Annotated in this window: 54 protein-coding genes and 2 pseudogenes (2 of these 56 only partly in view); 25 read left to right on the top strand and 31 right to left on the bottom strand. The window is 69.5% G+C overall.

Features of this window, described 5'->3' with window-relative positions:
• From OG956_RS15095 to OG956_RS15080, 4 genes are all read right to left on the bottom strand, one after another.
• Nucleotides 1-953, bottom strand: partial view of an SPFH domain-containing protein gene (locus OG956_RS15095; protein WP_330338485.1) — the 5' portion only. Its footprint begins 241 nt before the window's first position; the window shows 953 of its 1194 coding nt (coding positions 1-953); its start codon is at nucleotides 951-953; the stop codon falls past the left edge of the window.
• A gap of 11 nt (nucleotides 954-964) precedes the next feature.
• Entirely contained in the window at nucleotides 965-1216 is a 252-nt protein-coding gene (locus OG956_RS15090; protein WP_330338484.1) for a hypothetical protein, read from the bottom strand.
• A gap of 378 nt (nucleotides 1217-1594) precedes the next feature.
• Nucleotides 1595-2434: a patatin-like phospholipase family protein gene (locus OG956_RS15085; RefSeq protein ID WP_330338483.1), complete on the bottom strand. Its 840-nt coding sequence runs from the start codon at nucleotides 2432-2434 to the stop codon at nucleotides 1595-1597.
• A gap of 453 nt (nucleotides 2435-2887) precedes the next feature.
• Nucleotides 2888-3781 carry a phosphorothioated DNA-binding restriction endonuclease gene (locus tag OG956_RS15080; protein WP_330338482.1) on the bottom strand — a complete coding sequence of 298 codons (894 nt, stop codon included), beginning with the start codon at nucleotides 3779-3781 and terminating at the stop codon, nucleotides 2888-2890.
• A gap of 458 nt (nucleotides 3782-4239) precedes the next feature.
• Here OG956_RS15080 and OG956_RS15075 point away from each other — a divergent pair, with 458 nt between their 5' ends.
• The gene (locus tag OG956_RS15075) at nucleotides 4240-4998 is read left to right on the top strand and encodes a hypothetical protein (protein ID WP_330338481.1); all 759 of its coding nucleotides are present in this window, start codon (nucleotides 4240-4242) and stop codon (nucleotides 4996-4998) included.
• A 1436-nt stretch (nucleotides 4999-6434) separates the two neighbouring features.
• Here OG956_RS15075 and OG956_RS15070 read toward each other — a convergent pair.
• Entirely contained in the window at nucleotides 6435-8867 is a 2433-nt protein-coding gene (locus OG956_RS15070; RefSeq protein WP_330338480.1) for a SpoIIE family protein phosphatase, read from the bottom strand.
• 272 nt (nucleotides 8868-9139) lie between these two features.
• Between OG956_RS15070 and OG956_RS15065 the strand changes: the two genes are divergently transcribed.
• Nucleotides 9140-10738: a GAF domain-containing protein gene (locus OG956_RS15065; protein WP_330338479.1), complete on the top strand. Its 1599-nt coding sequence runs from the start codon at nucleotides 9140-9142 to the stop codon at nucleotides 10736-10738.
• Entirely contained in the window at nucleotides 10651-11013 is a 363-nt protein-coding gene (locus OG956_RS15060) for an SRPBCC family protein (RefSeq protein WP_330342847.1), read from the top strand. Before OG956_RS15065 ends, OG956_RS15060 begins: the two co-directional genes overlap by 88 nt.
• A gap of 33 nt (nucleotides 11014-11046) precedes the next feature.
• Here OG956_RS15060 and OG956_RS15055 read toward each other — a convergent pair whose 3' ends face one another.
• From OG956_RS15055 to OG956_RS15045, 3 genes are all read right to left on the bottom strand, one after another.
• Complete coding sequence (locus tag OG956_RS15055; protein ID WP_330338478.1) at nucleotides 11047-11442, bottom strand: hypothetical protein; 396 nt, start codon at nucleotides 11440-11442, stop codon at nucleotides 11047-11049.
• 40 nt (nucleotides 11443-11482) lie between these two features.
• Entirely contained in the window at nucleotides 11483-11794 is a 312-nt protein-coding gene (locus OG956_RS15050; RefSeq protein WP_330338477.1) for a hypothetical protein, read from the bottom strand.
• 275 nt (nucleotides 11795-12069) lie between these two features.
• A complete protein-coding gene (locus OG956_RS15045) occupies nucleotides 12070-12417 on the bottom strand; it encodes a YidH family protein (protein WP_330338476.1) in 348 nt (115 codons plus the stop codon).
• A 525-nt stretch (nucleotides 12418-12942) separates the two neighbouring features.
• Between OG956_RS15045 and OG956_RS15040 the strand changes: the two genes are divergently transcribed.
• Nucleotides 12943-15225, top strand: coding sequence for an arylsulfatase (locus OG956_RS15040; RefSeq protein ID WP_330338475.1), 2283 nt, complete (start codon nucleotides 12943-12945; stop codon nucleotides 15223-15225).
• Between the two features lie 13 nt (nucleotides 15226-15238).
• On the opposite strand, the pseudogene OG956_RS15035 reads toward OG956_RS15040, so the two are convergent.
• Nucleotides 15239-15397: pseudogene (locus OG956_RS15035) on the bottom strand (IS5 family transposase); the annotation flags it as partial.
• A gap of 516 nt (nucleotides 15398-15913) precedes the next feature.
• Between OG956_RS15035 and OG956_RS15030 the strand changes: the two are divergent.
• Together OG956_RS15030 and OG956_RS15025 are read left to right on the top strand one after the other, a co-directional pair.
• Nucleotides 15914-16741 (top strand): hypothetical protein, encoded by an 828-nt coding sequence (locus OG956_RS15030; RefSeq protein WP_330338474.1) that lies wholly within the window; start codon nucleotides 15914-15916, stop codon nucleotides 16739-16741.
• 339 nt (nucleotides 16742-17080) lie between these two features.
• Nucleotides 17081-17731 carry a CDP-diacylglycerol diphosphatase gene (locus OG956_RS15025; protein WP_330342846.1) on the top strand — a complete coding sequence of 217 codons (651 nt, stop codon included), beginning with the start codon at nucleotides 17081-17083 and terminating at the stop codon, nucleotides 17729-17731.
• A gap of 114 nt (nucleotides 17732-17845) precedes the next feature.
• Here the strand turns inward: OG956_RS15025 and OG956_RS15020 are convergent, their stop codons facing one another.
• The 8 genes from OG956_RS15020 to OG956_RS14985 form a co-directional block, all read right to left on the bottom strand.
• Nucleotides 17846-18169 (bottom strand): hypothetical protein, encoded by a 324-nt coding sequence (locus OG956_RS15020; protein ID WP_330338473.1) that lies wholly within the window; start codon nucleotides 18167-18169, stop codon nucleotides 17846-17848.
• Nucleotides 18170-18606: 437 nt separating this feature from the next.
• Nucleotides 18607-19650, bottom strand: coding sequence for a serine hydrolase domain-containing protein (locus OG956_RS15015; protein ID WP_330338472.1), 1044 nt, complete (start codon nucleotides 19648-19650; stop codon nucleotides 18607-18609).
• 94 nt (nucleotides 19651-19744) lie between these two features.
• On the bottom strand, nucleotides 19745-20860 hold the full coding sequence (locus OG956_RS15010; protein WP_330338471.1) for a glycosyltransferase family 4 protein: 1116 nt from the start codon (nucleotides 20858-20860) through the stop codon (nucleotides 19745-19747).
• Entirely contained in the window at nucleotides 20857-21393 is a 537-nt protein-coding gene (locus OG956_RS15005) for a dCTP deaminase (RefSeq protein ID WP_330338470.1), read from the bottom strand. Before OG956_RS15005 ends, OG956_RS15010 begins: the two co-directional genes overlap by 4 nt.
• Entirely contained in the window at nucleotides 21390-21929 is a 540-nt protein-coding gene (gene dcd, locus OG956_RS15000; RefSeq protein ID WP_330338469.1) for a dCTP deaminase, read from the bottom strand. The genes OG956_RS15005 and dcd overlap by 4 nt, the downstream gene beginning before the upstream one ends.
• Nucleotides 21929-23164 carry a bifunctional metallophosphatase/5'-nucleotidase gene (locus OG956_RS14995; RefSeq protein WP_330338468.1) on the bottom strand — a complete coding sequence of 412 codons (1236 nt, stop codon included), beginning with the start codon at nucleotides 23162-23164 and terminating at the stop codon, nucleotides 21929-21931. Before OG956_RS14995 ends, dcd begins: the two co-directional genes overlap by 1 nt.
• Entirely contained in the window at nucleotides 23161-24480 is a 1320-nt protein-coding gene (locus OG956_RS14990; RefSeq protein ID WP_330342845.1) for a UDP-N-acetylglucosamine 1-carboxyvinyltransferase, read from the bottom strand. Before OG956_RS14990 ends, OG956_RS14995 begins: the two co-directional genes overlap by 4 nt.
• A 2-nt stretch (nucleotides 24481-24482) precedes the next feature.
• The gene (locus tag OG956_RS14985; protein WP_330338467.1) at nucleotides 24483-24920 is read right to left on the bottom strand and encodes an ATP-binding protein; all 438 of its coding nucleotides are present in this window, start codon (nucleotides 24918-24920) and stop codon (nucleotides 24483-24485) included.
• Between the two features lie 175 nt (nucleotides 24921-25095).
• Here OG956_RS14985 and OG956_RS14980 point away from each other — a divergent pair, with 175 nt between their 5' ends.
• Entirely contained in the window at nucleotides 25096-26367 is a 1272-nt protein-coding gene (locus tag OG956_RS14980; protein ID WP_330338466.1) for a helix-turn-helix domain-containing protein, read from the top strand.
• Nucleotides 26364-26918, top strand: coding sequence for a flavoprotein (locus OG956_RS14975; RefSeq protein ID WP_330338465.1), 555 nt, complete (start codon nucleotides 26364-26366; stop codon nucleotides 26916-26918). Before OG956_RS14980 ends, OG956_RS14975 begins: the two co-directional genes overlap by 4 nt.
• Nucleotides 26919-27798: 880 nt before the next feature.
• Here OG956_RS14975 and OG956_RS14970 read toward each other — a convergent pair.
• From OG956_RS14970 to OG956_RS14935, 8 genes and pseudogenes are all read right to left on the bottom strand, one after another.
• The gene (locus OG956_RS14970; RefSeq protein WP_330342844.1) at nucleotides 27799-28086 is read right to left on the bottom strand and encodes a hypothetical protein; all 288 of its coding nucleotides are present in this window, start codon (nucleotides 28084-28086) and stop codon (nucleotides 27799-27801) included.
• A gap of 230 nt (nucleotides 28087-28316) precedes the next feature.
• Nucleotides 28317-28578: pseudogene (locus tag OG956_RS40235) on the bottom strand (hypothetical protein); the annotation flags it as partial.
• 169 nt (nucleotides 28579-28747) lie between these two features.
• A complete protein-coding gene (locus OG956_RS14960; protein ID WP_330338463.1) occupies nucleotides 28748-29206 on the bottom strand; it encodes an ATP-binding protein in 459 nt (152 codons plus the stop codon).
• Nucleotides 29207-29305: 99 nt separating this feature from the next.
• The gene (locus OG956_RS14955; protein ID WP_330338462.1) at nucleotides 29306-31015 is read right to left on the bottom strand and encodes a relaxase/mobilization nuclease domain-containing protein; all 1710 of its coding nucleotides are present in this window, start codon (nucleotides 31013-31015) and stop codon (nucleotides 29306-29308) included.
• Nucleotides 31012-31662 (bottom strand): MobC family plasmid mobilization relaxosome protein, encoded by a 651-nt coding sequence (locus OG956_RS14950; protein ID WP_330338461.1) that lies wholly within the window; start codon nucleotides 31660-31662, stop codon nucleotides 31012-31014. Before OG956_RS14950 ends, OG956_RS14955 begins: the two co-directional genes overlap by 4 nt.
• 118 nt (nucleotides 31663-31780) lie before the next feature.
• Nucleotides 31781-32638: a DUF2637 domain-containing protein gene (locus OG956_RS14945; RefSeq protein WP_330338460.1), complete on the bottom strand. Its 858-nt coding sequence runs from the start codon at nucleotides 32636-32638 to the stop codon at nucleotides 31781-31783.
• Between the two features lie 218 nt (nucleotides 32639-32856).
• Complete coding sequence (locus OG956_RS14940; protein ID WP_330338459.1) at nucleotides 32857-34107, bottom strand: DUF3631 domain-containing protein; 1251 nt, start codon at nucleotides 34105-34107, stop codon at nucleotides 32857-32859.
• Between the two features lie 136 nt (nucleotides 34108-34243).
• Entirely contained in the window at nucleotides 34244-34486 is a 243-nt protein-coding gene (locus tag OG956_RS14935) for a helix-turn-helix transcriptional regulator (protein ID WP_330338458.1), read from the bottom strand.
• A gap of 480 nt (nucleotides 34487-34966) precedes the next feature.
• Here OG956_RS14935 and OG956_RS14930 point away from each other — a divergent pair, with 480 nt between their 5' ends.
• Entirely contained in the window at nucleotides 34967-35263 is a 297-nt protein-coding gene (locus OG956_RS14930) for a helix-turn-helix domain-containing protein (RefSeq protein WP_330338457.1), read from the top strand.
• Between the two features lies 1 nt (nucleotide 35264).
• Entirely contained in the window at nucleotides 35265-36578 is a 1314-nt protein-coding gene (locus OG956_RS14925) for a tyrosine-type recombinase/integrase (RefSeq protein WP_330342843.1), read from the top strand.
• Nucleotides 36579-36645: 67 nt separating this feature from the next.
• Here the strand turns inward: OG956_RS14925 and OG956_RS14920 are convergent, their stop codons facing one another.
• A complete protein-coding gene (locus tag OG956_RS14920; protein ID WP_020941521.1) occupies nucleotides 36646-37083 on the bottom strand; it encodes a hypothetical protein in 438 nt (145 codons plus the stop codon).
• A gap of 617 nt (nucleotides 37084-37700) precedes the next feature.
• Between OG956_RS14920 and hemL the strand changes: the two genes are divergently transcribed.
• The 8 genes from hemL (at nucleotide 37701) to OG956_RS14880 (ending at nucleotide 45968) form a co-directional block, all read left to right on the top strand.
• Nucleotides 37701-39017: a glutamate-1-semialdehyde 2,1-aminomutase gene (gene hemL, locus OG956_RS14915; protein WP_330342842.1), complete on the top strand. Its 1317-nt coding sequence runs from the start codon at nucleotides 37701-37703 to the stop codon at nucleotides 39015-39017.
• Entirely contained in the window at nucleotides 39014-39721 is a 708-nt protein-coding gene (locus OG956_RS14910) for a histidine phosphatase family protein (RefSeq protein ID WP_330338456.1), read from the top strand. Before hemL ends, OG956_RS14910 begins: the two co-directional genes overlap by 4 nt.
• 148 nt (nucleotides 39722-39869) lie before the next feature.
• Nucleotides 39870-41135 (top strand): hypothetical protein, encoded by a 1266-nt coding sequence (locus OG956_RS14905; protein ID WP_330338455.1) that lies wholly within the window; start codon nucleotides 39870-39872, stop codon nucleotides 41133-41135.
• 113 nt (nucleotides 41136-41248) lie between these two features.
• Nucleotides 41249-41839, top strand: a complete 591-nt coding sequence (locus tag OG956_RS14900; protein ID WP_330338454.1) for a TlpA family protein disulfide reductase — start codon at nucleotides 41249-41251, stop codon at nucleotides 41837-41839.
• 1 nt (nucleotide 41840) lies between these two features.
• On the top strand, nucleotides 41841-42611 hold the full coding sequence (locus tag OG956_RS14895) for a cytochrome c biogenesis CcdA family protein (protein WP_330338453.1): 771 nt from the start codon (nucleotides 41841-41843) through the stop codon (nucleotides 42609-42611).
• Between the two features lie 3 nt (nucleotides 42612-42614).
• Entirely contained in the window at nucleotides 42615-44339 is a 1725-nt protein-coding gene (gene resB, locus OG956_RS14890; RefSeq protein WP_330338452.1) for a cytochrome c biogenesis protein ResB, read from the top strand.
• Nucleotides 44336-45418, top strand: a complete 1083-nt coding sequence (gene ccsB / locus OG956_RS14885) for a c-type cytochrome biogenesis protein CcsB (RefSeq protein WP_330338451.1) — start codon at nucleotides 44336-44338, stop codon at nucleotides 45416-45418. The genes resB and ccsB overlap by 4 nt, the downstream gene beginning before the upstream one ends.
• A 25-nt stretch (nucleotides 45419-45443) precedes the next feature.
• Nucleotides 45444-45968: a hypothetical protein gene (locus OG956_RS14880; protein ID WP_330338450.1), complete on the top strand. Its 525-nt coding sequence runs from the start codon at nucleotides 45444-45446 to the stop codon at nucleotides 45966-45968.
• Nucleotides 45969-46192: 224 nt separating this feature from the next.
• Here OG956_RS14880 and OG956_RS14875 read toward each other — a convergent pair whose 3' ends face one another.
• From OG956_RS14875 to OG956_RS14865, 3 genes are all read right to left on the bottom strand, one after another.
• Entirely contained in the window at nucleotides 46193-47158 is a 966-nt protein-coding gene (locus OG956_RS14875) for an isopenicillin N synthase family dioxygenase (protein ID WP_330338449.1), read from the bottom strand.
• 123 nt (nucleotides 47159-47281) lie between these two features.
• Nucleotides 47282-47626, bottom strand: coding sequence for a hypothetical protein (locus OG956_RS14870; RefSeq protein WP_330338448.1), 345 nt, complete (start codon nucleotides 47624-47626; stop codon nucleotides 47282-47284).
• Nucleotides 47623-48315 (bottom strand): DUF6232 family protein, encoded by a 693-nt coding sequence (locus OG956_RS14865; RefSeq protein WP_330338447.1) that lies wholly within the window; start codon nucleotides 48313-48315, stop codon nucleotides 47623-47625. Before OG956_RS14865 ends, OG956_RS14870 begins: the two co-directional genes overlap by 4 nt.
• A gap of 404 nt (nucleotides 48316-48719) precedes the next feature.
• Between OG956_RS14865 and OG956_RS14860 the strand changes: the two genes are divergently transcribed.
• The 4 genes from OG956_RS14860 (at nucleotide 48720) to OG956_RS14845 (ending at nucleotide 53361) form a co-directional block, all read left to right on the top strand.
• The gene (locus tag OG956_RS14860; protein WP_330338446.1) at nucleotides 48720-49988 is read left to right on the top strand and encodes a hypothetical protein; all 1269 of its coding nucleotides are present in this window, start codon (nucleotides 48720-48722) and stop codon (nucleotides 49986-49988) included.
• Nucleotides 49985-51577, top strand: a complete 1593-nt coding sequence (locus tag OG956_RS14855; RefSeq protein ID WP_330338445.1) for a vWA domain-containing protein — start codon at nucleotides 49985-49987, stop codon at nucleotides 51575-51577. Before OG956_RS14860 ends, OG956_RS14855 begins: the two co-directional genes overlap by 4 nt.
• Nucleotides 51564-52322 carry a hypothetical protein gene (locus OG956_RS14850; RefSeq protein ID WP_330338444.1) on the top strand — a complete coding sequence of 253 codons (759 nt, stop codon included), beginning with the start codon at nucleotides 51564-51566 and terminating at the stop codon, nucleotides 52320-52322. Before OG956_RS14855 ends, OG956_RS14850 begins: the two co-directional genes overlap by 14 nt.
• A 91-nt stretch (nucleotides 52323-52413) precedes the next feature.
• Nucleotides 52414-53361, top strand: a complete 948-nt coding sequence (locus OG956_RS14845; protein WP_330338443.1) for a DMT family transporter — start codon at nucleotides 52414-52416, stop codon at nucleotides 53359-53361.
• On the opposite strand, the gene OG956_RS14840 is transcribed toward OG956_RS14845, so the two are convergent.
• Nucleotides 53258-54139, bottom strand: a complete 882-nt coding sequence (locus OG956_RS14840; RefSeq protein ID WP_330338442.1) for a LysR family transcriptional regulator — start codon at nucleotides 54137-54139, stop codon at nucleotides 53258-53260. The two genes, OG956_RS14845 and OG956_RS14840, sit on opposite strands and share 104 nt — an antisense overlap.
• Nucleotides 54139-54432, bottom strand: a complete 294-nt coding sequence (locus OG956_RS14835) for a PLD nuclease N-terminal domain-containing protein (RefSeq protein ID WP_330338441.1) — start codon at nucleotides 54430-54432, stop codon at nucleotides 54139-54141. Before OG956_RS14835 ends, OG956_RS14840 begins: the two co-directional genes overlap by 1 nt.
• Nucleotides 54433-54509: 77 nt before the next feature.
• Between OG956_RS14835 and OG956_RS14830 the strand changes: the two genes are divergently transcribed.
• The 3 genes from OG956_RS14830 to OG956_RS14820 form a co-directional block, all read left to right on the top strand.
• Complete coding sequence (locus tag OG956_RS14830; protein ID WP_330338440.1) at nucleotides 54510-55961, top strand: menaquinone biosynthesis decarboxylase; 1452 nt, start codon at nucleotides 54510-54512, stop codon at nucleotides 55959-55961.
• Nucleotides 55958-56851, top strand: a complete 894-nt coding sequence (gene mqnP, locus OG956_RS14825; protein WP_330338439.1) for a menaquinone biosynthesis prenyltransferase MqnP — start codon at nucleotides 55958-55960, stop codon at nucleotides 56849-56851. The genes OG956_RS14830 and mqnP overlap by 4 nt, the downstream gene beginning before the upstream one ends.
• A 126-nt stretch (nucleotides 56852-56977) precedes the next feature.
• Nucleotides 56978-57086, top strand: the beginning of a protein-coding gene (locus OG956_RS14820; protein WP_330342841.1) for a UbiX family flavin prenyltransferase. The gene runs 542 nt beyond the window's last position; the window shows 109 of its 651 coding nt (coding positions 1-109); its start codon is at nucleotides 56978-56980; its stop codon lies beyond the right edge, outside the window.

The following is a 57086-nucleotide window of genomic DNA, read 5'->3' as shown; positions in this document are numbered from 1 at the left end:
GCGGCCTCCTTCACGATCTGCGGGAGCTGGTCGATGAGCATCCGGTCCAGCGCGACCCGGTCGTACGAGGCCGCGGCCTCCGCCTGGATCTTCATGCGCTGGGCCTCGGCGGCGGCCAGGATCCGCACCCGCTCGGCCTCCGCCTCGGCCGGCTTGACGACCTCGGCCACCAGCTGCTGCTGGCGCAACTTCGCCTGCCGCTCGGCCAGTTCGGTCTGCGCGGCCAGCACCTCCTGCTGGGCGTGCGCCTGCGCCAGCGGTCCGGCCTGCGCCGCCTGCGCCTGGGCGCGGTCCACCTCCGCCGAGTACTCGGCCTTCACGATCGCGGTCTGCCGGGCGTACTCGGCCTGCTTGCGGGCCGCCGCCTGCTCCGCCTCGACCGCGGCCTGCGTGGCCTGCGCCTGCGCGATCTGCGCCTGCCGCTGGATGGCCGCCTTGTGCGGGGCGGACATCGCGTCGATGTACCCGGTGTCGCCGTCGTCGATGGACTGGATCTGCAGCGAGTCGACGATCAGACCGATCTTGGCCATCTCCGTCTTGGAGGTGTCCAGCACCTCGGCGGCGAGCTTCTGCCGCTCGGTGACGATCTCCTCGACCGTCATCGAGCCGATGATCGCCCGCAGGTGGCCGGCGAAGATCCGCCCGGTGAGCACGGACATCTGCTCCTGGTCGGACAGGAAGCGCTGGCCCGCGTTGATGATGCTCTCGTGGTCGTTGCCGACCTTGAAGGCGATGACGGCGCGGACGTGCAGGGAGATGCCCTGCTTGGTCACGCAGGTCTCGGTGACCTCGGCCTCGCACATGGAGAGGGTGAGGAACCTGACCTTGCGGAAGACGGGGAGCACGAACTTCCCGTGCCCCGTCACCACTCGGAACGGCGCGCCCCCCAGTCCCCGCCGGCCCCCCGAGATCAACATCGCCTCGTCGGGAGCGGGAACGCGGTATCCGAACATGCCTGTACTCCTCAGCCGGCGCCGGCGGCCTCTCCGCCGAGCGCGTCCAATGGATCCACCCACTCGATGACGCCGACCTCGCGGCATCCCCGTGATTCGATCACGAGGACCGTGGCGCCCGCGGGCAGGGGATCCTCGGACCACGCCAGGAACGTCTCGGAGCCGCCCCGCACCCGCACCAGGACCTCGCCGGGACCCGCGGCTCCCCGCGTTCCGATGAGCACTTTGCCCGTGCGGCCGACCACGGCCTCGTCCTGCGGCATCACCGGCCGTCCTCCTCGTCCTGGCCCTGGATTCCGACGATAGACCCAGCACCGCCGCGACCCAATGCCGAGGAGCCCCCGAGACGCCTCCGCCGATCGCCATGGCGGGCGACCCGCCGCCCGCACGCGCCCGGGTGTGACGGACGGCCGCATCACGGTGACTTTGGGTAGCGGCCGGTACGGCGCGCACTCCGCGCCTCGCCCGACGAGATGCCCCGTCAGATGACGAGTGCAGAAGGAGAACTCCGACGAGTGCCCGTCAACAGCACCAACGGCCGCGGCCACCAGGCGGTTTGACCTCGTACCTCTTGGTGGGACGACTGCGGCGATGGCCGCTTCCTGGACGGCCGACGAGGTACCGCATTGCGGAACCCCGGCTCACGGCGCCGGCGCCCAGGAGTCGGCCAGCTCCTTTCGCGCGGCAGCGGCTTGCCGCAGTCCCGCCTGGAACGCAGGCGCCCACGCCGAGGGGTCCGACGGGTCGGTGCCGAGTGCCGCCGCCGACGACTCGTCCGGGAACAGCGACACCACCGTCTCCGCGCCCAGCGCGGCAAACGCTTCCTGTCCGGGAGTCTGACGCGCCATCGGCTCCACGACGACCAACGTACGTGTACCGGCCGCGAGGTCCACGTTGGCGCCTGCCCGCAGCGCGCCGTCGATGTAGTGGCGCCCGCCGATCGAGACCGGAGGCGCCGCGCCCGGGAACGCGCTGGAGGCCGCGACAGCAGCCGCCAGCGGGACACCGCTGCCGCGCTCCCAGACGACCGGCTCGCCGCTTCCCGCCTCCACGGCAGGGATGAGCAGGCGACGCTCTGCCGGCCAGGTGTCCGTGCCGACGAGCCGGCGTCGGACCGCGACCAACGCCTGCTCGGCCTGGGGATCGGCCGCGTCGAGGGCGATCCGCCCGACCCGCCGGCGGGCCTCCTCCGGTGGCAGCCCGGCGCCGAGGACCGCGAAGACCTCACCCATGCGCCGCCGGTCGGCCTGCGGCGGCCGGGGACCGTCGCCGCCGCTGCCGGCGGGGTCGGCGAAGTGCGCGAGGTCCTGCCCTGCGGCCAGCGCGGCGCCCACGATCGCGCCGGCCGAGGTGCCGACGACCAGGTCCGCCGCGCCCAGGTCGACACCCAGACCGCGCAGACCGTGGGCGAGTCCGCCCATCCAGGCGGTGCCACCGAACCCGCCCGGGCCGAGCACGAGCGCGCTGTGCGGTGAACGCATTGTTCCCCCATCCGTCACGGTGGCGGTCTCCGCCCTGACATCGAGTCGCCGTCCGGGTCCTGTCCCGTGTCCCCGTGCCGGCCGCGGCAGTCCGGCTCGACGACGGGACCGGCCGACCCGTCACGGCACATGACGAGGGCGGGGTCCGAAAACCCCGCCCGAAATCAGCGGAACCCCAGCTCAGGGCCAGACCAAGCAATAAGGCTGATGCCCCGCCTCATGCAGCCGATGCGAGAAGTCCTGCCACTCGTGCAGCGAGTGGGGGCGGCGGGGCGCTGACCTTGGGTTTCTCGGTGAAGTGTGCGTCGACCTGCGGAAACTCGTCCCAGTAGTTCTCACGGGTCAACGCCGTTTCCCGGGCTCATGTGCCCTGGATGTGCCCTCGGTCCTCTCGACGAGAGGTTCTGTTGAACCCACGTTCTATGAAGAGGATGTCCTGCGAGGCTGTATCGGTCAGGCAGCCGTGGCGGGGCGCGGCTCGCCGTGGAAGACCTGGCGGGCGTGCCAGTCGCGGTGAGCGGCCGCGACAGGGTGCGCGCCTGGCTGCGGGCCGACGAGTGGCCGGCCCGCGAGAGCTATGACGTGCTCGCGGGCGGCGGGGCTGTGGCCGACGAAGCGCTGTGAGACGAGGACACGGTGGCCGTTTCCCACACCGAGGACGCCCTTGTCGAAAAGCTTGTGGTGCAGCGAGCACAGACACAGCCCGTTCTCGACATCGTCGGGGCCGCCGAACGCCCACCAGCGCACATGGGCAGCCTCCAGCCCGACCGGCACCGTGCCGATCCTGCCGTCGTAACCGCAAAAGGCACACCGGTACTCATAGGCGGTCAGCACAAGCTCCCGCATCCGCCGATCCCGTTGCCTGCGCACCGCGGAAAGCTCCTGGGTCTCCGCCGGCTCCAGTTCCAGTCCGACGGCTTCGCACAGCTCGCTGTGGAGGGAGGGTGGGAAGTGCAGATCGAGCAGCAACCGTGTGACCTGGCTGAGCAGTCGCGGGTCGCGTCGCAGCGCCGCCCTGAAGTCCGGCGCGAGCCGTCCGGTGGCACCCGTTTCCCGCAGGTTTCGCACCCCGCTTCCGGGGCTGCCGGGGCCGTGGTCGGTGCGCACTTCCCATATGTCGTCGCTGACCAGGTGGTGGAAGGGGTAGGCGGGCGTCGTCTTGTTCGGTGGGCCGTACTCGGTCAGAAGCCGTTGCAGGTCCTGCTCCACCATGCTGTAGCGCAGGCCGCCTTCCGCATCCTCCTGGAACCGGCCGAGGGCGTACAGGAGCAGCAGCGGCTTGTGCGGGGCGCGGGTTCCGCTCCGGGTCCACTGTCTCAGCTTCGCGGTCCGCTCCAGCCAGTCCATGACGGCTGATCGTAGACGGCTGCCCCTGACCTGCGGCGTCATCTCGGTCGTCTTGGGCCGGGCGGCACGAAGCTATCCCGTTCCGGCTGGGACCGGCCGAGAGTGGGCGATCCGGAGGCGCCGTCGCGCGCGGCATCAGAAGTATTCCTCGGTCCTGCCAAGTGCCCTTCTACGCTGGAAGATGAGGCATCTGGCCGGCAGTAGCGTCGACTGGCTTTGCTCACGAGTTTGAGCAGCGTTTGTGCACCAGCTCGGGAGGCGCTGAAACCGGATCGAAGTCGAACATCGGCCACGGCGACTGGGGTACGGCGGAGGGGACATGCGAGGGCCGATCGGGGCACCGGCCGGTCCGGACGGCCCTGGGCGGTTCGCTACGCCCGGAGAGACACTGAAGGCAAGAGGCCCCGTGTCTGTCCAGGTCGGGCGGATGCGAAGGGAAGGTCCAGAGGGTGAGGATCATGAGCAGCAGGAACAGGCGCACCGCCGCCGCACTGGCTGCCCTCGCGCTGGCAGGCGCGCTGGCCACCGGATGCCTGGCAGGCAACAGCAACACATGGAGTGGGACCTCCCTCAACGTGGCCACCGCGCAGCCGAGCCCCTCCGACAGCGACTGCTGGGGTCCGACATCGGGCGACGACTGGGACAACTGGGACTCATGGGGCCCCGGTATGGGCCCGGGCATGATGGGCCGCGATGACTGCTCGTGGGGCCCCGGCATGATGGGCGGGCACTACTGGCAGCGCGGCGACGGAACCCCGGTGAAGACCCTCGACCAGGCGCGCCGGCACGCCGACGCCTTCGCTCACCGGCTCGGCCTGCGCGTCGGCGAGGTCATGCAGTTCTCGAAGAATTTCTACGCCGAACTGGAGACCCCCTCCGGGAAGCTGGCCACCGAGATCCTCGTCGACCCGGCCGACGGTGACACCGGGATCGAGTACGGCCCGGCGATGATGTGGAACACCGACTACGGCATGCACCCTCGCGGTCAGACACGGACCCGGCTCTCTCCCGACGAGGCCCAACACCGCGCTCGGCAGTGGCTGCGTGACCGGGGCAGCGACCTGACCGCTGACAAACCCGATGCGTTCCCGGGCTACTACACGCTCCACACCGTACGCTTTGGGAAGATCAACGGCATGCTCTCGGTCAACGCTTCCACAGGCGCCGTGTGGTATCACACCTGGCACGGCACCTACATCGCCACCAGCGAGCACTGACAGATGCCGCGTCCCAGGCCCGACGCCCGTTTCTCCACCGACGAGCGATGATCTTCGCCAGAAGACCAGCGCGGCACCTAATGCCGGATCATCGCTGAGGTGCTGTCGTCCAGAGGTCACCGTCATGGCGCATCCGAACAGTGGTCTCCACCGGTGCCGCCCGAAGGCGTGAACATATGCTGTCCGCTCTCGTGAACAAAGCCGGCCGACCGACGCCCGTCGACCTTTCGGTGACTGTGTCACCCCAGATGGAGTCCTCGGCAGTGTGGTGTCCTCAGGAGCGGGAACCCGGGATGAATGCGGCGGGTGTCTGTGCGTCCCAGGCCATGACGTCCCGCGGTTCGGCACAGAGCCGTGGGTGCCGTGTTCCCGTGGTCCGTCGGTGGAGCACGGGAACCGGCTCCGGTGTGCGCGGCTGCTGCCGGGCTCAGGTCGGCTCAAAGAGCCCGCGGGCATGAGCCGGGGGCGGACTTCGGTCGGGGTGGCAAGGACACACTCCAGTGATCGTCGCAACACGGCGGCTGTAGCGGACATACTGGGAGAGAGCGTGAGATCGCGGGCCGGCGGGAGTGGCCGTGCACCTAGTCGCTCAGGAAGAGGGCGGCGGTCTCGGGCCTCAAGAAAAGGGGCGACGCTTGCGCACCACTGAGTCGATTGGTGCGGAAAGATTTGCTGCAGAAGTGAGGATGAGTGCTCGGCTGGGGTTTCCCAGCCGAGCGTTTTGCGTGGGCGGCTGTGCTGCCCGACCGCGACCCTCCCCTGCGGTCCTGGCTCCGGATTCCTGACGGGGCAGCGGTGACGCTCCGGCCCTTGGCCGGACTGCTCCTGGTCTTTCCGGCCAGGGCCCGCACGGAGCGGACGCACGAGCGCAGCTCCGTGTGACCTCGGAGGCGTTCAGCTCCTGCCCTGGCATGGTCGCCCCCTCCGCTCTGCGGCAGTGACAGACCAGGACGCCCACCAGGTCACCGAGTGCTCGGCCGGACACCTGCCGGTCACCGCCCTGTTTCCCGGCGAGGCTGTCCGTCGGCTGCCGACACCGGTCGGCGTCCCGCGGGACGTCAACGGTCCGTACGCCGTCGTCGCGTCGCAGGAGCCGTACCAGGAGGCGACGTCACCGCAGCCGGGGCAGCGCTCTCGTCCTCTGCACGGACGGGTCGGTCGAGAGCCCCGGCACCGGCATCGACAACCAGATCGACGGACTCGCCTGCACTCTCGGCCTTGTGCTGAAAGGATCTCCTTGGTATGACAAGCCCTCAACCGGGCTGTTGACCGGCTGGTGAAGGACCTCCTCCCCGACGCGGTCGCCCATGACGACGATGTGACGTTGCTCCTCATCGCCGTGCCCCAGCCGGCCGACGGACGCGGAGGAGCGGTGCCCGGCAGCGGCTGAACCAGACGATCATGCCCGGAGCAGCTGTGTCCGGCTGTGCGGCCGCCTACGCCGCGCTCGCGGTGTCGGTGGCGAGGGCAGGCAGTGACTGCTCCGTCCAGATGGTCTTGCCGTGGGCCGTGTAGCGGGCACCCCAGCGCTGTGCGAGCTGGGCCACCAGGAACAGGCCGCGCCCGCCTTCGTCGGTGTGCCGAGCGCGCCGCATGTGGGGGGATGTGTTGCTGGCGTCGGACACCTCGCAGATGAGGGTTCGGTCGTGGATCAGGCGGAGGCTGATGGGTCCGCGAGCATGTCTCATCGCGTTGGTGACCAGTTCGCTGACGATCAGCTCTGTCGTGAACGCGAGATCGTCCAAGTCCCATTGGGCCAGTTGGCCCAGCGCGCTGCGTCGGGCCTCCGGCACCGCCGAGGGGGTGGAGGGGATGTCCCAGGAGGCCACCCGGTCACTGCCCAGGACGCGGGTGCGCACCACGAGGAAGGCGACGTCGTCGCGCGGGGGGTCGGCCAGCAGCGTGCGGACCACCGTGTCGCAGATCTCTTCGAGCGGCCGGTCGGGGTGGGCCAGTGCGAAGGAGAGCCGTTCGAGACCGGCGTCCACGTCATGGTCGGCTGCTTCGAGCAGGCCGTTGGTGAAAAAGGCGATGACGGTGCCTTCCTCCACGTCTATCTCGGCCGACTCGAACGGAAGGCCCCCCAGCCCGAGCGGTGGGCCGGCGGGCACGTCGAGGAATCCGGCGGGCTCCCTCAGGTGGGCGATGCTCGGGCTGGGGTGCCCGGCGCGGGCCGCACACAGCTTGCGGGACACCGGGTCGTAGACGGCGTACAGACACGTCGCACCGGTGATCGCCGGGTCTCTGTTCGTTGCCTCGGCCTCGTCGGCCAGGCGGAGGACGAGGTCGTCGACGTGGGTGAGCAGTTCGTCGGGCGGCAGGTCCAGATCGGCGAGGGTCTGTACGGCCGCACGCAGTCGACCCATGCTGGCGGCCGCGTGGATGCCGTGCCCCACGACATCGCCGACCACCAGGGCGACCCGGGCGCCGGAGAGGGGGATGACGTCGAACCAGTCCCCGCCGACCCCGGCGTCGGCCGGAAGGTACCGGTAGCCGATCTCGACCGCGCTGTGGTGAGGCAGCGCCGGGGGCAGCAGGCTGGTCTGAAGGGCGAGTGCCGCGCTGTGCTCGCGGGCGAAGCGTCTGGCGTTGTCGACACAGAGGGCTGCCTGGGCGGCCAGCTCCTCGACGAGGAGGACGTCGTCCTCGTCGAACGGATCCGGATTCTCCCAGCGCAGCAGGGTGACCACCCCTGCGGTCACACCCCGCGCCCGCAAGGGGACAACGAGGTGGGAGTGCACGCCTATACGGAGGAACGTCTCCCGGCGTAGGGGGTCCTGTCGGAGCCAGCGTGTCGAGGGCGTGACGGCCGCGTCCCAGGCCGGACTGCCGGTGGCCAAGGCCCGGCTTTGCGGTGACTGCGCCTGGTAGTGCGTGGGTGCGTCGATCGCGACGACCACCTCGGGGTGGTCCGCGCGGACCGAGAGATGGGCGGCCCGATACAGCCCGCCGTGCTCCCTCTGGGCCGCCGCGGTCCGGGCGTCGTCGAGGAGGTCCACTGCTGCGAAATCGGCGACCCGGGGCACCAGGATCTCGGTCAGTTCGGCGACGGTACGCCCGAGGTCCAGGGTGGTGCCGATGTGCTCGCTCGCCTCGTTCACCAGGAGCAGCCGCTCACGCCCCCGATCCTTTTCGGGAAAGTCGACGGCGGTCTGGCACACCCCCAGCACGGCACCGGTCCCGCTGCGCAGCGGGAAGGACGAGCGGAGCCTGAGGCGTTCCCGACCCGAGTGATGGGACGTACCGGATGGGACGGCCGCTCGATCGACGCAGAGCTTGGTCACCCCCGTTGTCAGTGCCTGCCTGCTCTGCCCCTCCATGGCCTGGAGCACTTCGCCGGCACCGAGGGGCGCGGGCGGGTCGCCGTTGCCCTCGGCCGGCAGCCCCTCCATTCCCGCGAGCACGTCATTGACCCACAGACGGCGCAGGTTGGCGTCGAGCACGGCGATGCCTATCGGTGACCGGGTGAGCAGGCCCCGAAGTACTGCCTGGCTCAATTCCCACCTGCCAAGTCCGGCGACGTCGCACAGACCGGCCAGGTAACCGCCTCCATCGCCCGACGCCGCAAGCGTACGGATCCCCAACACGAGCTCCACACGGTGACCGGAGTGGTGACGCACACAGACGCGCCCCTGCCAGCGGCCGCCCACAGGGCGCACTCGCGTCAGGGCGTCGGCCACGGACTCGCTGTCCAGCAGGGATGCCGCGGCATGCCCGAGTACATCGGTCGGCGCGTAGCCCAGAAGATCCTGTGCTTCCGGGCTCCAGTACTCGATCAGGCCATTCGTGTCGACGAGAATCAGCGCGGTGGTCATGAGGTCGAACGGATCCGTTGCCCGGTCGATGTCAGGCACACCCAGAACAGCCATGTCAGCCCCATCCACAGACGGGCCCCTCTCACCAGGCTCTCACACCCACGGGGTGCCACGCCGCCGGTGACGTGCTCGCTAGTCCCCGGCTCGGAGGGCGGTGATGGTCGCCGGCCATGCGGTCACGCCTGCGGGGTTCCAGCTGAGGCGGTTCACGTGCTTTGCGTGGTGATGGGCGCTATCGTCGGTTGGATCGGGACTACCGGTCGGCCAGTGACCGCCCTGGCACTACTGGCCACGGAACGTACTGTGGTGCACGCCTGGGGGCGTTCATGTCAGCCACGGACACGGGAGCACAGCCGGGGCAGGCGGCGCGGCGCCTCCTGGACCACATCGTGGTCGACGCCGTACAGCAGACAGGCGCCCATGCCGCGGGGCTGTGGGTGCTTCCGCCCGGTGAGGACGTGCTGGTCCTGGAGAGCGTCGTCGGTATGCCACCGGAGTTCTCCAGGCCCTGGCACCGAGTGCGCCTCACCTACTCGCTCCCCGTCACCGACGCGGTCGCCGCACGCGCGCTGGTGGAGGTGAACACACAGCAGGAGTTGTGCCGCCGCTACCCGCGGGCGGCTCTGGTCCTGCCGTACAGCTTCGCCCTGGCCGCGGCCCCGCTGATCGACGACGGTGAGGTGCTGGGCGCGCTGCTGTTGGTGTGGCCGGGGTCTCGGCAGAGACCTCTCAGCCCGCCCGTGCGGGACCGCCTGCGCGAGGCGTGCGTGCTCCTGGCCTCCACCCTGCACTGTGCCCACAGGGCAAACGGCTTCACACTCTCGGCCGAGCCGCGCGCCCTGCACTCCCTGACCCCGGCCGCCGCAGCCGACGAGGACGGGACCGCCGCTGCGGTGGTGCGGCGTCTCCCCGAGGGATATCTCGCGTTGGACCTGCACGGCCACATCGCCTTCGTCACCGCCACCGCGGCCGAGTTGCTCGGGTGCGCTCCCTCCGAACTGACGGGAAGCCTGCCGTGGGAGTCGGTGCGCTGGCTCGACGACCCCGTGTACGAGGACCGCTACCGCACCGCGGTGATCAGCCGGCAGGCCACCGAGTTCACGGCACGCCGTCCCGACGGCCGGTGGTTCGGCTTCCACCTGTATCCCGACGACACCGGCATCACGGTCCGCGTGGTCCCCAGGGAGCCACCCGGGACGCGTTCGCGACGGGTCACCGTGCCCGGTGCTGCCGCATCCACCAGGGTCGGCTTCCTGTACCACCTGATGCACCTGGCCGGCGCGCTGACCGAGGCCATCAGCGTGCAGGACGTGGTCCGGCTCGTCGCGGACACCGTCCTGCCCGCTTTCGAGGCCCAGGGCATGGTCATGCTCGTCGCCGACGGCGGCCGGCTGCGCGTCGTGGGCCACCGCGGCTACCCGGTCGCGACGATGGAGTATTTCGACGGCACCCCCCTCACCTCGCCGACTCCGGGTGTGAGGGCACTCACCAAGGGGGAGACAGGCTTCTTCGAAAGCCGCGAGGAACTCGAAGCGGCCTACCCCGCGCGTGTGGGCAGAGCCGACGGCATGGCCGCCTGGGCCTTCCTCCCGCTGATCGCCTCCGGCCGGCCCGTGGGCACTTGCGTCCTGGCCTACGACCGCCCCCACCCCTTCACCGCCGAGGAACGCGCCAGCCTCACCTCGCTCAGCGGCCTCATCGCCCAGGCACTCGACCGAAGCCGCGTGTACGACGCGGAACACGCGCTGGCCCAGAGCCTGCAGCGGGGCCTTGTTCGGTGTCTTCACCGATCACCGGCACTACGCCGACCTGGTCAAGGCGATGCACAGTATCCGTCCTGGAGCGTGAAGGCGATCCCGCCCCCAACGGGGTGGGAGCCGTCCGGCGGTTGCGTCTGCCGGGCGCCACCGTCCGGGAGCAGGTGACCGAGTATCACCGACCCGGCCACTACGCCTACCGCATGCTGTCCGGAGCCCCCCTGCGTCACTACACCGCGACCGTCAGCTTCACCCCGGTCGCGGAGCGGCGCACCGAGGTGGTCTACACGGTGGACGTGGAGCCCAGGGTGCGCCTGCTCCGGCCGGTCGTCGACCGGGTCGTCAGGAAGTCCCTCGCCGGCTTCACGGATGCCGCGGTCGCCAGGGCGGAGGCGCTCACGGCCTCGTCCACGCCCGGCACTCGCCCCTCTGAACAGGGCTGACTCCCAACCGCCTCATGTCGATCCATGCTGCTGTCAGCCCGACTCCACACCAGGGCCGGCAGACCGATACACCGCCGCTGCATCGGTGGTCGGTTGGAGTACGGTCTCGGCCAGTGCGTCTTCACGCAGCGCGATCGGATATCCCGGCTGGCTCACCATGCCGGCGAAGGCTCTGCGGCTGGGGTACGAGACGATCGCGACCGCATCCCATCCCTGCACGGAGTCGCCGACGAGCGGTGTGCTCCCCAGGCCGTAGTAAACGATCTGCACACCGGCGGCTTCGGCGAAAGGTTGAGCGGCCCGTAGATAGTCGGCGTACTTTTCGGCACCGCCCTCTTTGAAACGGAGCAGATTGAGCATCACGACGGGCGCTTCTGGATCCTCCGCTACGAAACGCTCGATCTCCTCGACGCTCGGATCAACGTTCACAGCCGGTCTCCTCTCGCTCGCGTTCCATTGGATCGCGGGCTCAAAGGTGCTGCAACGGCGCTCCATGAGCACAGTGTGGAGGCGTGTCGTTGCCGCTCAGGTCGAAGTCGGCACAGGTCAGGAACAGGTAATTGAACCTGCCGAGCAGGAAGGTAAGGACGCCGACGATGACGGTGACGCCCACTGCTCCCAAACGGTGCAGCCAAGGGAGTTCGTCGTAGTCGGGGAGCAGGATCTTCGACAACAGCCAGGACAGCATCGGGGCGCCCAGCACAGTGAGAGCCGCTTCGACGTGGTGGAGGTAGGAGGGGAGGTGCGGTCCCGGGGTGAGGACGGCCGGGAGGATCCACACGGAGGGCAGCGCCAGAGCCAGCCAGCCCCCCCAAGGGCACCACATCCCTTCTGCGCAGGGCCACCCCCGAGAGAAGTGCGGCGGTGGTCACGGCCCAGAGAGCGAGCAGGGCGTCGAAGAAGACGGCCTTGTACGCACCCAGGGGGAACGCGGGCCACCAGATGACGAGAGTTCCACCGGTCGACGCGGCTGCTACGGCGCGCAGGGTCGGGTCCGGCTCGGGCAGGCTGTGCTTCGGCTTCGCGCCGGAATCGGGTCGTGGTCCAGCGGCCATGTCAAAGCAGTACCAGAACGGCGATCATGGCCAGACCGGTGACGACGGTGACCGTCATGACCGTGCTCGCCTGTGCCGCGGCGAACGTCCCTGCCTCCAGTTGCCGGCCGACGGACCGGTACCGCGTGGTGCCGTAGAAGCTGACCAGCAGGCCGCTGAAGACGAGGATCGCCCCCGAGGCCACGGCGTGGGCGCCCCGGTGAGGGGCGAATTTGGCGATGGCCACACCGAGACCCGCCACAGCGATGCCGGTACGCAACCACGCCAGGTAGGTCCGCTCATTGGCGAGGTGGTCCCGTGCGCGGCTGCCGGTATTCGGCGTGGCCCCACGTGGCGCGTTTCCGTCCATGCACTCTCCTGCCTGTCGACCGCTCTCAGCCTGCCGGGGCCACGCCCTGCAGGCGCGCCCTGCCGTCCGGACGGGTGAAGTGGGGAGACTCTCCTGTTGGGGGCCTCCGGCTGGGCGTAGCCGAGCGGTTCTCCGATGGCCGGTGCCCTGCTCACTGGCTAGCATGAGAAGGAAGTGGTAAAGCGCCAGCCGGCGGAAGGGCTCCGCCCCTCGCAGAACAGCGTTCGGTCGTTGGTGCGCAACTCGAATTGACGAGTGTCGAGTCATCGGTCTTGCAAGGCAATTCTCCTGCGGCAGCGATCGTGGTCGTGTAAAGACCGTGCTCGTCGTGCACCTTCTTCGACGCCGTGACTGATACCCCATGGGGGGCGCTCAAATCTCGCGCTTCCCAGAGGTACGCGCGCGCGGTGGCATGTGCCGTACGGCGAAGGCCGGGGCGGATGGAGGATCAGGCAGATGGCGGCGAAAGAGTACAGGCCAGGAACCGCTTTTCCCGGGGTGATCGGCCGCACGGCGGACGAGTCGATGCCTGCATGGCCCCAGCCGGTGCGGGCCGTTCCAGGCTCCCCGAACGTGCTGTTCATCGCGCTCGACGACACCGGTTTCGGACAACTCGGCTGCTACGGCGGTCCGATGGCGACGCCGAACATGGACTCGTTGGCCGCGAACGGGCTGTTGTACAGCAACATGCACACGACCGCCCTGTGCTCTCCGTCGCGTTCATGCATCATCACCGGGCGGAATCACCATGCCAACGCCATGGCGCTGGTGACGGAGTTCTCGACCGGATATCCGGGGTACAACGGCCGTATCCCGTTCGAGAACGGGTTCATCTCCGAGATCCTCGTGGAGCAGGGATTCAACACCTACGCGATCGGCAAGTGGCATCTGGTTCCCTCGGAGTACGAATCCGCCGCCGGCCCGTACGACCGATGGCCGCTGGGCCGCGGTTTCGAGCGGTTCTACGGCTTCCTCGGCGGCGACACCAGTCAGTGGCACCCGGACCTGGTCTACGACAACCACCAGGTCGAGCCTCCCGCCTCCCCGGAAGAGGGCTACCACCTGACACCGGACCTGGTGGACAAGGCCGTCACGTTCATCGCCGACGCCAAGCAGGTCGCCCCGGACAAGCCGTTCTTCCTGTACTTCTGCACCGGAGCCACGCACGCACCGCACCATGTGCCCAAGGAGTGGGCCGACCGCTGCCGGGGCCAGTTCGGCGACGGCTGGGACGCCTACCGCGAGGCCGCCTTCGCCCGGCAGAAGCAGCTCGGAGTCGCGCCGCCCGACGCCCGGCTCTCCCGGCACGACCCGGACGTACCGGAGTGGGACTCCCTGTCCCCCGATGCCCGCCGTCTCGCCGCCCGGATGATGGAGGTCTACGCCGGATTCCTGAGCCACACCGACCACCACATCGGCCGGCTGCTGGACTTCCTCAAGGAGACCGGCGAGTTCGACAACACCCTGATCATGCTGGTGTCCGACAACGGCGCCAGCGCCGAGGGAGGTGTCACCGGAACGACGAACGAGTCGCAGTTCTTCAACAACGCACCCGAATCGCTCGAAGACAGCCTCAGGTCCATCGACGAGATCGGCGGACCGAACACCTTCAACCACTACCCGTGGGGCTGGACCTGGGCGGGAAACACCCCCTTCCGCAGGTGGAAGCGCGAGACCTACCGCGGCGGCGCCAGCGACCCGTTCCTCGTCCACTGGCCGCAGGGCATCAAGGCCCGCGGCGAGGTCCGCACCCAGTACGCCCACATCATCGACATGGTCCCCACCGTGCTCGACGTGCTCGGCATCGAACCCCCGGCCACGATCAAGGGCGTGCCGCAGTCCCCGATTCACGGTGTCAGCTTCGCCCACACCTTCGACAACCCCTCCGCGCCCACCCTGCACCACACGCAGTACTTCGAGATGATGGGCCACCGCGCCATCGACCACGACGGCTGGCGAGCGGTCTGCCCCTGGCCCGGCCCCTCCTTCGCCGAGGCCGGCAAGCCCTTCGGCACTCCCATCACCTCGGAGACACTCGGCAAGCTCGACGCCGAGCGCTGGGAGCTCTACCACATCGACGAGGACTTCGCCGAAACCAGCGATCTGGCGGCCGAGAACCGGAGCAAGCTCGTCGAGATGGTCTCCCTGTGGTACGTGGAGGCCGGAAAGTACGGCGTCCTGCCCATCGACGGCAGCGGTGTACAGCGACTGATGCAGGAGCGCCCGCAGATCTTCGCCGAGCGCACCAGCTGTACGTTCCGGCCCGGCACCGAGACCCTGCCGGCCGCGGTCGCGCCCCACGTGCTCAACCGGCCGTTCGCCATCACGGCGGACGCCGAGATCCCGGCGGACGGTGCCGAAGGCGTGTTCCTCTGCCAGGGCACCAACGTCGGCGGTTTCACCTTCTACATGAAGGACCGCAGGCTGCACTACGTCCACAACTACCTGCGGCGCGGCCTGTACGGCGTCTCCTCCTCCGAGGAGGTCCCCGAGGGGCGCCACGAACTGCGCTTCGAGTTCGAACCGACCGGAAAGGCCGACGTCCCGAACGGCAAGGGCGTCCCCGGCCGCGCCCAGCTGTACATCGACCGTCGTCCGGTCGGCGAGGCGGACATCCCGGTCACCACGGCGATCATGTTCAATCCCGGCGGCATGACCTGCGGCGCGAATCCGGGCTCCGCCGTCGCACCCGACTACAAGCCGCCCTTCCGGTTCACCGGTGTGCTGCACACCGTGACCGTCGACCTGTCCGGCGATCTCATCACCGATGCCGAGAGTGAGCTGCGGATGCACCTGTCCCGCCAGTAGGTCGATCACGGCCCGCGTCCAGCGGTTTCCGCAGGTCGTGGTCCGGTGGTCGGCCGATGTCCGGGCCGCGACCGCGGCGTTCGGCACCCCAGGCGTTCAGGACTGGCTCGGCCGGCTTCCACCAGGCATCGGACACCGGATCGCTGGGGTGCCGACGGCGTTCAGGCGCGATCCCGAGCTACCCACCCACGACCCGGCGGGCCCGGGCGCATACACCGGTGCCTGAAGCGAAGGGCGCCCAACACGGCGTCGTGGGATGAAATGGGAGCAGCCGGAACAAGACGTCCTTCTAGGCCATTCGGTCCCGCGTCGGTGTACGGAGTGAAGGCACCCGGAACACTCCGGGTGGCAGTACCCAGTGGCGATCCCTGGGTGCTCACTGGTTGCAGCGACGGAGGACGAGCATGGAATGTCGGATGGTTGCGTTCGCCGTGGTGAGCGTGCCGGCCACCGCAGCCGATCGAAGAACCGACCGGCCCGTCATGCCCATGGGGACCCCATGAGCCGCCGGCGTCGGCGCGGCACAGTGCTTGCAGCGCCATTGGTCACCCTCTCGGTCTGCCTCCTGGGGCTGTCGGGCCCACGCGCGTTCGCGGACGTCCGCCGTCACGCGGCGATCCCCACGAACGGCTGTATCGCCACGCCTGCCGAGTACAAGGCCGCGTGGGACGCGCGGCGGGTCCGGTGCGTGTCACCCTCCCTGTTCGCCACCACCCACGCCCGTGGCGACACGTCCCTCTACCCCAGTGGCTTCTGGTACGCGTGGGCCGGCTCCAACACCAACCTGGAGCGGTACCTGGAGCTGCGCAGGCGGTACGGCGACCAGCCGCCGAAGGTAGGCATCGGGATCCTGTCGTACGTCGGGTACCCCGGGCTGGACACCTGGTCCACCCCGACGAACCTCGCCGTCTACAGGCTTCCGCCGGGCGTCCGAGCGCTGGTGCCGAGTTTCGAGACCTGGTTCCGCCTGCTCGACGAGCAGTTCGGCGACACACCGGCATACCCTCTCAAAGCCCAGCGGGACCTCGTCGTCGCCTACTCCCGGCTCCGCAGGGATGAGGACGTTGTGGGGGCGTTCCAGAAGGTGACCGGCTGCCGGCGCGACAAGTTGCTTCAGGGAGAGGCTCCTTCAGCAGCCATCGGCTGCAACCGCTCCTTCCTCGGCGCCCTGGCGGCCGCAGGTCCGTCCCCCTACGACCAAGGCACCTCCAAGAAGTGCTTCGCGAACTACCAGTCGCGCTACCGCGGTCCCAGGGATGCCGCCGCACTGCGGGGCGCGCTGTACCAGTGTCAGGACGCGGGTTTCCTCAACACCGGAGTCGGGCTCGGTTACAACACGTACGCGAACCCGTTCGTGTGCAAGCCTGTCAGCCGCCAGTCCGTACTGGAGAGGTACACCGGCAGGGAGTTCATCGTCCCGAACACACCCTTCGCCACTCTCCCGAAGCACGTCGACATCCCCTTGGACCTCGGTGTGCCTTCACGGCGCGGGTTTCTGCACACCGGTTACTGCTGAGGGGCGAGCGCCGCACAGAAGAAAAAAATGGTCTCGAATTGGGGTCCCAGGCTGCCGCCCACCCACCCTGAGTGAGATCGCAACCGGAGGTAATTCATGAATGACCACAAGAACGCTGACAGGCTGCCTCGGCGTCAATTCGTCACTCTGTCCGGCACTGTTGGCGTGGCGGCGCTCCTGGCCGGCGCAGGAGTGGGCAGGGGTACGGCCGCGGCAGCCCACCCTGCGCATAGCGCGCCTTCGACCGACCCATGCCCCGGCACCTCGCCTCCCGGTGCAGCCCCCTGCCCCCCTCCTCAGCTTGAGTCTCTATGCGGTAACCCCAACTCCAGCGATCCGCTGTGGCGGGACGTCCAGAATTGCGTTCAGCACCCGCAGGAAGCTCAATGCTTGCATGTAACCTCAAACTACGTCGTGCTCCACGGCAAGCCCGAGAATTCGCATAACTTCCTCCTGTCTCCCACTTGCCGCATCAAGGGCATCGAATGTCCGTTTCTGGAGAGTCCTCAGGCGGTCAATTACTGGCACGACGCGTGGATTAATGCAATGCCAGGAGGGGGTGTCCATATGAAAGCCGACTTCGTTGGATTGGGGATCAACTCGCAGGCCGCACGACAGTTCAATCAGATGCACATTCACATGGCCGAGGTGGAGGAAAACACGCAGAAACAGCTTCAAGATCTCGAAAAGGCGCAGGATATCGCGACCGACCCCAGGGGGTGGTCGCAACATCAGGTACCTGTCACAGGCTTCAAAGGGAGGCGGACGTACCGAGCACTCTTGCGTCGTGGTTTGGATGAGAATCTCTTCGCCCTATTGGATCAGTATGTGGTGAATCCACCCCAGACGGACGTGATGGCACAGCAGACCCTGATCGTTGTGCCGAAGAAGGTGAATAACGCGTATACCGGTGATTTTTATGTCCTGAACAGTGACAAGTCACTTCACGACGGTACGGACACGTGCGATGAATTGCTCGTGTACGCATGACTGCGCCCGGCCCGCGAAAGGTCTGTACCTCGGGAGGCTGTTGAGCTGGTCGGATACACCTTCTTCCTGCTGGCGGGCGAAGTAGGCATATGCGGCGTTCCAGTGTGGTCCCTTTCAGCAGCCCTCCGGGCCCCAGTGCATCTGGATCTCCAGCCACTGACTCTCCTGCCGCCAGGCGTCCAGCACGGACACCAGACGCCGGCTGAGTCCGGTGGCGGTCAGCGACCACCAGGGGCAAGCCGCCAGGAACTGGGTCAGCACCATGATTCGCTCGTCCTGGCGAGCGACCCTCTCCGATCCGGAAACCCAGTGCGGATCGAGGGCAGCCAAGGCGCGGCGGCTGATCATCTCGGGTGTCAGCGCTCGCCATGCGTAGGGGGCAAGCGCCTGCGACACGGCGCCCACGCGCGCGTCATCAGCGGCAACGAGTCGCAACATCTGCAGACGCCCTCCATGGCAGCTCTCGACGGGCATCTCCATCGTGGGCTGAGCCACCGGATCCGCGACAGGTCCGTCCATAAGTGTGGGATATGTCGCATGACAGTCATATACCGCACGTGGGCAATGCGGCGGCGTCTACGAGGACCGGTCGTACTGTCTACGTCGGACCCGGACGCCCGATGACACATCCTGGGCCCGGGGGCATGGTCTTCTTCGTCACCAACGTCGATACCGTGGCCCTGGACAATACCGGCACCGTGACCACCGGCCGGATGACCCTCCGGGAGGTGTGCGCCGCCGGGAGGCATGACGATCGCGGTGGCGCGGACGATGCGCATGCCCTTGGCGAATGGAGGGGTGGATCTGGCCGATGCGTTCGATGGCTGCGAAGTGCTCTTCCACGATCCGTGCGGACGTTGCGCCGCAGACTCTGCTTAACTGAAAGCGAGTTCACGGAAGGCGTTGCGGACATCGGCCAGCGGTTCCCGGTCCCGGGTGTAGTACAGCTTGTTGGTAAGGAGCACTGCCCACCGGCCCCTGGTGGGTGAAATCCACATGCCCGTGCCGGTGAAGCCGTAGTGGACCCAGATGTTCTGCTCGGTGGTGCTGCCAGGTGCAGGGTGCCAGAACAGGCCACGAGCGGGCTGCAGCTTGCCCGTCTGGAGGCTCAGGGAACGGCTGGTCCATGCGGTGCCGAATCCGACAGGGGCCAGAGAGGTGGAAGCGTCGAGCATGTAGCGCAGGAAGGCGGCGAGGTCGTCGAGGATCGTGAAGACGCCGGCGATGCCGCAGACGCCGCCCAGGAGACGTGCGGAGAAGTCGTGGGCGGTGCCCTTGAGGTGGGTGTCGGTGTCCTGATCGAGTTCGGTGGGGGCGCAGAGGGCTGCTGTCTCGTGGGGCAGCGGGCCGAAGCGCGTGCAGTGCATGCCCAGCGGCTGCCAGGTGCGTTCCCTCGCGAGCTGGTCGAGTCGCTTACCGGAGAGATGTTCGGCGAGGTAGCCGAGGATGAGGGCGGCCCGGTCGGTGTACTCGACCGCTTCGCCGGGTGGCCGGTGAAGTTGTTCGTGCAGTACGCCTCGGCGGATGTCGTCCGGGTTGGTGCCGTAGAGGTTCTTCAGCTGGGCTCGCAGTGGGACGCCGGCCGTGTGGGTCAGCAACTGTTGGGCGGTTACGGCGCTGAGTGGATGGCCGGTGACCTCGGGCCAGAAGGTGCCGAGTGGCTGGTCGAGGTCGAGAGTGCCGTCCTCCCACAGGGCGCCGATGGATGACCACACGGCGAGGATCTTGGTGAGGCTGGCGGCGTCGAAGACGGTGTCGGAGCGCATCGGCACGTCCGGCTCGTCGGGATCGAGGACGCCGGTGGTGCCTTGGGCGTGGACGCCGGTGGCGTCGCCGACGGCCCACACGGCTCCGGGGTACACCTTGTCGCGGACGCCTTCGTCCAGCAGTGCTTCGATGCGGTCGCTGTCGTACGTCATGGTCTCCCTCTTCGCCGGGGCATCCCGGCGGTCAGAGTAGTGAGATTCGCCGGCCTGGCCGGGTAGTGACGTGTCGGACCGGCCGGAAAACGGTTCAGGTGAGCTGGCAGCCGAGATCGGTGAGGGCCCGTGCGGTCGCCGAGAGGGGGTAGCGCGCCGCGTTGGCGTAACCCGCCTGCCGCAGGGCGGCCAGGATGCTGGGGGAGGTGCGCAGACGGTCGAGGTCGCGGGCCAGAGCGGCGGAGCGAGTGAAGTCGGAGGCCATACCCGAGGCGGCGAGGGCTTCGCTGAGTCCGGGTACGGGCTGGTAGAGGACGGGCAGTCCGCAGGCTTGGGCCTCCAGGGCGACCAGGCCCATGGCCTCCAGGGTGGTGGACGGCACCACCAGCACGTCGTGCTCGGTGAAGGCTTTCCACAGTTGTGGGCGGCGGAGCCAGCCGAGGTATCGGACGCGCACGCCGGCTCGTTGCAGTAGTGGGGCCAGCACCAGGAACTGGGAGCGCGGCGCGGCGATGCTCAGCTCGACGCCCTGCACGGGAGCGAGGCTCTTGATCAGTGCTTCGCCGCCTTTCTCGGCGGTCAGGCGTCCTGCGTAGAGCAGGCGCAGATGACTGGGCCCGGTGCGGCTCGGCCGTCGTGGTGGCGCGGTGAGCAGGTGGTCGGGAACGCCCCAGGGGATGTGTGTGATCTTGCGGCGTTCGACCTGGGGGGCGAGTTTGATGAGGCGGTCGGCCATCGCGCCGGTGGGCACCACGATGGCGTCCGCCGCCTTGGCGGTTTCACGCAGCACCTGGAGTTGGTCCCGGTGGGCTTCGGCGAAGAGCAGGTCGGTGCCGTGGACCAGCGCGATGCGGGGAGGCAGGGGCAGTGCTCGGATCAGGGCTGGGGTGGCACCGAAGGTGAGGTGCTGTAGATGCAGCACGCCGACTTGCGCCGGGTCGACAGCGGCGGCGAGGGCCTTGCGCAGCGCTTGGACGTAGCGAGCGAATGCGATGCCTTCCAGGCACTTGCCGGTGACGGGCAGCAGACTGAGTCCGGCCGGGAGCCGGGGGCGGGTGCCAGGTGGTGTGAGCATGAAGGCACGGGCCGGGATGAGGGGTTGCTGGCCGGTGTAGAGGTCGAGGAAGAGTTCGACACTGCCGCCGGGACTTCCGGCGGGGAGGTCCAGGAAGGTGGCGGCCATCGGGCCAGTGGCTGAGCGGGTGTTCATCGCACTCCTCCGTCGATCTCTTCGTAGAGGCGTGAGATGCCGATGCCGTCTGTCGACGCGTATTTGGCGGACTGCTGCTGGTAGCTGGCCGGCGTGCCGAAGGTGGTGAGGAAGACGAGCTTGCCGAAGGTCATGCCCGGATACACGCGCACCGGTCGGGTGGCGCGGATCTCCAGTGTCCAGCGGATCGCATGGCCCTGGTGTCCGAGCGGAGCCGACACGTGGACCCAGATGCCCAGGGAGCCGGTGGTGCGGTCGCCGTTCAGCAGCTGCGCGTACGTCTCCGAACCGGTCCGCTCCAGGGTGATGCCGAGGTAGAGCAGGCCAGGGCGCAGCACGAAGCCAGCGTCGGGGATGGACTGCTCGGTGTAGGCGGTGGGGGTTGCGGCGTCGAGGTCGCCGTCGCAGACGCGGATGGTGGCGCCCAGCCGCCAGTCGTAGGCGTTGGGGGAGATGCGGCTGGGCTCGTACGGCTCGATGGTGATCTCGTCGGCCTGGACGGCGGCGGCGATGGCGGGACCGGTGAGGATCACGAGGCCACCACCTGGAGTCGGGCGAGGTCTCGCCAGTAGGCGGAGGGCTGCGGTCCTGTGGCGGCCTGGTATTTGCCGCGGTAGAGGTCCACGGCGCCGGTGGAGACGAAGAACATGATCTGCCCGATTTTCATGCCGGCGTACACGCGCAGCGGTCGGATCGGGGTGAGCATGAGCGTCCACTGGCCGTGGAAGCCGATGTCGCCGATGGGGGCGGTGATCTCGACGAACAGGCCGAGGCGGCCGACGGAGGAGCGGCCGAACAGCAGCGGCACGAAGGCGTCGGAGCCGACCTCTTCTAGGGTGTGGCCGAGGTAGAGCTCGCCTGGCTGGAGGACGTGCCCGTCTGGGCCGATGGTGGTTTCCCGGGTGGGGTTGGGCCGGTGGGCGTCCAAGACGGGGTCTGTGTAGGTGATCAGGGTGGGGCCCAGACGCACGTTGTAGCTGTTGGGGTTCACCTGGTCGGCGGCGAACGGGGCGATGCGCAGGCGGTCGTCGTGAGCGGCAGCGGTGATCTCCGGGCCGGTGAGGATCACTACCTACCTCCTTCGGCGGTGTCGGGAGCGGTGAGGACGTGTTGGACGGCCTGGTCCAGACGCAGGCCGGCCTCGTGCGTGCGCTCGCCGAGGTAGGTGTCGGCGAGGTAGTCGGTGGTCAGCACGGTGGTGACGGCATCCGGCAAGGGATCGGGTGCGGTGACGAGCGGGCCGGTCTGGGTGGTGAGCTGTGACAGCCAGCCGGGGAGGTCGCTTCGTGCTGGATCCGGCACGTGGGCGTGCACCAGCTGGTTGCCGAACGGCTCGATGGAGAGCAGGTCGCCCTGGGTGAGGTTGCTGCCGAGGGATACGGCGCGTAGTGCCGTCTCGTTGAGGATGACCGCGTCTGCGCCGAGCCCCGTACACAGGCGGGCGGTGAGGTCCAGGAGCAGGTTGCGCCGGTCGAGGGGCTGGTGGCGGTAGGCCGGACTGATCGGACCGAGGACGTCGGCCAGCTGTCGCTTGACGTCTGCGATGCGGGAGCGCAGGCCCGCAAGCTCCGTGGGAACGACGCTCGGGGCCCGGTCGGGGAAGGAGGTGGTGCCCGCACCCCATCCCGCACCCAGGGGCATGGCGATCGCATAGCCGCCGGCGAGCTCCCGGCCCTTGACGACCAGGGTGCCGTCGACTCGGACCGGACCGTACTGATCGCTGTGGCAGTGCCCTGCGAAGACCACGTCGAGGAAGGGACAGGCCGCCGCGAGTTTCCGATCCTCTTCGAAGCCGGAGTGGCTGAGCAGGACCCAGCTGTCCACCTCGTGGTGGTGGGCGAGAGTCACCTCGCGCAGGGCCTGGAGAGGATCGGTGACGCAGTGGCCGGCTCGCTGGGCGCCCGGGATCGAGCGGAAGGCTTGCCGGCCGATCACAGCGGTTACGCCGACGCGCCGTCCATCGATGTCGGCGATGTACAGGCGGCGGAAGAGAGCGTCGCCGGTGTTGGCATCGACGGCGTTGGCGCAGACAGTGCGCCGGTGAAGGTCGGGTTCGAAGTGGTGGGGCCAGCCGTGGTTGCCAGGGGCCAGCACGTCGTACAGCCCGAGCAGGATCTCCCGCTCGATCGTGCCGCGAGCGAGGCGGTAATACCCGCTGCCTTCGAAGAAGTCGCCGCAGTCCACGATGAGCGAGGTCGGGCGCAGCGCGTGGAGGTGGGTTAGAAACGGTGCGGCGTTGCCGAAGGCGGAGTGGACGTCCGTCGTGGCGACGATCTGGCGCAGGTTCCGGCCGTCGGTGGTCATGGGGTGACCTCGCAAATGTCGGCCCCCAGGGCGCGCAGCTTGCCGGACAGGTCGGCGTGGCCGCGGCGCAGCTGGTCGAGGCCGCCGATGGTGGTGACGCCTCGGGCCGTCAGGCCGACGACCATGAGAGCGGACCCGGTGCGGATGTCGGTGGCTTCAACGCCCGCGCCCGTCAGCTGCTGGGGCCCGGTCAGGCGGCATTCGGTGGGGGAGATCTCATCGATCCGGGCGCCCAGGCGGGTCAGCTGCGGCAGCAGGTTGCCGTGGCGGCCGGGATTGATGGCGTCGGCGAACAGGTGCGTGCCGGGCAGTCCGAGGGCGAGTGCCATGAGCGGTGGTTCGAAGTCGGCGTCCAAGCCGGCCGGGCTCAGAGAGGCGATGGCCCGCAGGTGACGACCAGTGGGGACTGCCTCATGCGCGCAGACAGTAAGGCCACCCGGCTCCGCGTCTGCGGGGATGCCGAGCTGATGAAGGGCAGCCACGAACGGGCCTATGTCCTTGCCCTGCACGCCGTCGATACGGGCAGTACCGCGCGTCGCGGCGATCGCGCAGGCCAGCGTGGCTGCCTCGATCTTGTCTCCGGGCACCGTCCAGGCAACGGGGGCAGCCGGCGACGAGGAGGGCGGCGAGAGAATGAGTACATGCTCGCCGGCCCGCGTCTCCCAGCCCACCGAACTCAGGGCGTCGAGCACGCTCAGGACTTCGGGCGAGAGATTGGGCTGACCCAGCCGTAAAGGCCGGCCGGTTGTGAGGGCGCGCAATGTCGCGGCCACGGTCGCACCGCGAGAGCGGAACGGCAGTGCGATGGAGACGGTGCCGGTCTGTGAGGTGTGGGCCTCGATGCCGTAACCGAAGCTGCTCTGCCGGCTCCGGTCGCCGAACGCCTCGTACACCTTGAAGTGCAGCTCCATCCCGCGCGCACCGATCCGGCAGCCATCCGGCCAAGGCAGCCGCGCCTGGCCGTAACGCGCGAGCAGGGCGGGGACGAGGTAGTACGAGGCTCGGATCTGGGCTGCCTGCGCCAGATCGGGCAGCCCCCGAGATGCTTCCGTTGGCAGGACCACGTAAGTGGTCGGTTCGCCGGCGGGCTGCGCGGCATGCCAGCCCGCCTGTTGCAGCAGAGTGAGCATGATCTGGACGTCGGTGCTGTGCGGGACGTTGCTCAGCCTGAGCGGGCGACCGAGGGCCGCCGCGGTGGCCAGGAGCGGCAGAGCGGCGTTCTTGGAGCCGTCGACGCTCACGGTGCCGGCGAGCGGCGGCCCAGGGCGTACTGCGATCACCTCGGCGGCCACGCCGGGGGCGTGGGTGGTCGTCATCATCAATTCCTCTGGAGGGGAAGGAAACAGGCGATTTCGTGGCTGGGTTTGCTGGTCAGGTCGATCTCGGCCCAGCAGCACTTGCCATTTCCCGTCGGCTCGGTGTGGTACCGGTCGGCGAGAGCGGCGACGAGGAACAGGCCCCGGCCGCCCTCGCTGTCCGCGTCGGGCAGAGCCGGCTGGGGCAGCACCGGGCTCGTGTCGCAGACCTCGATCCGCAGGACGGCCTCGTCGAGACAGACCGCGAGTGAGACGGATCCGGTGCCGGCGTACTGGACCGCGTTGGTGACGAGCTCACTGACCAGCAGTTCGGCCGCGTGCACCACCTCGGTGCCCAGTCCCGCGTCCCAGCCCGCTATCGCGTCCACGACCTGGTGCCGGGCCTCGCTTGCTGCGGCGGGCGTCGCGGGTAGGGAGAGAGCGAGCTGGTGCGCTTCCATGAGCGGCCTCCCGGTGTTGGTGCGGCCACACCAAGCAACCAGCCCGTCGCGGTGAGTGGTGAGCCCTGACGCTGGCGCTGCATGGCTTATGCAGGAGCTGCATCACGGCCAACTACGCCTGTCCTATGCTCGATTGAGCAGGCAGGATCAGCGACGGCGGAGGGAGCCGTGGCAGATGGCCGACGCGCATGGGGAAGCGAGACGGATCGGAGAACGGATCCGTCGGGCGAGGGTGTTACAGCGGCGTTCACAGCACGACGTGGCCGCAGCGCTCGGGTATCACCAGTCCAAGGTGAGCCGTCTGGAGAGCGGTCGCGGCACGGAGGACATCCGCGTACTACGCGCCATCGCGCAGGAACTGAACATCCCGCCTCATGAGTTGGGCCTCGCCCCATCTCAGGACGTCTCCGCCGCCGATCAAGAAGCTGATGACATGCACCGCCGCACCTTCCTTGCCGCGAGCATCGCAGCGCTCGCCACTCAGGCCGGGCACTCCGCTTCGCACACCGCCCTCGTCCAGTCGCTTCTGCCCGGCCCCGGCCACGCGGGCACCGGTGGCCCACAGGACGCGGCCGTCCTGTATGAACGAGTCGGTTCGGCGCTCAGGCTCTTCCACACCTGCCACTACACAGAGCTGGAGCGCACCATCCCGAGCCTGATCGGTGATCTGCGATTGGCCGCCAGCGAGGCGAACGACAGGGATACGGTGTCCGGGCTCCTGGCCACGGCGTACCAGACGGCGACGAGCCTGCTGCTCAAGCAGCACGACCAGGGCAACGCATGGCTCGCCGTCGGCCGGGCGATGGCAGAAGCCGAACGCTCAGGCGACCCGGTGGTCCTCGCCTCCAGCGTCCGAGTCCAGGCCCACGTCCTGGTCCGCGAGAAGCACGCCACAGAGGCCGTCACCCTGGTCCGGCACACCGCCGACCAGCTCACCGGCTCCTACGACCGGCGTTCACCGAAGTACCTCGCCGCCGTAGGACTGCTGCTCCTGCGCGGTGTGACCGCAGCCAGCAGTCGCGGTGACCGCGCAACCACCAAGGAATTCCTCACCGAGGCGAAAGAAGTCTCCCGGTACGTCACCCTGGACCGGCCCGACGCCTGGGCCACCTTCAGCCCGACCAACGTCGCCCTGCACGAGCTGAGCGCCCTGGTGGCCTTCGGCGACGCCGGCCTCGCTCTACAGGCGGCCCGACCCCTCATGCGCCGACACATCCCCGTCCCCGAACGCCGCGCCGCCCTATGGGTCGAGGCGGCCCGCGCCTACAGTCAGCAGGGCCGCCTCGCGGACGGCTACCAGGCCCTGAGGATCGCCGAGACCTGCGCCGCCCAGGACATCCGCCGCCCCGACGTCCGCCACCTGGTCGCGGATATGGCAGCCCGCGACCGCCGACGTACTCTGCCGGAACTGCACCACTTCAGCCGCCAACTGGGAGTTTCCGCGTGACCGAACCGACCGCCCCGGACAAGAAGCCCTTCCTCTACGTCGTCGTGTGCGCGAGCGGCGTCGCCCACGACGTCGGCAAACTGATCACCGCGGCCCAGGAGGCGAACTGGGACGTCGGTGTCGTCGCCACACCGCAGGGACTCGGCTTCATCGACGCCAAGGCGGTCGAGGCGCAGACCGGCTACCCGATCCGTTCCGCCTGGCGTGCACCGGGAGACCCGCGTCCGCTACCACCCGCGGACGCGATCGCCGTCGCCCCGGCCACCTTCAACACGATCAACAAGTGGGCCGCCGGCATCTCCGACACCCTCGCCCTCGGCATCCTGTGCGAGGCGTACGGCATGGGCATCCCGACCGTGGCCCTGCCCTACCTGAACTCCGCCCAGGCCGCCCACCCCGCCTACCGGCAGAGCCTGGACCGGCTCCGGGAGATGGGGGTCCTGATCGGCTCCTGCGAACCGCACCGGCCGAGGGCCGGCGGCGCCGCGGAACGCTTCCGGTGGGAGGAAGCACTCGAATTGCTGGAGCATCTGGTCTGCGCGGTGCGGTGACACCGTCATCCGCCCGACCGGAATACGGGGACTGAGCCAGTACGCGAACGGGACGATGGCCGGGTGGTTCGGCCGAAGGGAGAGTCGGGATGCGAGGCCGCTCTCTTCAGGCCGTCGACGCCTCTTCGACCTCCCCCTGCTTCGGCGAGCGGGCAGCTCGTCCGGGTGCCACTCGACCTTGGTCGGCGACCGGATCGGCTGACTCATCCCCATGCCTATGAGACGTTGATACTGCTCGCCGGGGACCAGGGTGTTGTGGGCCAGGTGGGCTGAGCGGCCGGGTCCCTGGGTGAGTCCTCTTCCTCCTCGCTGCCGTCCGGCCAACGGCCGAACGGACCGATAGGCCGCTCAGGCGTAGCACCGAGCATCCCTGGTCCCTTCGTGCGGTGCTGCATCGGAATCACGTGTCGTCCCCTTCGTGTCGGCCTGCGCTGACGGCGGCGACAAGGAGCCATCCGTCCAGCCCTTGGTTTGTTCAACGATGGTGTGTCCCTCTTCGGCAGCGGTGGCCTTCAGGAACTGGAGTGTGGGGAGTGTGATCAGATGGTGGGGGTGCCGGGCGGCCCGTCATGCAGGTGGACGCGAGCGGGTTACACCGTGTCAGGCCGAAGTCATCACCACTGAAGGCGTCGGAAAACGTCCAGCCCACCGCCACTCTCGAATGCCGACGGTGTGGAACTCATGCCTTCCTCACGGATCGGCTACGTGCGCACGGGCCCCAGAACCAAACCGGCGGAGCTCACCGACCTTTCCCAAGCAGCGGTCCAGCCAGAAATACCTATGACCTGTACGTCGGACGAGGCCGGGAAGAAACACCGGCTACAGGTCACGGGTGGTCAGGGCAGGCGGGCACCATCGCCAGGCGAGCAGCCCCGATCAATCAGGCACAGTAACCGCACCAGTCGAAGCGGGCCGCGTCACCACGGCGGGGCGCATACATCACCCGGTCGCCGACGCCGTGTTGCCCCCGCCCGGTGGCCAGCGCAGCCCCAGCGCCGACTTCGTCATGTGTCCAGCCGGTGATGTCGAGCAGCATGCCATCCAGCGGCCCGCCGACCAGTTCGACGTAGCACCGGCCTGGCTGCGGGCCCGGGTTTGCACGGTCGGCGCCGTAGACCCGGCGGCGCAGCATCCGCTTATCGCATGCGGAAGCCGCCTCTCGCCGCATGAAGAGGGCCGTAGCGACCCCTGTGGCCAGACCAGCAGCTGCCCAAGGCAAGCCGACAAAGCCGCCGCCAACCGCCCACACTGCCAGCAGCAGCGCACAGGCCACGTACACACGCCATGGGAGCCCGGACATCATGCCCAGCAGTATGCCTACAGCGCCCGCACATCGCCTGCCAGGAGGAACAAGTGCAAGATCACACCAAGCGGAATCTTGTAAGTCCGATGTGCGCAGTAATCGAATGCGACCAGCGACCGCGTGATCAGGGCGCCGGTCTTGTGGTTTCGCCAGATGGCTGCGGCCATGGCGAGGACCTGCTGAGCGACGCGGACGGTGGCGTCCTCGAAGAGATGTCCGCGCAGGCCCGGACCGACCGGCAATCAGGTCCAGCTCGGCATAGAGCATGGCCCGGAGCACCTCGCGCCCGTCCGGCTTCCGATTCGCTAGCACCCACAGGACCGGCATCCCGTTCGGAGTGTGGATTAGGTAGAGACGCTGGGTGGCGCAAAGCCGACTGCCCCGGTTGCCGTCCGTGTCACCGGCTTGAGTGTCAGCGCTCTGCTCCATCTCGCCCACCAGGCCGATGCCGTCTCTGCCCCCGTGTTGAGACCCACACCGCCGCCGGTCACCACGGCAGCGCCCTTGCCTTGTCGTCCGCCAGAGGTCAGTGGGCCACTGGCAGGACGGCCTGGACGGATTTGCCGTAAGGGTGAGCCTCGATGGTGACGTCGACGGCTAGCTCCTGGACGAGGTACCAGCCGAACCCGCCTGGCTCGAAGGCGTTGGTGCGCTGAAGGCGTGGCGGATCTGTGCTGGCATCGGAGACGGTGACCGTGACGCTGCCGGGCCCGGCGCTGAGCCGGAACCCGGTGACGCCGCCGGCGTGCCGCTCGGCGTTCGTCACCAGCTCGGACACCACGAGGAGCACCGCTTCGGCTTCCGCGTCATTCGACGGACCCACCGAGGCCAGGAAAGTGCGGGTGACATCACGCGCCTGGGCTGCCGTGCGTATGTACGTTTCGGCGGTGGCGGGGTCTTTGTCCTCCTCGGGTGGTTGCGCCATCACTTTCTCCAGTGTCTGACTGTCTCGGGTCAGTCTTGTGCCCGGAATGTGGTTGATCATCCGCGTTCCGCGCCGCTGCGACCAGCTCAAGGATCGGCGAGGGCAAGGGCTTCTCTTCCTGTTGACAGCTCCTCGGGCGAAAGGCCGTCAGTGCCGGACTTAACGGGGCCGAGCAGGTGCCGCAGGGCCGCGTGGCGACGGGCTCGGTGAGGTTTGGCCGGGCTGTGCCGACTGTACTGACGCGCTCGTGCGTGTTTGGGCGGCTCGCGCTCGGGCGCTGGGGGCCTGCCGCGCGGCGAGGCGTTGGATGCGCCAGGTGAGGGTGCTGGCGGTGGAGCGGGCGTCGTCCAGGGTGCGCTGCCGTGCGGTGTGCTGGAGGAGATGGCCGGGGTTGTGGCCGGCGTTTTCGGCTTCGGTCAGGGCGGTGGCCAGTGCCGGCCAGGCGGGGTCGTTGAGGATCTCCTGGGCGTGGTCGGGCAGGATCGCGAGAATGCGCTGGGTGTGTCGTTCTATGGTGCGGGCCGGTGGCCGGCGCTGGGCCAGGGTGGCCAGCGGCTCGGCAGCAGCCTGTTGGTAGGCGGCCTGGAGATGGACCAGGGCCTGTTGGGCGGCGGCGACCTGCTGGTCGTGCCGACGGGCCTGGTGCCAGCGGGCTGCGGCGATGACGACGAGGACGGCGATGTCGAGGAACATCGCCAGTCCGGAGCCGCTGCCGGTGAGCGGTGTGGTGTGCAGAGTGCGGACGGCGCTGCGGAGGGCGCGGGCGTGGTCCTGCTGGGCGCGGATGCGGGAGCGGGTGGCGCGTTCGAACGCGGTGGCGGCCTGCTGCAGTTGGGGCCGCAAGTGGCTGGGGGCGAGCAGCGGCAGGATGTCGATGGCTTCGCCGAGGGTCGCGATGTGGGCCTGGGCGGCTGTGTCGTCGCCGTGGTCGAGGTGGTGGGGGATGCGCTCGGCCGCGGCGGTGGCCTGGTGCCAGGGGTTGGGCCTGGGCCGGCTGCCCGGCTCGGTGACGGGCGCGACGTCGATGACGGTGAGGCGCTCCGCGATCTTGGGGAAGGACAGGTCGGGGGCGAGTTTGGCGCCGGAGAACCAGATCGGCTCGCCGGTGGAGTTGGTGTCGCCTTCCACGGCGACCTTGTATCCGCGTACATCGCCGGAGGGGAAGTGCTGGACGTCGACGAGGACGCCGTCGACGTCGTCGAGCAGGTGGAGGAATTCCTCTGGGCTGGTGGCGATGGAGACCAGCTGGCGGACGGTGGTGCGCAGGCGTTCGCGGGAGGTCTTGGTCTTGCCGGTGCGGCGGGCCTTCTCCGTCTCGGCGCGGGTGGGGCGCTGGGCGGCGGTGCGGTCGCCGCGCACCACCTGCTTCAGGCCGTATTCCTTCTCGATGGCCGCGAGTTCCTTGTCCGCGGTCAGGTAGTCGTTCCAGTGGCGGGCGGTGCGCAGGTCGCCTCGGACCTTGGTGGCGGCGATGTGGATGTGGTCGTCCGCGTGGCGTACGGCGACCCACCGGCACCCGTCGGGATCGCCTTGTGGCGCGATGCCGGTGGCCGCCACAATCCGGTGGGCGATGTCGGCCCACTCGGCGTCGGTGAGGTGCCGGTCGCCGGGCGCGGCACGTACCGAGCAGTGCCACACGTGCCGCTCGGGCGCCCGGCCCAGTCGGCGGGCTTGCTTGACCCGCAGGTCGAGGTCGGCCACGAGGCGCTTCTTTGTGGCGTCGGAGTCGTTGGCGCGGCCGGGGTCGGGGGCGAAACCGTCCCAGGACGCGACCAGGTGCGGGTCGGTGTGGTCCTTCGCCTTCTTCGTGTCGAACAGATACCGGATCAGGCCGGCGGTGCTCTTGCCGCTGCCGATCTTGGCGATCACCGGGCCGCCTTCGCGGAGACGGCGCGGTTCATCGTCTGCGCGATGTCGCCGATCGCGGCGCGGACGGCGTCCAGGGTGTGCTCGGTCTGGGCGAGGACGGTGGTGTCCACAGGGTACGGATCGCCTCCGGCGTTGAGGCGGTGGGCGATCTGGTTGACGTTGTTGCCGATACGGGCGACCTCGGCCCGCAGGGCGTCGAGCTTGTCGAGGCAGTCATCGAGCTGGGTGCGCTGCCCGGCCAGGCCCATGGTGAGGTCACCGTCGAGGTAGGCCATGATCACGGCGCCGACGAGGTGGGCGGCGGCGATGCCCAGCTTGCGGGCGCGGGTGAGGATCCGGGTCTTCTCGTCGATGCTGTAGCGGACGTCGACACGCTCTTTGCGCTGGACGCTCTCGCGGGTACGACGGCGGGCGATACGACGCAGGGTGACTTCGTCGGCAGACGCGGCGGGGGACTGCTCGGCTGCGCCGACGGGCGTTTCCTCCTCGGGCACCCCCTGGTACCCGCGGTCCTCCGCCACCTCCGGGGCGGACGTGTCCGCGTTGGACCGGCCCTTGGACGGTCCAACGTCATACCTTGCTGCGCTGGTGGCGGTGGTCGTCATCTGCTCCCGGCCGGTGGTGAGTTCAGGGTGCGGGTCGTGCATTAAGGGTTCTCCGTGCAGTGTTGAGGGAGGAGGCCGTGTCGCCTAGTGGGCCACTCGTCCCCGCTCTGGGCTGTGCAGGAACGAGCGGGGCGGGCCCATTGGGGTGGGGCAGTGACCCTCAGCGCGCGCCGACGGGGACCGTGTCGGGCTCGGCCTGCTGCTGGCGGGCCGCCTGGTCGAGTTCGGCCTGCACCCGGTCCTTGAGCTGCGTGAGACGGTCCTTACCGATGCGGTACTCAGCGGCCCGGACGGCCGCCTCGATGTTGCGGCGTGAGGCACGGTTCCCGCGCCCCAGCGGTGCGGTGCGGGCGATGGCGAGCAGTGCGCCGAAGGTGGCGTCGCGTTCGTGGCCCACTTCTTTGGTGAGCGGCTTCGGGGCGTGCGGCACCTTGACGGCTGCCTCCGCCACGTCTGGGCACTCGGCCACATCGGGCAAGCTCTGCGCCTTCTTCGGCAGGACTGCGACGCCCTCCGAGCGGGCAGGCGACTCGGTGCTGTGTGTGCCGTTGTGGCTGTGGCCGAGGGTGTTGTGGCTTGTCGTGGAGGCGGCCTCTTGGCCATGGTGCGTGGGGTGGCGGCGGATGACGAGGTCGAGGTGGACGGCGCCGGCCAGGGCGAGCGGGGCGATGGCGGACAGGGCGCCGACGGTGAAGTCGTCCAGGTAGAGGCCGGCAGTGTGTGCCTGCTGATTGAGACGGACGGCGTGCAGGGCGTTCGCCCAGATGCTGGTGACGGTGGCGAGGCCGACCAGCGCCCAGACGTACAGGCGAGACCGCCAGGGCGCGGTGCGGAGGATGAGCAGGGCGGCGACGCCGATGGCGATGAACCCGTCGATCACGAGGGGGAACGCGTAGGTGAGGACTCCGCGGATGTGGATGGCGACGGCCATCTGCCGCAGGGCGTCGTAGGAGAGGGCGAAGCCGATTGTGCCGACCAGGGCGACCCCGAGACGGATCGCTATGGTCAGTGCCGGCACGGGTGCTTGGGTGGTGCGTGAGGGCAAGCGTGTACTCCAGCGAGAGACGGGTGCCATCGGCATAAGCCGGGCTGCCGGTGGGGAGGGCACGGACTCGTCGCACCCGTCGCATGCCTGGTCAGGGCAGGTACGGGAGCTCGGCGTGATACGGGAGGACCCGTCACAGTTACCGGACCCGTCACGGGGGTGACCTGCGGTGCGACGTGTGCGACGGGTGTTTACGGGTGTACGGCCGACCCGTGACGTGTGGTCTCTTCACCGCCGGGTGGCTGCTCCTCGGGGCAGTAGCGGGCCCAGGCATCGGTGAACTGCGTGCGTGTGAATCCCCGGGCCTGCCGTCCGCCCTCGAAGCGGAGGACGGCTGCCTGGATGCCGAAGTCCTTCAGCAGGATCCCCAGGTAGCGCGGGGTCAGGCCCGTGCTGCGGTACTCCGCCCAGGGAGCCTCCTGGTCCTTGAGTAGCTCCTCCAGCAGGTCCCGCGTGCGCACGGTATCGGGATCGCCGTAGCACGCGAAGACACGGCGGATGTCCTTCAGCAGGCGCGTCTTCACGTTGGACTCGTCGTCCTGGCCGACCTCGGCGGCGCACATGGCCACGCACGCTTCACGCGCTCGCTCCGGCCATGAGTCACCTGCCAGTTCGGCGACGACCACCAGCGGTTCCCAGGTGTCGGCCGCCCGGTCCTGCACCGGCATCGGCGGCACCAGGTCGGCTGCGGTGTCCATCAGCGGGCGCAGCCAGGTAGTCAGCCGGTCACGCAGGGCGTGCAGGGCGGGGATGTCGCGGCGAGACCGGAACTGCTTCACTCGCTCCCCTTCCTTGCGGCGCTGCATGCGGATCACCACAGCCCGGTCCATGATCGTGTCCGGCAGGTCTCCGATGCCGGCGAGCGCGGCCATGGCGAAGGTGGGAAACGCCTGCGGCTTGTGTTCGGGGCCGGAGATGCGCAGGGCGGGCCGGTTGCGTTGGTGGCCAGCGTTGAGCAGGCCGCGCAGCTCCTCGTTCTTTTCGGCGGCTTTGATGCTGCCGAAGATGGTGTCGGCCTCGTCCACCAACAGGGTGGGCGGATCGTCTCCGATGGCGCGGAAGACCACCGCCGGGCTGGTGTTGACCGTGATCAGCGGCTCGCGCACCGTCTCTGTGAGCACGTCCAGCAGGCGCGACTTGCCGCACCGTTTCGCCGGTCCGACCACCGCGAGGCGCGGTGCGTGCTGGAGGGAGGGCTGGATGTGAGTGGCCGCCACCCACAGCGTTACAGCGGTCAGCGCCTCGCTGCTGGGAAGGATCACGTATCGCGCGATGGCTTCCCGCAGCTCGTCCAGCAGCTGTGCCCCTTCTCCTCTCTGCCCTGGCTCGTCGTCCTCGGGGGTGGACGCTTTCGCGGTGGGGTCCTGGCCCGGGGCGGCGACGGGCGGCCAGGTGGGTATCGAGGATGCGGCGGAGAAGGCGGGGGACGTAGTTTCGTCCATAGGCGTTCCTTCCCGGTGGGCCGGACGGGCAAGGCCCGGCCCACCGATTCGATCGTTCAAGGGCGATGGGGCGGGGACTCTGCGGCTCTCGGCGGTGGCTCGCCGAGAGCCGCTTCGCTGTCCCGACAGGGCGGCTTCAGGCCGTGAGGCCGTACGCGGACTGGGCGTTCACCCAGGCGTCCACCTCGGACCAGCGGTAGCGGAGATGGCGGCCGACCTTGTGCACCTTGGGGCCGATGCCCCGGTACTTCCACTGGTAGAGCGTTTTCACCGGCACCCCGAGGTAGGCGGCGACTTCCGCAGGGGTGGCCAGCGGGCCGCGCCGGGCAATGTCGGCGGAGGCAGGGGCGTTCGCGCTGTGGTGAGAGGTATTCGGCACAGGGCTCCTTTTCGGTCTTGGACAGCGTGCCTGGACAACACAGCCACACCGGCGGAGAAGAAGTCCAGCGTTGGTTCTAAAGCTCTCCACTAATTCCCTCGGCGTGGCTGGGAGGGGGGAATAACCGTAGAGGCGGATCGGCCGTTGACCAAAAAGTCGGCGGCTACGTCCTCGACCTTGGTCGCCCGAGGGGTCCCATCAGGGCCCGGGGCGTCGGTTGGTGCAGGCCGGAGCCTGACCGGGTGAGCGTTCAAGGGAGCTGACGCAAGCGGTGAGTGCATCATCGGATATCGACTCAAAACACCCAAAGTGCACGCGCGATGGCAAGTTAGCACAGCGGCCCTCGGAAATTGCCCGTCCGTGCCTCGTGAAAAGGCGAGATAAATGCCACGCCGCCCACGGGTACCCCGCAACGACTTCTGTAGAGTTTTAGAGTCAACTCTTGCCATAAAGGCCAGCTGCAAGTTACAGCTACCTGTCATGGCAACTCGACCCGTTGAAATAGGCCCCGCCGGCCTCCACGCCGCCCGCGCCATAGAGCGAATACGCATCGTGCGCGGCCTGACCCAGCACCAGCTGGCTGTCCGATGCACCGCGCTGGGCCGCCCGATGTCCAACACAGCCCTCAGCCGCACCGAGCGTGGCCACCGCCGCTGTGACGTCGACGACCTCGTCGCGATCGCCGCCGCTCTCGGCGTCTCGCCCGCAGTCCTGCTGCCTCTGGAGACCTCTCCGCTCCAGACCTCGGAGCACATCCGGGGGGCCCTTCTTGGCTGACGTGTACGACCGCTGGCACAAGTCCCACCCCAAGCCCACCGAGGTCGAATGCGGCGAACACAAGAGCCGTACGAGGCAGATGGTCCCCACCGCCGATCACGGTGTTGGCAAGCGTTGGCAGGTCCGCTACCGCGATCTGGACGGCCGCCAGCGCAAGGAGAACTTCGATACCAAGGCCGAGGCGGACAACCGGGCCGCCGAGGTCGACGTCGAGATCCGGCGCGGCTCCTACGTCGTACCAGCCGAGACGAAGCAGACGCTCGGCGCCTACGCGCAGAAGTGGCTGGACGCGAACTCCGTCGGTCCGACGACAGCCCTCCGCTACGAGGCGACGGTCCGCAACCACATCGTCGAGCACCTCGGGCGACGCGAGCTGCGTTCCCTCAACCAGCCCTCGGTCATCCAGGGCTGGATCCGCACGCTCCAGGACGCCGGCCTGGAGGCGTCGACGATCGAGGGCATCTTCGACATCCTCTCCAGCATCCTCGGCGCGGCCGTGGAGGATGGGCTGCTGCCGAAGAACCCCTGCAAGGCGAAGTCGGTCAAGCTGCCAACCGCGACCAAGAAGAAGGTCATACCTTGGCCGCTGGAGCGCGTCCGGGCAGTCCTCGCCGGCCTGCCCAAGCGCTTCCAGGCCGGTGGCAAGCTCGCCTTCGGCTGCGGCCTGCGGCAGGGCGAGGTATTCGGCTTCGCCGTCGAAGACATCGACTTCAAGGGCGGTTGGATCCACGTCAACCGCCAGGTGCGGCTCGTCGGCACGAAGCCCGTCTTCGCCCTGCCCAAGGGGAACAAGATCCGGTCCGTGCCTCTACCGGCCCAGCTTGCCGCGGCCCTCAAGGCCCACATGAAGGAGTTCCCGCCGGTCGAGGTCACCCTGCCGTGGACCAAGCCGGACGGTGAGCCGAAGACGTTCCGCCTCCTCTTCGTCGACGCGAAGGGGCGGGCCTACAACCGCAGCGTCTTCAACATGGGGGACTGGAAGCGCGCTCTGGCTGCCGCCGGCGTGATCCCTCCCCGCGAGCGCGGCGCGAGGTACCTCCAGGCGGCCCGGGAGGAGGGGATGCACGCCCTCCGGCACGCCTACGCCTCCGTGCTCCTGGACGCGGGGGAGAGCATCAAGGCGCTCTCGGAGTACCTCGGCCACTCGGACCCGGGCTTCACGCTGCGGACGTACACGCACCTGCTGCCGTCCAGCGAGACCCGCACCCGCAAGGCGATAGACGACGCCTTCACCGAAGCCCCGGCAGCAGAGGCTCAGGGCACATCAGTGCCTCCGAAGAAACCCATGTGCCCTCAATGTGCCCTGGCCGCCTGACGGCCTCCCTCGGGCACTAGCGAGGGCGGGGTCCGAAAACCCCACCTGAACCCTGCGAAACCCCAGGTCAGGGCCACACCAGGCAGTACGGCTGATGCCCAGCCTCATGCAGCCGGTGCGAGAAGTCCTGCCACTCGTGCAGCAGCTGGTACACGTTGAACGCGTCCCGCGGGCCGCCGCGGTCCGGGACCGTGGACCAGATGAAGGCCGCCGCGCCGACCGCTTCCTCGCCGATGCCGCGCAGGGGGTCGACGACGGTCGTGGGGAGTTTGACGACCGCGTAGTCGGGGTGCAGGACGACCAGTTCCAGGGGCGGGACCTTGTGCAGGGGGACGCCCTGGATGCCGGTCAGCACCATCGCCGCCATGGTCTCCGGCTTGATCTTGGTGAACATGCCGTTCATGCCCAGCTCGTCGCCGCCGAGTTCCTCGGGGCGCATCGAGATGGGGACCCTGGCCGCGGTCGCGCCGTCCGGCGCGCCGAAGTATTTGTACGTCACCCCCACCCGACCACCATTCCTGCTCCCCGCCCTCAGGCGGTCGGCCCGGTGGTCGAGCCGGCGGTCGGCCGGCCGGTCCAGCTGGCTCTCCAGCTGCCGGTCGGTCCGCCGGTCGTACCGCTCGGGCTCACCCGGTACACCCTGTGTATGACGTGCGTCGCTCTGCCGTGCCTCGGTCGTCTCCTCCGCCTCGCGCCGGTGCCTTCCCCGCCGGGCACGTCGAGGACCCAGGTCATCAGTCCCCTCGCCCAGTCCGCCACCGCGATGCATATCTCCACCCGACTGCTTTTCTAGGACGCGTGGCCCCCGCCGCGCAACCCGATCATCGTGTCAGTGACCTCCCCCACGGCCGCCCGCCGAAACGTGCGGTGGAACAACAGTCCACGGGTTTTCCCGGCCCCTGATCATTACGTGCGTTTGAGCTGTGTGTATCAGCTCTCAGTCTCGCAGATGGCGGATCGCGGCGCTGTGATCAGTCGCCCGGCCGGTGGCGCGGGGCGGCCCCGCCGTCCGCGGCTCGGGGCCGAGGCGGGCCGCGTTCGTGCGCGGCCGCGGCCTACCCTGAGGGGGTCACCACGCAACCGGAGTCCGAGAAGCCGGAGAAGCCGCACGTCATGAGTGCCCTGAGCGAAACGCCCTATCCCTACGATGCGCCCGCCTCCCAGGCGCTGTTCGACCGTGCCTGCGCCGTCACGCCCGGCGGTGTGAACTCCCCGGTGCGCGCCTTCCGCGCCGTCGGCGGCACGCCCCGCTTCATGGTGTCCGGCAAGGGCGCCTACCTCACGGACGCCGACGGGCGCGAGTACGTCGACCTCGTGTGCTCCTGGGGGCCGATGATCCTCGGGCACGCGCACCCCGAGGTCATCGCCGCCGTACAGGAGGCCGTCGCCCGCGGTACGTCCTTCGGCACGCCCGGCGAGGGCGAGGTCGCGCTCGCCGAGGAGATCGTCGCGCGGGTGGAGCCCGTGGAGCAGGTGCGGCTCGTCAGCAGCGGGACCGAGGCGACGATGAGCGCCATCCGGCTCGCCCGCGGGTTCACCGGCCGGTCCAAGGTGATCAAGTTCGCCGGGTGCTACCACGGGCACGTGGACGCCCTGCTCGCCGCCGCCGGTTCCGGGGTCGCCACCTTCGCGCTGCCGGACACGCCCGGCGTCACCGGTGCGCAGGCCGGCGACACGATCGTGCTGCCGTACAACGACCTGGAGGCCGTGCAGGAGGCCTTCCACCGGCACCCCGGCGAGATCGCGTGCGTGATCACGGAGGCCTCGCCCGGGAACATGGGTATCGTGCCGCCGGACCCCGGCTTCAACCAGGGGCTGAGGGACGCCTGCCACAAGAACGGCGCCCTCTACATCTCCGACGAGGTGATGACCGGCTTCCGTACCAGCCGCGCCGGCTGGTACGGGATCGACGGGGTCAAGCCCGATCTGATGACCTTCGGCAAGGTGATGGGGGGCGGGTTCCCCGCCGCCGCGTTCGGGGGGCGGGCCGACGTCATGGCCCACCTCGCCCCCGCCGGGCCCGTGTACCAGGCGGGCACCCTCTCCGGCAATCCCGTCGCCACCGCCGCCGGGCTCGCCCAGCTGCGGCTGCTGGACGACGCCGCCTACGAGAAGGTGGACGCGGTCTCCGCGCAGATCCAGGGCCTGGTCACCGAGGCGCTGAACAAGGAGGGCGTCCCGCACCGGCTGCAGAGCGCCTCCAACATGTTCTCGGTGTTCTTCACCGACCGGCGGGTGCGGAACTACGAGGACGCCAAGCGGCAGGAGTCGTTCCGCTTCACCGCGTTCTTCCACTCGCTGCTGTCGAACGGCGTCTACCTGCCGCCGTCGTCCTTCGAGTCCTGGTTCGTGTCCACGGCCCACGACGAGCGGGCCATCCAGAAGATCGCCGACGCCCTTCCGGCGGCGGCCCGGGCGGCTGCGGAGGCCACCGCGTGAGCATCCCCACCAACAGCGACAAGGACGTCACCGTCGTCCACCTCGTGCGGCACGGCGAGGTCGAGAACCCGACCGGGATCCTGTACGGGCGGCTGCCCGGCTACCACCTGTCCGAGCTGGGGCGGCGGATGGCCGACCGGGTCGCCGAGCACCTCGCCTCGCGGGACGTGGCGTACGTGTGCGCCTCGCCGCTGGAGCGGGCGCAGGAGACGGCCACTCCGATCGCCAAGGCGCACGGCCTGGACCTGGACACGGACGAACGGCTCATCGAGGCCGACAACGTCTTCCAGGGCAAGACCTTCGGCGTCGGCGACGGCGCGCTGCAGCGGCCCGGGAACTGGAAGCACCTGGTCAACCCGTTCCGGCCGTCCTGGGGCGAGCCGTACGTCGACCAGGTCGTGCGGATGATGGGCGCGCTGAACGCGGCCAAGGACAAGGCGCGCGGGCACGAGGCGGTGCTGGTGAGCCATCAGCTGCCGATCTGGATCGTGCGGTCCTATGTGGAGCGGCGGCGGTTGTGGCACGATCCGCGCAAGCGGCAGTGCACGCTGGCCTCGCTGACGTCCTTCACGTTCCTGGGCGACCGGATCGTGTCGGTCGGGTACAGCGAGCCGGCCATCGATCTGGTCCCGGCCCATCTGCGGGCCGGTGCCAAGCCGCAGAAGGGCCAGGGCACCGCTCAGGGCAAGGCCTTCGGCGCCTGAGGGTCGTTTTCTGACGGTCCGTTTGGCCGGGCTTGGATCGTTATTGCCGTAACTGTTGCGAAAAACATAAGAATTACCGGAACCTCTCCGATCGCTGTGCCCTCTCTGTGGGTGACCGACAGCAGGCGCGACGAATCGGGGATCTTCCATGCGCACCTCCCGCACCCTCTCCCGCAGGGGAATACTCGGCCTCGGCGCGGGCGCGGCGACCGCCGCGACCCTCGCCGGCTGCGGGAGTCAGAAGCCGTCCGGCGAGACCGGCGGCTCCGGCACGTCCGGCGGCGGCCGGTCCGGGAAGGGCGGCGGCGCGACCGCCGCGCCGCAGGGCCGGCTCATCGGGGACGGCTCCACGTCCTTCACCGGCAAGCAGCCGCACCAGCCGCCCGCGCCCGAGCCGCTGGAGCCCGGCCAGACCCCGCCGCAGTTCGTCGTCTTCTCCTGGGACGGCGCCGGCGAGGTCGGCAACGGGCTCTTCCCGCGCTTCCTGGACCTCGCCAAGGAGCACGGCGCGAGCATGACGTTCTTCCTCTCGGGGCTGTATCTGCTGCCCGAGTCGAAGAAGCGGATGTACCTGCCGCCGAACAACGCCCCCGGCGCCTCCGCCATCGGCTACCTCAGCGACCCGCACATCAGGTCCACACTGGAGAACCTCCGCCGCGCCTGGCTCGAAGGCCACGAGATCGGCACCCACTTCAACGGCCACTTCTGCGGCGACGCCCGCACCTCGGTGAAGTGGTGGACCCCGCGGCAGTGGCGCAGCGAGATCGACCAGGCCAAGTCCTTCGTGAAGAACTGGAAGACCAACACGGGCCTCCACGACCTGCCGCCCCTGCCGTTCGACTACGACAAGGAGCTGGTCGGCGGCCGTACGCCCTGTCTGCTCGGCCAGGACAACCTGCTGCCCACCGCCCGCGAGCTGGGCTGGCGCTACGACGCCTCCTCGCCGGGCGGCCTGCAGATGTGGCCGGCGAAGAAGCACGGGCTGTGGGACCTGCCGCTCCAGCAGGTGCCCTTCCCGGGCCGGAGGTTCCAGGTCCTCTCGATGGACTACAACATGATGTTCAACCAGTCGCAGTACTCGACGAAGGCGCCCGCCTACAACTACCCGGCCTGGCGCGAGCAGGCGGCCGGGGCGTACATCGCCGGATTCAAGCGGGCATACGAGACAAACCGGGCGCCCTTCTTCATCGGCAACCACTTCGAGCAGTGGAACGGCGGGATCTACATGGACGCCGTCGAGCAGGCCTTCAAGCACATCGCCCGGGAGAAGGAGAAGGGCGCCGACGTCCGGCTGGTCTCCTTCCGGCAGTTCTGCGACTGGATGGACGTGCAGAAGCCGGAGTTGCTGGCCAAGCTGCGCACGCTGGCCCCGGGTCAGGCCCCGGCCGGCGGCTGGAAGGCCTTCCTGGCGTAGACGGCGCCGGGCGGCTGCCGGAAATGTCCCGTGTAAATACGCCCTGAAATGCGGTTTTCCGCCCGGCAGGGGGGTGCCAGAGACCGCCGGAGGGGACATGCGAAACTTTTCACATGAGTACCCGTAGCCGCGCCGTCCTGCTCAGCGCCGTGGCCGCCGCCCTGGCCCTGACCCTGTCCGCGTGCAGCAAGGGCGGCACCTCGGGCGGCGGCGGCAACACCAACTTCGTCACCGGCAACAACGGCATCGCCACCGTTCCGGCGGGCAAGCGCGCCGCGGCCCCGGACCTGTCCGGCAGGACCATCGACGGCAAGACCCTGGACATCGCCGACTACAAGGGCCAGGTCGTCGTCATCAACGTGTGGGGCTCCTGGTGCGGCCCGTGCCGGGAGGAGGCGCAGTACTTCTCCAAGGTCTCCAAGCAGTACCAGGGCAAGGGCGTGCAGTTCGTCGGCATCAACACCCGGGACACCAGCACCACCCCCGCGGTCGCCTTCGAGAAGGAGCACGGGATCGCCTACCCGAGCCTGTACGACCCCACGGGCAAGCTGATGCTCCGCTTCAAGAAGGGCACCCTCAACCCGCAGCTGATCCCCTCCACGCTCGTCATCGACAAGCACGGAAGGGTCGCCGCGCGGGCCCTGGAGGCGCTCGACGACACCTCCCTGCTGAAGATGCTCAAGCCGGTCCTCGCGGAGAAGTGACGTGAGCGCCCTGGTGACGCTGGCCGTGACGGGCCAGAACGAGACGGTCCTCAACGGCGCCCTGCTGATCGCCCTGCCGGTCGCGCTGCTCGGCGGGCTCGTCTCCTTCTTCTCGCCCTGCGTCCTGCCCCTGGTCCCCGGCTACCTCTCCTACGTCACCGGAGTCGCCGGCACCGACCTGGCCGAGGCCCGGCGGGGCCGGATGGTCGGCGGGGCCGCCCTGTTCGTGCTCGGCTTCAGCGCCGTGTTCGTCTCCGGCGGAGCGCTGTTCGGCTTCTTCGGCTCCACCCTGCGCGAGTACCAGGGCACGCTGTCCAGGGTGCTCGGCGTGCTCATGATCGTCATGGGCGTCTTCTTCATGGGGCTGGTGCCCTGGCTCACCCAGCGCGAGTTCCGCTTCCACAAGAGGCCGGCCGCGGGTCTGATCGGCGCGCCCGTCCTCGGCGCGCTGTTCGGCATAGGCTGGACGCCCTGCATCGGCCCGACCCTCGCGTCCGTGAACCTCCTGTCCATGAACCAGTCGAGCGCCGGACGCGGCGCGGTGCTGATGATCGCCTACTGCGTGGGCCTCGGCGTGCCGTTCGTGCTCGCCGCGATCGCCTTCCGCAAGGTGCTCGGCGCCTTCGGCTGGGTCAAGCGCCACTACGTCTGGGTCATGCGCATCGGCGGCACGATGATGATCGTGACCGGCGTGCTGCTGCTGACCGGCGCCTGGGACAGTCTGGTGCAGCAGATGCAGACCTGGTCCGACGGCTTCACTGTGGGGATCTGATCGATGAGCACGACCGAAACCGACAACAGCCGGGAGCCCCGCGGCCAGGACCAGGAGGACCTCGGCGCCGCCGGCTCCCAGCTGTCCACCGCCCCGCGCGAGGAACCGGCCGCCGCACCCGGCCTCGGCGTCCTCGGCTGGGCCCGCTGGTTCTGGCGGCAGCTGACCTCGATGCGGGTGGCGCTGCTGCTGCTCCTGCTGCTCTCGCTCGCCGCGATCCCCGGCTCGCTCATCCCGCAGACCGGCGCCGACCTCAACAAGGTCGACGACTTCCGCAAGGCCCACAAGACGCTCGCGCCGGTCTACGACAAGCTCGGCCTGTTCCACGTCTACAGCTCGGTGTGGTTCTCCGCGATCTACATCCTGCTGTTCGTCTCCCTCATCGGCTGCATCGTCCCGCGCACCTGGCAGTTCGTCGGCCAGCTGCGCGGCCGGCCGCCGGGTGCGCCGAGGCGCCTGACCCGGCTGCCCGCCTACACGACCTGGCGTACGGCGGCCGAGCCCGAGCAGGTCCGTGAGGCCGCGCTCGCCCTGCTGAAGAAGCGCCGCTTCCGCGCCCACGTCGCCGGTGACGCCGTCGCCGCCGAGAAGGGCTATCTGCGCGAGGTGGGCAACCTGGTCTTCCACATCGCCCTGATCGTGCTGCTGGTCGCGTTCGCCTGGGGCCAGATGTACAAGTCGGACGGCACCAAGCTGGTGGTCGAGGGCGACGGGTTCTCCAACGCCCTGTCGCAGTACGACGACTTCAAGTCCGGCAGCCTGTTCCAGAACGACGACCTGGTGCCGTTCAGCTTCGACCTGAAGAAGTTCACCGGTACCTACGAGGTCAACGGCCCGAACCGGGGCACGCCGCGCACCTACCAGGCGAAGATCGACTACAGCCAGGGCGCGTACGGCAAGGAGAAGACGACCACCATCAAGGTCAACTCCCCGCTGCACATCGGCGACGCCAAGGTCTACCTCGTCAGCCACGGCTACGCGCCGGTCATCACCGTCCGCGACGGCAAGGGCAACGTCGTCTACCACGACGCCGTACCGCTGCTGCCGCTCGACGGAAACGTCACCTCCAACGGCGTGGTCAAGGTGATGGACGGCTACAAGAACGCCCAGGGCAAGTCCGAACAGCTCGGCTTCCAGGCCTTCTTCGTGCCGACCTTCGACCCCAGGAGCGGCACGATGCTCTCCCGGTTCCCCGCGCTGGTGAACCCGCTGCTCGCGGTGAACGCCTACCACGGCGACCTGGGCGTGAACTCCGGCATCCCGCAGAGCGTGTACCAGCTGGACAAGACGCACATGAAGGCGTTCAAGGACAGCAAGGGCCAGCTGCTGAAGAAGCTGCTCCAGCCCGGCGACACGCTCACCCTGCCGAACGGCGCCGGGTCCCTCACCTTCGAGAAGGACATCAAGCAGTGGGCCGGCTTCGAGATCGTCCAGGAGCCGGGCAGCGGCTGGGCGCTCGGCGGCGCCCTCGCCGCGATCTTCGGTCTGGCCGCGTCCCTGTTCATCCAGCGCCGCCGGGTGTGGGTGCGCGCGGTGCGCGGCGCCGACGGCGTGACGGTCGTGGAGATGGCCGGCCTCGGCCGCAGCGAGTCCGCCAAGGTGCCCGAGGAACTCGGCGACCTCGCCGGAATCCTCTACGACCAGGCGCCGGGGGCACCCGACCCCGACGACGAACCTTCCCCATCCCCCGACACCCCAGTCGCATCTGCCGAAGGGGCTGAGAAGTGACTCTCGCCGCCGCAACCAACGAACACCTGGCGAGCATCAGCAACACGCTGATCTACTCGTCGATGGCCGTCTACACCCTGGCCTTCTTCGCGTACATCGCCGAATGGCTCTTCGGCAGCCGCAGCAAGGTGGCCCGTACGGCCGCCGCGCTGACCGCCGGGACCGCCGCGAAGGCGAGCGGGCCGGCCGTCACCGTGAAGCAGGCCGGGGGCACCACCGTGCTGGAGCGGCCCAAGGTCGTGGTGCGGTCCGCATCCGGCGCCCGTGACGTGCCGGACGGTCCCGGCGCGCACGGCGGGGACGCGCAGGGCGACCTGTACGGACGCGTCGCCGTGTCCCTCACCGTGCTCGCCTTCCTGGTGGAGCTGGGCGGCGTCGTCGCCCGTGCGGCCTCCGTGCAGCGGGCGCCGTGGGGCAACATGTACGAGTTCAACATCACCTTCTCCACCGTCGCCGTCGGCGTGTACCTCGCGCTGCTGGCGCTGAAGAAGAACGTGCGCTGGCTCGGGCTGTTCCTGATCACCACGGTCCTGCTCGACCTCGGCCTCGCCGTCACCGTCCTGTACACGGCGAGCGACCAGCTCGTCCCGGCGCTGCACTCGTACTGGCTGTACATCCACGTCTCCACCGCGATCTTCTGCGGCGCGGTGTTCTACGTCGGCGCGGTCGCCACGATCCTGTACCTGTTCAAGGACGCCTACGAGACCAAGCTGCAGACCGGCGGCAAGCCGGGCGCCTTCGCCACCTCGGTGCTGGAGCGGCTGCCCGCCTCCGCCTCGCTGGACAAGTTCGCCTACCGGGTCAACGCGGCCGTCTTCCCGCTGTGGACGTTCACGATCATCGCGGGCGCGATCTGGGCCGGCGACGCCTGGGGCCGCTACTGGAACTGGGACCCCAAGGAGACCTGGTCCTTCATCACCTGGGTCGGCTACGCCTGCTACCTGCACGCCCGCGCCACGGCCGGCTGGAAGGGCCGCAAGGCCGCCTACCTGGCGATGCTCGCCTTCGCCTGCTGGCTGTTCAACTACTACGGCGTCAACATCTTCGTGACCGGCAAGCACTCCTACGCGGGCGTGTGAGAGCCCGGTCGGTGACACTGGTGTCATGAGCGGTTCCATCGCACAGGGCACCAGCCAGACCCACGGGAACACGCACATACTCCACCTCCTCGTGCGGCTCCCGAGGCGCATGGAGGACGTCTGGCCGGCGGTGGCCACCCCCGAGGGGCTCGGGGCGTGGTGCACCGCCGCCGACGTTCTCGAGCCCCGCCTGGACGGCGCGGTCACCCTGCGGGACCTGGGCTCCGGCCGGGTCACCGCCTGGGACGTGGACCGGGTCGCGGAGTACACCGTCGAGGGCGGCGGCCGGATCCGGTTCCACCTGGAACGGGGCGAGGACGCGGAGAGCGTCCTGCGGTTCACCCACGAGTTCCAGGGCGAGGGGCCATCGGAGGCGGTCTGGCGCAGCAGATTCGAACGCCTGATCGAAATCCTGGAGTCCCCACAGGGCCTTCCGGGACGGCAGCCCCGGAAACCGGCCGAGCCCCCGAAAGCCGCCGAGCCCCCGAAAGCCGCCGGGCCCCCGGAACCCGGCGAGCCCTTGGAACCCCTGCCCGGGCAGTTCACCTAGGGCGGCGGCGGTCAGGCCACCGCGGACAGGCCCGCGTGGGCCACCGAGGCGAGCCAGCGGGCGACGATCGCGTGCCGGGCGTCCCTCCGGGAGCGCCCTCGCACCCCCTTCAAGGCGATGCCGCGGGACGCGGCCGGGACATGCCCGCCGGGCCCTTTCCCACGGAACGGGTGGCGGCCCGAACGCGGAAGTGAAGAACGGACGGTGACCGGCGGCGGTGCGGTTCAGCGGACGGTGATCGAGTCGAGTTTCTCGCGCAGGTACACATGGGAGTCGACGGGCGGGTACGCCACCCGGCCCACCGGCGCGGGCACGGACTCCACCCGGGTGCCCGGGTCGCACTCGCCGAAGTACACGAGCGACATCAGCTCCTCCGCGGGTGCGTCGGCCGGCGGCGGCAGCACCCGGTGCCGCCCGGACCGCCACCGGTCGCCGGTCCAACGGGCCAGCAGGTCACCGATGTTGATGGTGAACGCGGCGGGATCGTACGGCGCGTCCTCCCAGCCGCCGGCGTCCGTGTACACCTGCAGCCCGCCCTTGCCGGCCTGCCGGTCGAGGATGGTCACGGTCCCGAAGTCGGTGTGCGGCCCGATCCGGAACTGCCCCGGCAGCGGCTCGCCGACGACCTCGGTGCCCGGATACCAGTTGATGTTGAAGCCGTACGTCGGACGGTTCATGTGCCGGGAGAAGAAGTCCCGTCCGAGCCCGAGCGCGTAGCCGAGCAGCGACAGCAGCTCCTTCTCCAGGGCGGCCATGCGGGACAGATAGGTCCGGCAGAGCGTCCGGAGCTGCGGGACCTCGGCCGGCCACACGTTGGGGATGTACCACTCGGCGTCGACCACGGGGTCGCCGAAGGGCTCGTCGGTCGCGAAGGTCAGCGACTCCTTCAGGTCGGGCGGCGTCTCGGTGCCCTCCGCGTACCCGTTGGCCTCGGCGCCGGGCCCCAGCCAGCCGCGGCCGCCGACCTTCGCCTCGTACCGCTGCTTGACCTCGACGGGCAGCAGGAAGAACTCCCGCGCCGCCCGCCGGATCCCCGCCCGCAGCTCCGGCTCCACCCCGTGCCCGGTGACCAGCAGGAACCCGGCGGTCTGCAGCGCGGAGTCGACGGTACGGGCGAGGGCGGCCCGGCTCTCCTCGTCGCCGTCCAGCCAGGGCCGCAGGTCGATGGTGGGAACACGCACGTCGGTCACCTGTGTCCTCGCTCCGCAGCTCGGGGTCGTCCGGTCCCAGGATCCCAGCACCGCGCCGTCTCCGCACGGGGCACGGCCGCTGTGGACCCTGGGCCTGTGGGCCCAGGGCTTGTCAGACAGGGCCTAGCCGCTGATCATCGCGACGATCGCGCGGACCGCCTCGGCGACGGGCTGCCCGACCGCGCCGACGGTGCCCGCGATCCCGGCGATCGCCATCAGTGCGCCCCGCCGCGTCTGCGCGGGCACGGCGGCGTCGGGGCTGAGGGCGGGCAGCGAGTCGTCCAGGAGCTGGGCGTCGGCGGCCGGCACCCGGGTGCGCAACTCGGCGATCAGCCCGTGCAGTTCGGCGAGGGCGGCGGCCAGGGCCGGGTCCTGCTGGGCGGCGCCGGCCTCGTTCTTGACGATGCCCTTGTTGTTCTGCCCGCCGTACATGTTCACGTTGTCGCCGTAGTAGTAGTTCGTGCTCATGCGCCGATCCCCACGTTTCCGCTGCCGCCGTACATGTTGACGTTGTCGCCGAAGTAGTAGTTCCTCGGCGCGAAGGTGAGGCTCTCCACCGTGACCTTGAACCCGGTGTCCGGGTGGTCGATGGCGTACGAGATCTGGCCGACGACCTGGTCCAGGAACTGCGGGTCCGGGCTGGTGACCAGCGCGGTGGAGGCGCCCGAGGTCTCGACCGCGAGGACGTGGTGCGGGGAGGCGGTCAGGACGGACATCATCTCGGCGAAGAAGAAGATCTCCGCGGCGATGGCCAGCAGCCAGACGACGGTGAGGTAACCACCGCCGGAGTCCCCTCCGCTCAGGGCCAGGACGGGCAGTCCCGGCAGCGCCGCGACGATGGCGACGACCACCGTCCCCGCGGTGTACCGCAGGAACCGCAGCACCGCCTCCTTGCGCCTGGGACGCATCACGAACGTGTAGACACGGGCGATGTTCGCCAGCGGGTACACCGCCGCGCCGATCCACAGGATCCCCTTGCTCACCCGGATGTCGATCCTGGCGGGAGCGGGCCGCGCCGGTGGCGCGGGGACGTCCGGCATGGGCGGAGCCGCGGGCGGCGCGGTGGCCGGCGGAGCCGGTGCGGTGGCCGGCGGGGCGGCCGCGGGCGCCGGTGGCGGGCCCTGGGCCGGGCGCTCGGGCGGCTGGCCGTTCTGCATCTGCTTCTGTCCCCCAGAGGTCCTTGATCCCTCGCAACTCGGTGACGACCATTAACAACGCCCGTGACGGGGATGGCAAGTCGTTATGCGCCGCCAAGTATGCAGCGAGCAAGGACACTTGACGTGCAATCAGCGAGCCACGCGCAGCAGCAGCTTGCCCGTGCTCGTCCGGCCGCCCATCAGCCGGTGCGCCTCAGCCGCCTCCTGAAGGGTGAACTCGGCCGCTGCGCGACGACGTCTCCTGACGGGTTGGCGGACCGATCGGTTCCATTTTCTGACGGAGTTTCACATTCCTTTCTTCTTGCGTTCGTTGGGCGTTTCCGCCGCCAACGTCCGGGCGGTGGACGATCCTGTCCCAGCTGACGCAGGAGACACGGGTGGCCCCACACAGAGCCGATACCGAAATGCCCCGTCGGACCGGTGAGCCCCGCCTGCGGGTCGGGGAGCCGGCGATCCCGCAGGGCTCCGCGGCGCGCCGCTGGTTCCCGCGCGCCGTCGCCGCCGTCACCGCCCTGTGCGCGGTCGTCGTCCTCGCCCAGGGCCATGCCGGCCTGCCGCTGACCCGCATCACCACGATCGAGGCCAAGATGGCCTCCAAGGCCGACTACTTCGAGGACCCCGAGGTCCAGCGGCTGCTCATCCGGCACGGCTTCCGCGTGCACATCACCCGCATGGGCTCGCGGGGTATCGCCGCCCAGAGCTACGACGGCTACGACGTGGTGTTCCCCTCCGGGCAGCCCGCCGCCGACCTGATCACCAGGAAACGCGCGGCCGAGGGGCACCCGGCGACGACGTACCGCCCGTTCGTCAGCCCGATCGTGCTCGGCACCTACCGCGAGTACGCCGAGACGCTCCAGGACGCCGGGATCGCCACCCCGTTACCGGGCGTGCCCGCCGGGCAGAAGCCCCTGTACTACTCCCTCGACATGCAGAAGTTCCTGCGGGCGACCGCCGACGGCCGCCGCTGGGACCGGCTCGGCACCGACCGCGCCGGCAGACGCATCGGCATAGACAGCCACGGCATACACAACGGCAACAAGGTGCTCGCCCAGACCTCCGACATCTGCGAGGCCAACTCCGCCGGCACCTATCTGGGGCTCGTCTCCTACGTCTGGAACCACGACGACATCCCGCAGAACACGGCCGAGGCGACCCGGTTCGCCGAGCGCATAAGGCTCCTGCTGAACGACCAGGGCATGCCGTCCGCGGAGAAGAACGAGACGTACGTCTCCGCCGAGGGCAAGAGCATCTCGCCGATCGCGGTGATCTACGAGCACCAGTTCCTGGCCCACCAGATCGCCACCGAGGAGAGCACCGGGCACGTCGACGGCGAACGCGTCCTGCTCTACCCCTCCGCCCGGTTCGTCACCGAGCCGCAGCTCATCGCGCTCACCCCGGACGGCGCCCGCCTCGGCGAGCTGATCAGCACGGACCCGGCGCTGCAGAGGCGCGCCATGCAGCTGGGCTTCCGGGTCCGCGACGCCCAGGGCGCCTCCGCCACCAGCGACCAGCTGACCCGGTTCCTCACCGGCCACCACATCCAGGCGCCGCTGCTGTCGGACGACGACACCAAGGCCGTGCTGCCCCGGCTCGACCTGCTGGAGAAGATGATCGAGGTCGTCGGCGACTGCGCCCCGGTGGCCCGGTCGGCGGCCGGCCAGGAGGCGCCGTGAGGAGCCGCGCGCTGCCGGCCGCGCTGTGCCTGGTCCTGCTCGCCGCACTCGGCGGACTCGTCTCCTGCTCCGGCGGAGGCGGCGGCCCCGACACCACCCTGCACGTCCTGGCCAGCGACGAACTCACCGACATGGAGCCGCTGCTGGACCGGCTCCGGCAGGACACCGGGGTCCGCCTGGACATGGACTACCGGGCCACCAACGCCGCCGGCGACACCCTGCTGACCGGCCGTCACTCCTACGACCTGGCCTGGCTGTCCTCCGACCGCTACTTCCGGCTGAAGGCGAAGAAGGCCGCCGGGACCCGTCCGGCCACCGTCGTGCAGAGCACCTCGATCATGCGGTCCCCGGTCGTCGTCGGCCTCACCCCCGAGGCGGCCGGCGCCCTGCGCGCCCAGGAGCCCGGCGGCCGGCTGTCCTGGGCGGACCTCGCCGACGCCGCCGCCACGGGCACCGTGCGCTTCGGCATGGCCGATCCCCGGCGCAGCAACAGCGGGCTGGCCGCGCTGGTCGGCGTCGCCACCGCCGCCGCCGGCACCGGCGCCGCGCTGCGCCCGCAGGACGTCAGCTGCGACCGGCTGCGCGGCTTCCGCTCCGGGCAGACCCTCACCGCCGAGAGCTCCCACGCCCTGCTGGACGCGTTCGCCGAGCACCCCGGCCGCACCAACGCCCTGATCACCTACGAGTCCGAACTGCTCACCCTGAACGCCTCCGGCCGGCTGAAGCAGCCCCTCGAGATCGTCCACCCCGCCGACGGCATGGTGCTGTCCGACTATCCGCTGCTGCTGCTCGACCAGCGCAGCCGGGACGCCTACGACCGGGTGGTGTCGTGGCTGACCACCGCCGGCCATCAGCGGGAGATCATGCGGCGGACGCTGCGCCGCCCGGTGAGCACCGCCGTCGCCCGCGACCCCCGGCTCACCGCGCCCCTGGACAACGCCCTGTACTTCCCGGACGACCCGGCCGTGCTGGACCGGCTGCTCGCCGACTACGGCGACCCCCGGCGCCGGGCCGCCGACCAGGTGATCTTCCTGCTGGACTTCTCCACCTCGATGCGCGGCGCCCGCACGGCCGCGCTCCAGGCCGCGTTCGCCGGGCTCAGCGGGGCGGACTCCTCCGCCGCGGGCAAGTTCGTCCGCTTCTACCAGGGCGAGAAGCTGACCGTGATCCGCTTCGGCGGACGCGTGCTGGACGAGCGCACCGTCACCGTGCACGGCGCCGCCGACCTCACGGCCCTCACCGACTTCGTCGCCGGCGGCGGCTACGACGGCTCGACGGCCGTCTGGTCCGCCCTGGACCACGGCTACGGCGCCGCGGAGACGACCGTGCGCGAGGACCCGGGGCGGGCGGTGTCCATCGTGCTGATGACCGACGGCGAGAACAACGCGGGCCTCGACCGCGCCGGTTTCGTCAGCCGCTACCGCTCCCGCCCGGCCGACGTCCGGGCCGTGCACACCTACCCCGTCCACTTCGGCGACGCCGACGCGGCCGAACTGCGCCAGGTCGCCGCGGTGACCGGCGGCCGCATGGTCGACGCCCGCGCACAGTCCCTGTCCGCCGCGTTCAAGGAGATCCGTGGCTGTTCTTGACGGCACCTGGTGGAGCGCCTGGTGGGGCGCGATGGTGTGGTGGCTGGTGGCCTTCGCCGGCCTGGTGACGCTGGTGGTGCTCGGCGTCCGGTCCGTCCTGAAGCGGCTAGGGAAGCGGGCTGAGGAGCCCCACTACCTTCCGCTGTACCTGGACAACGACGCGGTCATGGACGTGTTCAAGATGCGCAACCACCAGTCGGCGCTGCGCAAGGAGGTCGAGGAGCGGAACGTGCGCAACACCGGCTGGCTGGCGGCGATCCCGGTGCTGTCGTGGATGTTCCAGCTCCACGGGGACCGCGCCACCGAGATCGTCGCCAAGTACGTCAAGGAGAGCGAGCCGATCCAGGTGATCGGTCTGCTGCTGTCCGTGCTGCAGCGGGGCGACGGGCTCGCCCGGGTGCGGCTGCAGGAGAGACCGGCGACGGTCAGGCCGAACCGCGCCCTCCTCGCCGCCGGGGTCACGGACCACGTGGTGCTCAGCGAGATCGGCGAATTCGTCATGATCACCGGCCGGTTCGAGGCCCAGGAGGCCGCGGGGGACACCCTGGTGATGCGGGCCTCCTACGGCGACGGCGAGCAGTCGGCGCACCTGCGGGTGGTCCTGCGTGTCGGCGGGCTGCGCCCCTCGGGCGACAGGAAGCTGCCCGAGGGCCAGTTCCGGGCCCACTGCCTGGGCAAGGTGACGACCTGGCGCCCCGACACCCGCGAGGTCGTGCTCCAGTACCCGGTGGCCGTCTTCCAGTGACCTGCGCCCATCGGCGCCGCCGATGGGCCCATCGGGAACGCCCCGCACGCGCGCGTGGACCGGTGTCCGGGCCGGTCCTAGCGTCGAGGTCATGACTCCGGAACTCAAGGGCACCGCCCAGCTGACCACCGCCATGATGCTCTCGGGGACCCTCGGCGTCTTCGTCGTCGAATCGGGAGCCCCGCCCTTCGACGTCGTCTTCTTCCGCGTCCTGTTCGGCGCTCTCGCCCTCGGCGGCTACGTCACCGCCCGGGGATGGCTCCGCGACCACGGGTTCACCCGCCGCACCCTCGGACTCGCCGTACTGGGCGGGGTGTTCATCGTCTTCAACTGGGTGCTGCTGTTCCAGTCGTACGCGAACACGTCCATCTCCGTGGCCACGGTCGTCTACCACACGCAGCCCTTCTACGTGGTCCTGCTCGGCGCCCTGCTGTTCCGCGAACGGCTCACCGCCGCCAAGGCCGGCTGGATCGCGGTGGCCTTCGCCGGTCTCGTCCTGGTCTCCGGGGTCACGCCCGGCGACTTCACGGGCGGCGGGTCGTACCTGCTCGGCGTCGGCCAGGCGCTCCTCGCGGCCCTGCTCTACGGCTTGTCGACCTTGGTCACCAAGCGGATCAGCGGGGTACGCCCGCACCTGATCGCCCTCGTCCAGGTCCTGGTCGGCATCCCTCTGCTGCTGCCCTTCGCGGACTTCGGCGCGATGCGCGGCGCGGGCTGGCACTGGGGCTGGCTGGTGGGTCTCGGCCTGATCCACACCGGGGTGATGTACGTCCTGATGTACGCGGCGTACGCCAAGCTGCCGACCGCGAAGATCGCCGTGCTGGCCTTCGTCTACCCGGCCGTGGCCATGCTGACGGACTGGCTGGTCTACGGCCACCACATCGGGCTCGTCCAGGCGCTGGGCGTGCCGCTGATCGTGACGGCGAGCCTGAAGGTCACCCTTGCTCGGCCACGAGCCGCCGCGCCTGCTCCACGAACAGTCGCGCATGCGCCGGAAGCCGCTTCCCGGCCCGCCACGCCAACTGCGTGCGAAGCGTGAACGGCGGCTCCCAGTCCAGCCGTACGAGGCTTCCGTCCGCGAGTTCGGCGGCGACCGTCACCTCGGGCAGCAGCGCGATCCCGAGGCCGGCCGCCGCCGCGCGCTTGGTGGCCTCGATGGTGCCGAACTCCAGGAAGTCCACGGCCCCCAGGGTCCTCAGCTCCCGCTCGAACAGGTCCCGGTAGGCGCAGCCCGGCTCGGTGGCCAGCAGCGGCCGGCCCACCAGGTCCGCGGCGGCGACGGCCGCTCCCGCCAGGGGGTGCCCCGGCGCCGCGACGAGCGCCAGCGGCTCCACGGTGAGGACCACGCTCTCCAGCCCGGGGTGCTCGGTCTGCTCCTCCATCAGGAACCCGACGTCGTAGGCGCCCTGACGCAGCGCCTGCCGGGTCTCGTCGCCGATGGTGGTGCGCAGCGCGAGCCGCACCCGGGGGTGGCGGTGGTGGAAGTACTCCAGCAGCGGCGGCAGCCGGTAGGAGGTGAGCGACTCCATGGTGCCGACGGTGAGCGTGCCGGAGGGCTCCTCCGGCTCGACGACGGCCGCCCGGGCCTCGTCCGCCAGCTCGATGATCTGCCGGGCGTACGGCAGCAGCCGCTCGCCCGCCTCGGTGAGCCGGATCCGGCTGCCCAGCCGGTCGAACAGCTCCACGCCGAGGGAGGACTCCAGGGCGCGGATCTGACCGGTCACGCTGGACTGCGCGTACGACAGCTCGGCCGCGGCCCGGGTGAAGCTCAGTGCCGTGGCGACCTTCTCGAAGGTGACGAGCAGCCGGAGTTCCATCAGCTCTGCTCGGGATCGTCCTTGTTCAGGGACCTGAGGAACTCGGGGTTGTCGTCGGGGGCGACCCACCGCCCGGTTCCGGCTTCTGCGCCGCCCGCAGGCACCGGCCGGCGCGCCCTGCCGGTGATCAGCCAGGCCACCGGTCCGACCAGCACCTCGCCGAAGAGCAGGATGATGATCACCCACACCACCTTCGGCAGATGGCGCACCTCGTCCTCCGGGGTGTTCAGACAGTCCACGAAGGCATAGATCCACAGCGCCAGCACCAGCAGGAACGGCAGATACCTGAACATGGCGTGCAGGGTATACGAGCCCCCGGAACCCGCACCCGGCAACGGCCCGGAGCGGTCCGTCGGCGATACTGGACCGCATGGCTTACGACGATCTTCGCTCCCTGCTGCGCGCGCTGGAGCGCGAGGGCGACCTCAAGCGCGTCAAGGCCGAGGTCGACCCGTATCTCGAGGTCGGGGAGATCGTCGACCGGGTGCAGAAGTCCGGCGGCCCGGCGCTCCTCTTCGAGAACGTGAAGGGCTCGGCGATGCCGCTCGCCATGAACGTCTTCGGCACCGACCGGCGGCTGCTGAAGGCGCTGGGCCTGACGTCGTACGGCGAGATCTCCGAGAAGATCGGCGGTCTGCTGCGCCCCGAACTGCCGCACGGCTTCGTCGGCGTGCGCGAGGCCTTCGGCAAGCTCGGCGCGATGACGCACGTGCCGCCGAAGAAGGTCAAGGAGGCTCCCGTGCAGGAGGTCGTGCTGCACGGCGACGAGGTGGACCTCGACCGGCTCCCGGCGCTGTTCACCTGGCCCAAGGACGGCGGCTCCTTCTTCAACCTGGGGCTCACCCACACCAAGGACCCCGAGACGGGCATCCGCAATCTCGGGCTGTACCGCCTCCAGCGCCACGACAAGCGCACCATCGGCATGCACTGGCAGATCCACAAGGACAGCCGCAACCACTACCAGGTGGCCGCGAGAAGGGGCGAACGCCTCCCGGTCGCCATCGCCTTCGGCTGCCCGCCGGCCGTGACGTACGCCTCCACCGCCCCGCTCCCCGGCGACATCGACGAGTACCTGTTCGCCGGGTTCATCGCGGGCAAGCGGATCGAGATGGTCGACTGCAAGACGGTCCCGCTCCAGGTGCCGGCGAACGCCGAGGTCGTCCTGGAGGGCTGGCTGGAGCCGGGCGAGATGCTGCCCGAGGGCCCCTTCGGCGACCACACCGGCTTCTACACCCCGCAGGAACCCTTCCCCGCGCTGAAGATCGACTGCGTGACGATGCGGAAGCGGCCGCTGCTCCAGTCGATCGTCGTCGGCCGCCCCCCGACGGAGGACGGCCCCCTCGGCCGGGCGACCGAGCGCTTCTTCCTCCCCCTGCTCAAGATCATCGTCCCGGACATCGTGGACTACCACCTGCCCGAGGCCGGCGGCTTCCACAACTGCGCGATCGTCTCGATCGACAAGAAGTACCCGAAGCACGCGCAGAAGGTCATGCACGCGATCTGGGGGGCGCACATGATGTCCCTGACCAAGCTGATCGTGGTCGTGGACGCCGACTGCGACGTGCACGACCTGCACGAGGTCGCCTGGCGCGCCCTCGGCAACACCGACTACGCCCGTGACCTCACGGTCGTCGAAGGCCCGGTCGACCATCTCGACCACGCCTCCTACCAGCAGTTCTGGGGCGGCAAGGCGGGCATCGACGCGACGAAGAAGTGGCCCGAGGAGGGCTACACCCGGGACGGGGGCTGGCCGGACATGGTCCTGTCGGACCCGGCGACGGCGGCCCTGGTGGACCGCCGCTGGAAGGAGTACGGCCTGTGACCACCGCAGTCATCCAGCCGGGCAGGACGCGGGCCTTCCTGCGCCTGGTGATGATCGAGCACTCGGTCTTCGCGCTCCCCTTCGCCTACATCGCCTCCCTGACGGCGATGTACGAGTGGGACCGGAACATCCACTGGGGCCGGCTGCTGCTGGTCACCGTCTGCATGGTGGGCCTGCGCACGTTCGCGATGGCCGTCAACCGGATCATCGACCGCGAGATCGACGCCCGTAACCCCCGTACGGCCCACCGCGAACTGGTGACCGGCGCGATGACCGTCCGGCACGCGTGGACCGGCGCGCTGATCGCGGTCGTCGTCTTCCTCGGCGCCGCGGCCCTGCTCAACCCGCTGTGCCTGGCGCTGGCCCCCGTCGCCGTGGTCCCGATGGTGGTGTATCCGTACGGCAAGCGGTTCACCAACTTCCCGCAGGCCATCCTCGGCCTCGCCCAGGCCATGGGCCCGATCGGCGGCTGGCTGGCGATCACCGGCGAGTGGTCCTGGACGGCGGTGATCCTCGGCCTCGCCGTCGGCGTCTGGATCGGCGGCTTCGACCTGATCTACGCCTGCCAGGACGTGGAGACCGACCGCGAGATCGGCGTGATGTCGGTGCCGGCCCGGTTCGGCATTCCCGCCGCCATCTGGGGCGCGCGCGCCTGCCACACGATCACGACGGCCCTGTTCGTCTGGTACGCCCTCGTGACCCACGCGGGCGCGTTCTTCTGGCTCGGCCTGCTGATCGTCGCCGGCGCCTTCGTCTACGAGCACCGCATCGTCCGCCCACACGACCTGTCCCGCCTGAACCGGGCGTTCTTCTCGGTCAACGGGTTCATCGGCATTGCCCTGTTCGTGTGCGCGCTGCTTGACCTCCTGGTCCGGGGTCTGACTCCCTGAACCCCCCTCGGCAAGCGACGATCCCCGCGGCCTCCCTGCCCGCCGGCCCGAAGGCCCCCCACCCGTCCTGAGCGCTCCCCGACTCACCGGTACGCTCAAGGTGTGAACGCAGGGGAAAAGCAGCGCGTGCCTTGGATCGTGGGGGTGTCCGGGGCTTCCGGGACGCCGTACGCGGCCGCGGTGCTGCGGGCGCTGCTGGACGCGGGGGAGGCGGTCGACCTCGTGGTCAGCCGGG

The organism is Streptomyces sp. NBC_00557 (genome assembly GCF_036345995.1).
Classification (GTDB): domain Bacteria; phylum Actinomycetota; class Actinomycetes; order Streptomycetales; family Streptomycetaceae; genus Streptomyces.
The sequence above is the reverse complement of the archived record's forward strand: the minus strand, read 5'-3'. Positions and strand labels throughout refer to the sequence as shown.

Excerpts from the sequence above, each read along its gene's own strand:
- OG956_RS14860 (WP_330338446.1), top strand. The coding sequence starts at position 48,720 with ATGCCCCGTCGGACCGGTGAGCCCCGCCTGCGGGTCGGGGAGCCGGCG.
- OG956_RS14840 (WP_330338442.1), bottom strand. The coding sequence starts at position 54,139 with ATGGAACTCCGGCTGCTCGTCACCTTCGAGAAGGTCGCCACGGCACTG.
- OG956_RS14835 (WP_330338441.1), bottom strand. The coding sequence starts at position 54,432 with ATGTTCAGGTATCTGCCGTTCCTGCTGGTGCTGGCGCTGTGGATCTAT.
- OG956_RS15045 (WP_330338476.1), bottom strand. The coding sequence starts at position 12,417 with ATGGACGGAAACGCGCCACGTGGGGCCACGCCGAATACCGGCAGCCGC.
- OG956_RS15075 (WP_330338481.1), top strand. The coding sequence starts at position 4,240 with ATGAGCAGCAGGAACAGGCGCACCGCCGCCGCACTGGCTGCCCTCGCG.
- OG956_RS15020 (WP_330338473.1), bottom strand. The coding sequence starts at position 18,169 with ATGTTGCGACTCGTTGCCGCTGATGACGCGCGCGTGGGCGCCGTGTCG.
- OG956_RS14870 (WP_330338448.1), bottom strand. The coding sequence starts at position 47,626 with ATGAGCACGAACTACTACTACGGCGACAACGTGAACATGTACGGCGGG.
- OG956_RS14960 (WP_330338463.1), bottom strand. The coding sequence starts at position 29,206 with ATGATCAACCACATTCCGGGCACAAGACTGACCCGAGACAGTCAGACA.
- OG956_RS14970 (WP_330342844.1), bottom strand. The coding sequence starts at position 28,086 with ATGCGGCGAGAGGCGGCTTCCGCATGCGATAAGCGGATGCTGCGCCGC.
- OG956_RS14985 (WP_330338467.1), bottom strand. The coding sequence starts at position 24,920 with ATGGAAGCGCACCAGCTCGCTCTCTCCCTACCCGCGACGCCCGCCGCA.
- OG956_RS14990 (WP_330342845.1), bottom strand. The coding sequence starts at position 24,480 with ATGACGACCACCCACGCCCCCGGCGTGGCCGCCGAGGTGATCGCAGTA.
- OG956_RS15070 (WP_330338480.1), bottom strand. The coding sequence starts at position 8,867 with ATGGCTGTTCTGGGTGTGCCTGACATCGACCGGGCAACGGATCCGTTC.
- OG956_RS14845 (WP_330338443.1), top strand. The coding sequence starts at position 52,414 with ATGACTCCGGAACTCAAGGGCACCGCCCAGCTGACCACCGCCATGATG.
- OG956_RS14905 (WP_330338455.1), top strand. The coding sequence starts at position 39,870 with ATGCGCACCTCCCGCACCCTCTCCCGCAGGGGAATACTCGGCCTCGGC.
- OG956_RS15085 (WP_330338483.1), bottom strand. The coding sequence starts at position 2,434 with ATGCGTTCACCGCACAGCGCGCTCGTGCTCGGCCCGGGCGGGTTCGGT.
- OG956_RS14940 (WP_330338459.1), bottom strand. The coding sequence starts at position 34,107 with ATGGACGAAACTACGTCCCCCGCCTTCTCCGCCGCATCCTCGATACCC.
- OG956_RS14865 (WP_330338447.1), bottom strand. The coding sequence starts at position 48,315 with ATGCAGAACGGCCAGCCGCCCGAGCGCCCGGCCCAGGGCCCGCCACCG.
- OG956_RS14950 (WP_330338461.1), bottom strand. The coding sequence starts at position 31,662 with ATGCACGACCCGCACCCTGAACTCACCACCGGCCGGGAGCAGATGACG.
- OG956_RS15080 (WP_330338482.1), bottom strand. The coding sequence starts at position 3,781 with ATGGACTGGCTGGAGCGGACCGCGAAGCTGAGACAGTGGACCCGGAGC.
- OG956_RS15090 (WP_330338484.1), bottom strand. The coding sequence starts at position 1,216 with ATGCCGCAGGACGAGGCCGTGGTCGGCCGCACGGGCAAAGTGCTCATC.
- OG956_RS15015 (WP_330338472.1), bottom strand. The coding sequence starts at position 19,650 with ATGACGTACGACAGCGACCGCATCGAAGCACTGCTGGACGAAGGCGTC.
- OG956_RS14900 (WP_330338454.1), top strand. The coding sequence starts at position 41,249 with ATGAGTACCCGTAGCCGCGCCGTCCTGCTCAGCGCCGTGGCCGCCGCC.
- OG956_RS15040 (WP_330338475.1), top strand. The coding sequence starts at position 12,943 with ATGCCTGCATGGCCCCAGCCGGTGCGGGCCGTTCCAGGCTCCCCGAAC.
- OG956_RS14930 (WP_330338457.1), top strand. The coding sequence starts at position 34,967 with ATGGCAACTCGACCCGTTGAAATAGGCCCCGCCGGCCTCCACGCCGCC.
- OG956_RS15010 (WP_330338471.1), bottom strand. The coding sequence starts at position 20,860 with ATGAACACCCGCTCAGCCACTGGCCCGATGGCCGCCACCTTCCTGGAC.
- resB (WP_330338452.1), top strand. The coding sequence starts at position 42,615 with ATGAGCACGACCGAAACCGACAACAGCCGGGAGCCCCGCGGCCAGGAC.
- OG956_RS14830 (WP_330338440.1), top strand. The coding sequence starts at position 54,510 with ATGGCTTACGACGATCTTCGCTCCCTGCTGCGCGCGCTGGAGCGCGAG.
- OG956_RS14980 (WP_330338466.1), top strand. The coding sequence starts at position 25,096 with ATGGCCGACGCGCATGGGGAAGCGAGACGGATCGGAGAACGGATCCGT.
- OG956_RS14995 (WP_330338468.1), bottom strand. The coding sequence starts at position 23,164 with ATGACCACCGACGGCCGGAACCTGCGCCAGATCGTCGCCACGACGGAC.
- OG956_RS15065 (WP_330338479.1), top strand. The coding sequence starts at position 9,140 with ATGTCAGCCACGGACACGGGAGCACAGCCGGGGCAGGCGGCGCGGCGC.
- OG956_RS14880 (WP_330338450.1), top strand. The coding sequence starts at position 45,444 with ATGAGCGGTTCCATCGCACAGGGCACCAGCCAGACCCACGGGAACACG.